At 43.5% G+C, this 57671-nt stretch carries 50 protein-coding genes (2 of these 50 cut by a window edge); 27 read left to right on the forward strand and 23 right to left on the reverse strand.

What is annotated here, in order from left to right; translation table 11 throughout:
• On the forward strand, nt 1–458 hold the 3' portion of the coding sequence (locus PQR79_RS19395; RefSeq protein ID WP_238107706.1) for a CPBP family glutamic-type intramembrane protease. It extends 244 nt beyond the left edge of the window; only the last 458 of its 702 coding nucleotides appear in the window; its start codon lies off the left edge, out of view; it ends in the stop codon at nt 456–458.
• 178 nt (nt 459–636) lie between these two features.
• Here the strand turns inward: PQR79_RS19395 and PQR79_RS19400 are convergent, their stop codons facing one another.
• Nucleotides 637–1128 carry a DUF1097 domain-containing protein gene (locus tag PQR79_RS19400; RefSeq protein ID WP_238107705.1) on the reverse strand — a complete coding sequence of 164 codons (492 nt, stop codon included), beginning with the start codon at nt 1126–1128 and terminating at the stop codon, nt 637–639.
• Nucleotides 1129–1396: 268 nt separating this feature from the next.
• Nucleotides 1397–1648: a hypothetical protein gene (locus tag PQR79_RS19405; protein ID WP_238107704.1), complete on the reverse strand. Its 252-nt coding sequence runs from the start codon at nt 1646–1648 to the stop codon at nt 1397–1399.
• A 478-nt stretch (nt 1649–2126) separates the two neighbouring features.
• Here PQR79_RS19405 and PQR79_RS19410 point away from each other — a divergent pair, with 478 nt between their 5' ends.
• Nucleotides 2127–3146 (forward strand): GGDEF domain-containing protein, encoded by a 1020-nt coding sequence (locus tag PQR79_RS19410; RefSeq protein WP_238107703.1) that lies wholly within the window; start codon nt 2127–2129, stop codon nt 3144–3146.
• A 59-nt stretch (nt 3147–3205) separates the two neighbouring features.
• On the opposite strand, the gene PQR79_RS19415 is transcribed toward PQR79_RS19410, so the two are convergent.
• Complete coding sequence (locus PQR79_RS19415; protein ID WP_238107702.1) at nt 3206–4045, reverse strand: hypothetical protein; 840 nt, start codon at nt 4043–4045, stop codon at nt 3206–3208.
• A gap of 255 nt (nt 4046–4300) precedes the next feature.
• Nucleotides 4301–4675: a hypothetical protein gene (locus PQR79_RS19420; protein WP_238107701.1), complete on the reverse strand. Its 375-nt coding sequence runs from the start codon at nt 4673–4675 to the stop codon at nt 4301–4303.
• A gap of 334 nt (nt 4676–5009) precedes the next feature.
• On the opposite strand from PQR79_RS19420, the gene PQR79_RS19425 reads away from it, so the two are divergent.
• The 3 genes from PQR79_RS19425 (at nt 5010) to dbpA (ending at nt 9220) form a co-directional block, all read left to right on the forward strand.
• Nucleotides 5010–6560, forward strand: coding sequence for a methyl-accepting chemotaxis protein (locus PQR79_RS19425; RefSeq protein WP_238107700.1), 1551 nt, complete (start codon nt 5010–5012; stop codon nt 6558–6560).
• A 193-nt stretch (nt 6561–6753) separates the two neighbouring features.
• The gene (locus PQR79_RS19430) at nt 6754–7620 is read left to right on the forward strand and encodes a pirin family protein (protein ID WP_238107699.1); all 867 of its coding nucleotides are present in this window, start codon (nt 6754–6756) and stop codon (nt 7618–7620) included.
• A 226-nt stretch (nt 7621–7846) separates the two neighbouring features.
• Entirely contained in the window at nt 7847–9220 is a 1374-nt protein-coding gene (dbpA, locus tag PQR79_RS19435) for an ATP-dependent RNA helicase DbpA (protein ID WP_238107713.1), read from the forward strand.
• A 106-nt stretch (nt 9221–9326) separates the two neighbouring features.
• Here dbpA and PQR79_RS19440 read toward each other — a convergent pair whose 3' ends face one another.
• Nucleotides 9327–10829, reverse strand: coding sequence for a DEAD/DEAH box helicase (locus PQR79_RS19440; RefSeq protein WP_238107698.1), 1503 nt, complete (start codon nt 10827–10829; stop codon nt 9327–9329).
• A gap of 326 nt (nt 10830–11155) precedes the next feature.
• On the opposite strand from PQR79_RS19440, the gene PQR79_RS19445 reads away from it, so the two are divergent.
• From PQR79_RS19445 to nqrF, 9 genes are all read left to right on the forward strand, one after another.
• A complete protein-coding gene (locus tag PQR79_RS19445; protein WP_238107712.1) occupies nt 11156–12223 on the forward strand; it encodes a DUF3626 domain-containing protein in 1068 nt (355 codons plus the stop codon).
• Between the two features lie 168 nt (nt 12224–12391).
• Nucleotides 12392–14170 carry a heme ABC transporter permease/ATP-binding protein CydD gene (gene cydD, locus PQR79_RS19450; protein WP_238107697.1) on the forward strand — a complete coding sequence of 593 codons (1779 nt, stop codon included), beginning with the start codon at nt 12392–12394 and terminating at the stop codon, nt 14168–14170.
• Nucleotides 14170–15927 carry a heme ABC transporter ATP-binding protein/permease CydC gene (gene cydC, locus PQR79_RS19455; protein WP_238107696.1) on the forward strand — a complete coding sequence of 586 codons (1758 nt, stop codon included), beginning with the start codon at nt 14170–14172 and terminating at the stop codon, nt 15925–15927. The genes cydD and cydC overlap by 1 nt, the downstream gene beginning before the upstream one ends.
• A 300-nt stretch (nt 15928–16227) precedes the next feature.
• The gene (locus PQR79_RS19460; protein ID WP_238107695.1) at nt 16228–17604 is read left to right on the forward strand and encodes a Na(+)-translocating NADH-quinone reductase subunit A; all 1377 of its coding nucleotides are present in this window, start codon (nt 16228–16230) and stop codon (nt 17602–17604) included.
• On the forward strand, nt 17604–18815 hold the full coding sequence (locus PQR79_RS19465) for an NADH:ubiquinone reductase (Na(+)-transporting) subunit B (protein ID WP_238107694.1): 1212 nt from the start codon (nt 17604–17606) through the stop codon (nt 18813–18815). Before PQR79_RS19460 ends, PQR79_RS19465 begins: the two co-directional genes overlap by 1 nt.
• Complete coding sequence (locus tag PQR79_RS19470; protein ID WP_238107693.1) at nt 18805–19572, forward strand: Na(+)-translocating NADH-quinone reductase subunit C; 768 nt, start codon at nt 18805–18807, stop codon at nt 19570–19572. Before PQR79_RS19465 ends, PQR79_RS19470 begins: the two co-directional genes overlap by 11 nt.
• The gene (locus PQR79_RS19475; RefSeq protein WP_238107692.1) at nt 19573–20193 is read left to right on the forward strand and encodes an NADH:ubiquinone reductase (Na(+)-transporting) subunit D; all 621 of its coding nucleotides are present in this window, start codon (nt 19573–19575) and stop codon (nt 20191–20193) included.
• A 9-nt stretch (nt 20194–20202) separates the two neighbouring features.
• Nucleotides 20203–20811, forward strand: coding sequence for an NADH:ubiquinone reductase (Na(+)-transporting) subunit E (gene nqrE, locus PQR79_RS19480; RefSeq protein ID WP_238107691.1), 609 nt, complete (start codon nt 20203–20205; stop codon nt 20809–20811).
• Between the two features lie 24 nt (nt 20812–20835).
• A complete protein-coding gene (gene nqrF / locus PQR79_RS19485) occupies nt 20836–22053 on the forward strand; it encodes an NADH:ubiquinone reductase (Na(+)-transporting) subunit F (RefSeq protein WP_238107690.1) in 1218 nt (405 codons plus the stop codon).
• 75 nt (nt 22054–22128) lie between these two features.
• On the opposite strand, the gene PQR79_RS19490 is transcribed toward nqrF, so the two are convergent.
• Together PQR79_RS19490 and PQR79_RS19495 are read right to left on the reverse strand one after the other, a co-directional pair.
• On the reverse strand, nt 22129–22308 hold the full coding sequence (locus tag PQR79_RS19490) for a helix-turn-helix domain-containing protein (RefSeq protein ID WP_238107689.1): 180 nt from the start codon (nt 22306–22308) through the stop codon (nt 22129–22131).
• 133 nt (nt 22309–22441) lie between these two features.
• Complete coding sequence (locus PQR79_RS19495; protein WP_238107688.1) at nt 22442–23125, reverse strand: NAD-dependent epimerase/dehydratase family protein; 684 nt, start codon at nt 23123–23125, stop codon at nt 22442–22444.
• A 151-nt stretch (nt 23126–23276) separates the two neighbouring features.
• Here PQR79_RS19495 and PQR79_RS19500 point away from each other — a divergent pair, with 151 nt between their 5' ends.
• Both PQR79_RS19500 and PQR79_RS19505 read left to right on the forward strand, forming a co-directional pair.
• Nucleotides 23277–23945: a nitroreductase family protein gene (locus tag PQR79_RS19500; RefSeq protein WP_238107687.1), complete on the forward strand. Its 669-nt coding sequence runs from the start codon at nt 23277–23279 to the stop codon at nt 23943–23945.
• A gap of 135 nt (nt 23946–24080) precedes the next feature.
• Nucleotides 24081–24467 (forward strand): hypothetical protein, encoded by a 387-nt coding sequence (locus tag PQR79_RS19505; RefSeq protein WP_238107686.1) that lies wholly within the window; start codon nt 24081–24083, stop codon nt 24465–24467.
• Nucleotides 24468–24515: 48 nt separating this feature from the next.
• On the opposite strand, the gene PQR79_RS19510 is transcribed toward PQR79_RS19505, so the two are convergent.
• On the reverse strand, nt 24516–25442 hold the full coding sequence (locus PQR79_RS19510) for an LpxL/LpxP family Kdo(2)-lipid IV(A) lauroyl/palmitoleoyl acyltransferase (RefSeq protein WP_238107685.1): 927 nt from the start codon (nt 25440–25442) through the stop codon (nt 24516–24518).
• Between the two features lie 105 nt (nt 25443–25547).
• On the opposite strand from PQR79_RS19510, the gene hldE reads away from it, so the two are divergent.
• The 3 genes from hldE (at nt 25548) to PQR79_RS19525 (ending at nt 28669) form a co-directional block, all read left to right on the forward strand.
• Entirely contained in the window at nt 25548–26978 is a 1431-nt protein-coding gene (gene hldE / locus PQR79_RS19515; protein ID WP_238107684.1) for a bifunctional D-glycero-beta-D-manno-heptose-7-phosphate kinase/D-glycero-beta-D-manno-heptose 1-phosphate adenylyltransferase HldE, read from the forward strand.
• Between the two features lie 3 nt (nt 26979–26981).
• Nucleotides 26982–27947: a hypothetical protein gene (locus tag PQR79_RS19520; RefSeq protein ID WP_274408627.1), complete on the forward strand. Its 966-nt coding sequence runs from the start codon at nt 26982–26984 to the stop codon at nt 27945–27947.
• Nucleotides 27948–28195: 248 nt separating this feature from the next.
• On the forward strand, nt 28196–28669 hold the full coding sequence (locus PQR79_RS19525; protein WP_238107711.1) for a TetR/AcrR family transcriptional regulator: 474 nt from the start codon (nt 28196–28198) through the stop codon (nt 28667–28669).
• Nucleotides 28670–28938: 269 nt separating this feature from the next.
• Here the strand turns inward: PQR79_RS19525 and PQR79_RS19530 are convergent, their stop codons facing one another.
• From PQR79_RS19530 to PQR79_RS19545, 4 genes are all read right to left on the reverse strand, one after another.
• The gene (locus PQR79_RS19530; RefSeq protein ID WP_238107682.1) at nt 28939–29637 is read right to left on the reverse strand and encodes a DUF3581 domain-containing protein; all 699 of its coding nucleotides are present in this window, start codon (nt 29635–29637) and stop codon (nt 28939–28941) included.
• A gap of 270 nt (nt 29638–29907) precedes the next feature.
• Nucleotides 29908–30930: a sensor domain-containing diguanylate cyclase gene (locus PQR79_RS19535; protein WP_238107681.1), complete on the reverse strand. Its 1023-nt coding sequence runs from the start codon at nt 30928–30930 to the stop codon at nt 29908–29910.
• A gap of 103 nt (nt 30931–31033) precedes the next feature.
• A complete protein-coding gene (gene pntB, locus PQR79_RS19540; protein WP_238107680.1) occupies nt 31034–32518 on the reverse strand; it encodes a Re/Si-specific NAD(P)(+) transhydrogenase subunit beta in 1485 nt (494 codons plus the stop codon).
• Between the two features lie 11 nt (nt 32519–32529).
• A complete protein-coding gene (locus tag PQR79_RS19545; protein WP_238107679.1) occupies nt 32530–34059 on the reverse strand; it encodes a Re/Si-specific NAD(P)(+) transhydrogenase subunit alpha in 1530 nt (509 codons plus the stop codon).
• A 463-nt stretch (nt 34060–34522) separates the two neighbouring features.
• On the opposite strand from PQR79_RS19545, the gene PQR79_RS19550 reads away from it, so the two are divergent.
• From PQR79_RS19550 to PQR79_RS19565, 4 genes are all read left to right on the forward strand, one after another.
• Entirely contained in the window at nt 34523–36313 is a 1791-nt protein-coding gene (locus PQR79_RS19550; RefSeq protein ID WP_238107678.1) for an assimilatory sulfite reductase (NADPH) flavoprotein subunit, read from the forward strand.
• Nucleotides 36314–36390: 77 nt separating this feature from the next.
• The gene (cysI, locus tag PQR79_RS19555) at nt 36391–38082 is read left to right on the forward strand and encodes an assimilatory sulfite reductase (NADPH) hemoprotein subunit (protein ID WP_238107677.1); all 1692 of its coding nucleotides are present in this window, start codon (nt 36391–36393) and stop codon (nt 38080–38082) included.
• Nucleotides 38075–38866: a phosphoadenylyl-sulfate reductase gene (locus tag PQR79_RS19560; protein WP_238107676.1), complete on the forward strand. Its 792-nt coding sequence runs from the start codon at nt 38075–38077 to the stop codon at nt 38864–38866. Before cysI ends, PQR79_RS19560 begins: the two co-directional genes overlap by 8 nt.
• Nucleotides 38867–39675: 809 nt before the next feature.
• Complete coding sequence (locus PQR79_RS19565) at nt 39676–41400, forward strand: hypothetical protein (RefSeq protein ID WP_238107675.1); 1725 nt, start codon at nt 39676–39678, stop codon at nt 41398–41400.
• 68 nt (nt 41401–41468) lie between these two features.
• Here the strand turns inward: PQR79_RS19565 and PQR79_RS19570 are convergent, their stop codons facing one another.
• Nucleotides 41469–42359 carry a phospholipase A gene (locus PQR79_RS19570; RefSeq protein WP_238107674.1) on the reverse strand — a complete coding sequence of 297 codons (891 nt, stop codon included), beginning with the start codon at nt 42357–42359 and terminating at the stop codon, nt 41469–41471.
• 232 nt (nt 42360–42591) lie between these two features.
• Between PQR79_RS19570 and cobA the strand changes: the two genes are divergently transcribed.
• Together cobA and PQR79_RS19580 are read left to right on the forward strand one after the other, a co-directional pair.
• Nucleotides 42592–43407: a uroporphyrinogen-III C-methyltransferase gene (cobA, locus tag PQR79_RS19575; RefSeq protein ID WP_238107673.1), complete on the forward strand. Its 816-nt coding sequence runs from the start codon at nt 42592–42594 to the stop codon at nt 43405–43407.
• Nucleotides 43408–43600: 193 nt separating this feature from the next.
• Entirely contained in the window at nt 43601–45325 is a 1725-nt protein-coding gene (locus PQR79_RS19580; RefSeq protein WP_238107672.1) for an SLC13 family permease, read from the forward strand.
• A 73-nt stretch (nt 45326–45398) separates the two neighbouring features.
• Here the strand turns inward: PQR79_RS19580 and PQR79_RS19585 are convergent, their stop codons facing one another.
• From PQR79_RS19585 to yjjX, 6 genes are all read right to left on the reverse strand, one after another.
• On the reverse strand, nt 45399–46580 hold the full coding sequence (locus PQR79_RS19585; RefSeq protein ID WP_238107671.1) for a membrane dipeptidase: 1182 nt from the start codon (nt 46578–46580) through the stop codon (nt 45399–45401).
• A gap of 25 nt (nt 46581–46605) precedes the next feature.
• The gene (gene csdE, locus PQR79_RS19590) at nt 46606–47058 is read right to left on the reverse strand and encodes a cysteine desulfurase sulfur acceptor subunit CsdE (protein WP_372942621.1); all 453 of its coding nucleotides are present in this window, start codon (nt 47056–47058) and stop codon (nt 46606–46608) included.
• A gap of 46 nt (nt 47059–47104) precedes the next feature.
• Nucleotides 47105–48364: an aminotransferase class V-fold PLP-dependent enzyme gene (locus PQR79_RS19595; protein ID WP_238107669.1), complete on the reverse strand. Its 1260-nt coding sequence runs from the start codon at nt 48362–48364 to the stop codon at nt 47105–47107.
• A 121-nt stretch (nt 48365–48485) separates the two neighbouring features.
• Nucleotides 48486–49526, reverse strand: a complete 1041-nt coding sequence (locus PQR79_RS19600; RefSeq protein WP_238107668.1) for an NADP(H)-dependent aldo-keto reductase — start codon at nt 49524–49526, stop codon at nt 48486–48488.
• Nucleotides 49527–49652: 126 nt separating this feature from the next.
• Nucleotides 49653–50195, reverse strand: coding sequence for a GNAT family N-acetyltransferase (locus PQR79_RS19605; RefSeq protein ID WP_238107667.1), 543 nt, complete (start codon nt 50193–50195; stop codon nt 49653–49655).
• The gene (yjjX, locus tag PQR79_RS19610; RefSeq protein ID WP_238107666.1) at nt 50188–50757 is read right to left on the reverse strand and encodes an inosine/xanthosine triphosphatase; all 570 of its coding nucleotides are present in this window, start codon (nt 50755–50757) and stop codon (nt 50188–50190) included. The genes PQR79_RS19605 and yjjX overlap by 8 nt, the downstream gene beginning before the upstream one ends.
• A gap of 254 nt (nt 50758–51011) precedes the next feature.
• On the opposite strand from yjjX, the gene PQR79_RS19615 reads away from it, so the two are divergent.
• Complete coding sequence (locus PQR79_RS19615; RefSeq protein WP_238107665.1) at nt 51012–51815, forward strand: DUF4097 family beta strand repeat-containing protein; 804 nt, start codon at nt 51012–51014, stop codon at nt 51813–51815.
• 130 nt (nt 51816–51945) lie between these two features.
• On the forward strand, nt 51946–52737 hold the full coding sequence (locus PQR79_RS19620; protein ID WP_238107664.1) for a ribonuclease H family protein: 792 nt from the start codon (nt 51946–51948) through the stop codon (nt 52735–52737).
• A gap of 67 nt (nt 52738–52804) precedes the next feature.
• Here the strand turns inward: PQR79_RS19620 and pepN are convergent, their stop codons facing one another.
• From pepN to def, 4 genes are all read right to left on the reverse strand, one after another.
• On the reverse strand, nt 52805–55390 hold the full coding sequence (gene pepN, locus PQR79_RS19625) for an aminopeptidase N (RefSeq protein ID WP_238107710.1): 2586 nt from the start codon (nt 55388–55390) through the stop codon (nt 52805–52807).
• Nucleotides 55391–55545: 155 nt separating this feature from the next.
• Complete coding sequence (gene lpoB / locus PQR79_RS19630; protein WP_238107663.1) at nt 55546–56139, reverse strand: penicillin-binding protein activator LpoB; 594 nt, start codon at nt 56137–56139, stop codon at nt 55546–55548.
• Between the two features lie 49 nt (nt 56140–56188).
• On the reverse strand, nt 56189–57559 hold the full coding sequence (locus tag PQR79_RS19635) for a COG3014 family protein (protein WP_238107662.1): 1371 nt from the start codon (nt 57557–57559) through the stop codon (nt 56189–56191).
• Nucleotides 57553–57671: the final stretch of a peptide deformylase gene (gene def, locus PQR79_RS19640; protein ID WP_238107661.1), read on the reverse strand. The gene runs 394 nt beyond the window's last position; the window shows 119 of its 513 coding nt (coding positions 395–513); the start codon falls outside the window, past its right edge — the gene reads right to left on this strand; its stop codon occupies nt 57553–57555. Before def ends, PQR79_RS19635 begins: the two co-directional genes overlap by 7 nt.

The raw sequence follows: 57671 nt of genomic DNA on the forward strand, positions 1-57671 counted from the left end.
TATTTATGGGTGTGCTTTTTGGGCTTTTGCTGTGTTTATTTGTTTATTTACAATTTTTTGCTGCAGACTATTTATCTCACTACCGCCAAGGTCGTTCGTTAGAAGGGCTCAGGGAGTCTGGAGCATTTCAACGTTTCTTAATTTTTACAGCGTCGACCATTATTGGTTGGGAGGTGATTCATCGAGGATTTTTACTGGGTGGTGGGCAATATTGCTTAACCAAGCATTATAACGTTAGCCCTGCTGCCGCTGCCGTTATAATGACTATTATTGTTTGTATATTTGAGGTGTTGTTTCACATCAAAAAGCCGATTTATGAAGCCGTAGGAATGATTTTTGCCTCGCCTTTATTGTCTTATTTAACCCTCAAAACTCGTAGTCTATGGCCTGCGTTGACTTTTCATTTACTCATTGAGCTCGCATTTGGTTTTTCGGCGTTTTATTACTCAGTGAGTTAATTTGTTTACGCCCTTATTCATTGGCATGCAATGCATATGCGGTTAATAAACGAGTGGGTGACGAATATAAAAAGCAGCATTGTGCAGGTTAGATCTTAGAAGGGTAGCTGGCATGTTGCTGATATTGCTGACCACATATGAGTGGATGAGGTCAGCATTGAACTCAAATTGAGGCGTTTTAGACTTCTTCTACAGACTTTTCTTTTAATGAATCAGCTGTTTTATCGGTTAACGTGATAAGTACACCTGTTAATAGACTCATGCTGTAGCCAAGCATTGCACCAATCATAAGGGGGGGAACGATTGCAGCAATATCGGCATTTAATGCGAATGTGATACAGCAGCCAATGAATGTACCAGGAATAAACGCAAAGTTTTTATTGCTGGCTTGTAGGCACATAAATGCAGTCACAATACCGGTTAAAGCATAACTAATGATAGAAGACCCCAACACACCACTGCCTGCAATAATTAACCATCCCCAAAATACGCCCGAAAGATTAGTCATCATTGCCATCATCATGCCCTTTACGCCCGCCTCGGTTTGCGCGAAAAACGTACTGCAACCCAGAAAGCCGACCCATGTGACCAGATGAAGCACATCCGCAAGCCCAGCCCAAACAGCTGCTAATAAGCCCGCAGAAATTGCAATTTGCCAACGATGCGCCATAGTCGCCTCTCAAGATTAAATTTAGAACGGTGAGTTCTAAATTTAGCACAATAAAAGAAAATTATGCAGTTTTAGTTTATGAAAAGCGATCCAGTTCGCAAATAATCGTAACTGCTAATAAATGTTGAGCGCCCTGTTTTAGGGTTGTGTAGCTTTTTTAACAACGATATTAGGCGCTTGATGAACACTGTGTTAGCGGACTGCTTATTTAACATTAAGGGGGAGGGCAAGATTAAATCGTACAAGTGCAACTCTTGTGATGACTAGGCTATTTAAAGCTCACTTTACCTCCAATCATTTTAAGGGCCGGTGCGCCGCGAATTAAACATTCTCGGGCAAAGGCTTGCCCGCATGAAGGGCAGGTGCAAGTGACTTGAGTAAAGTCTTCTACGATGTGTTCTTTAAAGCATTTTATGAGGGCGCCCTTGCCGCCTTTGCGATACTTAAAAAGCGGCACTTTACATTTAGCGCAAAAAATATCGACAGTGCGTGTAGGGCCTTTTTTATTGGGTTTTGCCATTTTTGGGTTTTTATGCTGAGCAAACTTGGCTAAATGAGTGGTTGTTATAGTATGATGAATATCCGTTCAAATTTGAACTAGAATTAACTGATATGTCATGCTAGGGCTGGTTGAATGTTATTCGAATTAAATACGTTTTTAGCCGCAGCAAAAACAACCTTGAAAGATTAACAGGCCCCAGGGCCAGCAAGTTTATTTAGGTTGCTTTACGGCGCGTTGGTGAACATTCATTAACACTTTGAGTTCCAAAAAAGCGCTGTGTGCTAATACCATGCAATATAAAAAGTGGATAACACAATAAACATTATCAATAAAAGTCACTACTCTTAACGGCGTTTAGAGAAAACTAGATACGTTATCTAGCGTGTCTGCCAACTCTAGACTAGTCTTTGGCTATCATATAAAACGCATTAAATTCATGGCCATCATCAATATAGCCACTTAGGCTACTGTGACTAAATACAGGAATACTAGATTAATGATAATCCCCAACTTATGGGCAACTGAACTTGAGTATCGTCGTACAGTGTTAAAGGCGGTGTTAATTGTAATCATTATTGCAGGCAGTATTTTTGTTGTTAATAACTGGTTCAGTGGTTTCCAAGTGTACGCCATGGTTGAGTTGGCGGTCGTATTTTTGTGTATTGGTATACTCGCGATTCATAAACGCACAACCAATTTAACCCTATGGTGCTGCATATTTTTATTTGCAGTTTTTACGGTCATTCTTATTGGTATTTACAGTGCATCGTTTAATTCTGGGTTGTTTGCCTGGTTATTTATTATTCCTGTTCTGTCATATCTGCTACTTGGCATTAGGCTAGGCACTATTTATACCAGTGTGTATATGGTGGCAGGTATTGCGATTTTGACGTACGCCTTGATATACGATATTGCCGATATTTACCCTATTACTATTGCTAATATCTTGCTCTGTCTGGTCGCTATTTGGGCGTTGTCTTATAGTTATGAATATAAACGCGCCGAGGCCGTAGAGCGCTTGCAGCAAATGGCCTCTCTTGACCCACTTACAGGCCTAAATAATCGATTGTTGCTGGATTCTATTTTTGAGATGTTGTGCCAAAGCCTGAGCGATGAGCAAGCGTCGGTTTCTATGCTGTTGCTTGATTTAGATCACTTTAAAAAAATTAATGATGAGTTTGGTCATGACGTTGGTGATAAGTTATTAGTTGGGGTGTCGACAATCATCAGTGATATGCGACGTCGAAATGATTGGGCTTTTCGTTTTGGTGGCGAAGAGTTTTGTATGTTAATTCCTAATACGAGCCTGCAACAGGCTGAAAATATCGCTGAGCGTTTAAGGTTGGCGATTGATAAAATTACTGTTATTGACGGGTGCCCACTTAATATAACGATTAGTATTGGTGTAGCACGCTGGCCTGATGATGGTAGTCATTTGCCGTTGGTTTATAAAGCCGCCGATGAAAGGCTTTATAAAGCCAAAGCACAAGGGCGAAATCAAGTGGTTTCGTCGTAACAAATCAAACTCAAAACAAACGGATTATGCATTCGCTCGGTTGAAAATATTGATGAATGTTAATCCGTTTTTTTGACGTTATTGACTCTACTATTGATGGCTTCTGTAAGTTGCTGCTTTTGCTTATCTTCGCCACAATACTGGGCAAAACCTAACCCCCAACCATGGGGGTTAACCTGGGTTGCTAGGTTGACCACTGTGTAACAATAATCCCCCTGTTTTACAATTCTATTTGGGTCTAATTTGTGATTGAGGGTATGAGGTTGGTTGGTATCTGTTGGTGTGGGAGTTAACTCAATAAAATCCAATTCAGCATCCATTTCACTCATGGTGCCGCTCGGTTTATGTTGTGCTGCGGTTTGCAAGCCAACAAGTTGCTCAAACTCAAGTTGATTTTGTTGTTGAAGGTATTGGCTTGTGGCCTGTTTTATTGACATTGCAGTATTAGTGGCATGGGTTGGTACCTTTGGTGTAGGAGGTGTTGGTGTACTTGCTTTGTTAGGCTTGGGCGAATGGGTAGTGTTGGTTGCCAAAATCGGTGCCATTTGTACTGCTTCATTGTTACTTTTATTGGGGCTCTTGGGGTTGTGACCATCAGGTTTAGGCTGAGTCTGTTGATTTGGTGACTGGGGTTGACTGATGGTGTCAGAATGACTTTCGTTAAGCATTGACTGATATTGTTGCGAGCTAATGAGGTAACTTTTAATTGCAGTATGTGTTATTGGCGTTTTTATTTCAGCCATTCTTTGTTTGGTGTCTTGTTGCCAAAACCAACCTATTAACAGTATCAATATACAGTGCATCACAATCGCGAAGAACAAAGGCGTAGCTAAGCGCTGTTCATTAAGCGGTATAGCTTGTTTGCTACTGGTATCTCGCGTTACTGAGAGGCTATCCATATCGCTAAAATATCGTTTATTTTGTGTGTGTTACATTTTGATTGTTAATAGAAAGTAAAGTTCAATTTGTTGTCAAAGAGGGCGTGTCGCGGTGTAATACCCATTCTAATGCGGATTGGTATAACGGGGCATTAGAAGAGCAAAGCGCATTTGTGCAAGCTGCGTAAAGATAAGTGTGCTTTTAACAAGCACACTAATTGGCATATTGCATTTTTAATCATTGGGTGAGGCGTGCTAAAAAGCAAACCAATAACGTTAATCTGTTTTCAGTGATTTAACGGTTAATCTCTCTTGGTTTGATAGGCGAATTTGAATGCCATCAATGGTGGTTATCCGTTGATCTTCAATATCTTTTTTACGTACTTTATAACTGGCTGTCATCGCCTCAATAGGTGATGAGATGGTGACTTCTACAATCGTATTGTCATCATACCAGCCCCACCCCCAATAGCCTGCAGTTGCCAGCATTGATACAGCGATCATGGCATAGATAGTCATTTTGCTTAGCACGGGTGGTTTTTCAATTTCAATTGTTCTGGTGCTGTAACTGACTTTACGATGCTGTCCTCGTCGTAAATACACTACGGCACCCAGAATAACTAACACTGTAATAAGGATCTTTGTAAGCACGCCATTTTCCTTAGATCGTAAATTAACTTTGATTATACGGTGTTTTGCATCCTTTACCGTTACCTAGTACACATCATGAGTAAGCCAGTATTATTGCTATGGTGTGTTATCTGCTTCATTAGGTTTTGTTTATCACAAAGTGAAGTAAAGCCATCGAACCGTGCGTATAAAGTGTGAGCCAAATCTGCTTGGTGAATATTGTAATGTGACTTATTTCGTGAATATTGAAATTGTTGGCGTTTTTCTAATTAAAGTCGCGGGCAATCACATAAAAAGTATATTTACTGATTAATAATCAGCCTATTGCCTACACAACAATATTAACTACATCAATATGGCTAAAAAAGAAATTATCGATGAGGAAGTTATTTACCCGTCTGATTATAAAATACTCTCCACTACCGATTTAGACAGCATCATTACCCACGTTAATGAAGACTTTATTAATGTGTGCGGCTATAGCAAAGATGAGTTAATTAATCAGCCACATAATATAGTGCGCCATCCTGATATGCCTAAGGCTGCTTTTGCTGATCTATGGAATACCATCCAGCAAGGAAAAAGCTGGATGGGGCTGGTAAAAAATCGGTGTAAAAACGGTAAATATTATTGGGTCAATGCCTATGTGACGCCGATAAAACGTAATGGCATTATTTGTGAGTATCAGTCTGTACGAACCCAACCAGACCCCGAGCTAACTCAGCGTGCTCAGGCTTGTTATGATTCAGTTAATTCGGGTAAAGCCGCCAAGCCAAAATTTGGCGCCAGTATTATCACTCAGCTTTTTTTAACTTGGCTGTGTTCCGTCATCCTGTTTGTCAGCCTGCCTTATTTAAGTTCAACATTTGCCGTTTTTGGGTTTGTTGCAGCTGTAATGTGCTTTTGCATGCCACTTTATTTTCTGAAACACCGTTTTGCAGCTGTAATCGCTGTGAGTAAGTCAATACACGATAATCCGCTTAACCAATTTGTTTATACTGGCTATGTCGATGAGTTATCTCATTTAGAGTTAAGTTTACGAATGCAAAAAGCCGAAACCTTGGCTGTTATTGGACGGATTAAAGACAGTGGCGAGCACCTACAGCAAGGTTTAGATGAGCACCAGCAGCAGAATAAAGCTAACCAAAGCCAGCTTGTTGAGCAATCACAAAATCTTGAGCAAGTTGTTACGGCTATTGGACAAATGAGCTCTTCTGTGACTGATATTGCTCAAAATGCCGCAAACTCAACAACAGAAATCCATCAGTTAGTGTCGCAAATCGAGGCAACTAAAGAGGCACTCACTCACAGCCAAACGGCAACATCAGAAATTAATAACTTACTTGCTGAGTCGCGAGCGGCTATTTCGTCTTTAAACCAGCAGTGCCAAAATGTTAATAAAGTGGTTGAGGTTATTGAGGAAATAGCTCAACAAACGAACTTATTAGCCCTTAATGCCGCCATTGAAGCTGCTCGAGCTGGCGAAACGGGTAGGGGGTTTGCTGTGGTTGCTGATGAGGTGCGCAACTTAGCCAGCCGCTCGGCAACATCTGCAAATGAAATTCATACCATTATTAATACACTCAGTGAGACGACCGCTCAGGCAGTTGCTCAAATGGATCAAAGTCATTTACTGACTAATAAAAGCATTGATTCAAGCAAAATGCTAGATGAAAGTTTGACATCAGTCAGTAATGTTATGGCGATTATTGAGAGTAATGGTGAGCAAATATCGGTAGCGGCTGAGCAGCAATCTGTAGTGGTTAATCAAATTCATACTAATGCGATGACCCTGCAAAGTGGTATTAAACAGTTTGAACAAAACTGCCAAATAGCGGCGTTACATAGCCAAGATATTAGTGCGCAAGGGAGCAGGCAAACCGAGCTGGTGGTACAATTTAATTGAGGCTAACTTTACTTTATTGATTTTTAATGCAATTAAGTTGCATCGCGCGGTGCTTGTTCAAATTTGCTATCAGCGCTCAGTTCTGCCAAATAAAGTATCGATTTTATCGACGATAAATCACACTATCATGCCATTCTTATTCCGTCAGTGGCCTGCTATTCTGTAATAAATGGATTTATTGGTTGAGGTTAGCATGAAAGTCTTACTACGTTTTAATGCTTTAGCGGCAATGGACGGTGATGGTGTGAACATTAATCGTGTATCCGACTTTGAGCAACTTCGCTTTGATCCTTTTTTAATGATTGATGAAATCAAATCTAATGACCAACAAGATTTTATCGGTGGCTTTCCGCCACACCCTCACCGTGGTGTCGAAACTTTTACCTACATCCGTAAAGGCGGATTTGAACATCGCGATCAAATGGGCAATGTTAAGTCGATACGTGCTGGCGATGTACAATGGATGAGCACTGGTCGTGGCGTTGTACATTCTGAAATACCATTAGCCGATGCCCATGATGGTTTGCACGGGTTTCAAATTTGGCTAAACATGCCAGCTAAAGACAAAATGCGCGCGCCAATTTATCAAGACAGCACTCACCGCAATAACCCGCAACAGAGTAATGAGCACGGTGCGACGCTGATAGCACTAGCTGGCCATTGGCGCTATAATCACAGTTTGGTCGGCATTGATGGGCCTATCCAAGGCTTAGCAGGTGATGGTGCGATAGCGGATTTAATGTTGAATGAACACGGCTACGGCACACTTAACCTTGAACATTATCACACTGCTTTTGTATACATATATCAAGGTGAAATCCATTATGTTGATGAGCAGGGGCTACGTGAAACGTCAGGCGAAGGGGTGTTGTTACTGTTAGATGCCGTTGAGTTATGTCATTTCCAAGCAGAAGCCTGCGGGGCTGGTTTATTGGTTTTTGCCGGTAATCCTATTAATGAGTCAATCGTGCAAATGGGGCCCTTTGTGATGAATACTCAAGCCGAAATAGACCAAGCAGTTCAAGATTACCAACAAGGGCTTTTTGGCCAGATTGAATAGCCTGCTAATCATTAAATATCCCTGTTTGAGAGAAAGAATTGTCAGCGAAAGCTGAAGATAATTGCTACAATAGCGCGTATATGGCCAAGGACAATTTGATGTGTAGCATTCACTATACTGACAATAATCACCTTGGCTAATTTGTTTGTGCAGCACTTGTGCGCTTTTTTGCTTTCGATATCAGAGGATATTCGCCTTGAGTCAGTCTACTGAACCGGCCGTTAACATGGCTTTCGCATCACTTAATTTAAAAACTGAATTGCTTGAAAACCTACAAACCATGGGTTTTGAATCAATGACTCAAATCCAGGCCGAAAGCTTACCGCCTATTTTGGCCGGCGAAGACGTGATTGGCCAAGCAAAAACAGGTTCAGGTAAAACTGCTGCGTTTGGCTTAGGTTTACTCAATAAGCTCGATGTAAAGCGCTTTCGTATTCAAACCATGGTGTTATGCCCAACGCGTGAACTTGCCGACCAAGTCGCAGAAGAAATCCGTACACTTGCTCGCGGCATCCATAATATCAAGGTATTAACCTTATGCGGTGGTGTACCAATGGGGCCACAAGTAGGCTCACTTGAACATGGCGCGCATATTATTGTTGGTACGCCGGGTCGTATTGTTGATCATTTAGATCGTAACCGCTTAGATTTAAGCAATATGAACATGCTGATTTTGGACGAAGCCGATCGCATGTTAGAGATGGGCTTTCAACAACATATTGACCAAATTATTGCTGCCGCGCCGCGTGAGCGCCAAACTCTTTTATTTAGTGCGACATTCCCTGAGCAAATCAAATCGATTGCCGACCAAATCATGTATAACCCTGTGATGGTAAAAGTTGAGCAAAAGCATGACAACTTAACCATTGAGCAGCACTTTTACCGGGTTGAGGGTAACAAAGGTCGCCTTGAGGCGTTGCGTCTGTTATTGCTTGATAAGCAACCGCGTAGTTCGGTGGTGTTTTGTAATACTAAGCGTGAAACCCAACAAGTGGCTGATTCACTAGCCGAGTTTGGTTTTAGTGTGTTAGCACTGCACGGTGATTTAGAGCAGCGCGATCGCGATCAAATGCTGCTGCAGTTTGCTAACCGCAGTGCGCGTATTTTAGTGGCAACCGATGTGGCGGCTCGTGGTTTAGACATTGATGAGCTTGATGCGGTATTTAACTACCACATTGCATACGATACCGAAGTACACATTCACCGTATTGGTCGTACAGGCCGTGCAGGTAGCTCGGGAGCTGCTTATACCTTCTTTGGTGAAGAGGATGGTTATAAAATGGCTATGATTGAAGAAGCCATGAACAAAGATATCATTGGCGAAACCTTACCGCCAATGAGTGCCTTAAACAAGCAACCTCAAGCGGCTGAGATGATCACGATTCAAATTGATGCCGGTAAAAAGCAAAAAATTCGCCCAGGCGATATTGTGGGCGCATTAACCGGCGATAACGGTTTGGACTTTAATGATATTGGTAAAATTAAAGTCACTGAGTTCCGTGCTTATGTTGCCGTAACCAGCAAAGTGTCGAAGCAAGCGCTTAATAAACTCAATAAAGGTAAGTTGAAGGGACGTAATTACCGAGCTTGGTTTATGTAATCGTAAGTAATGTTTAAACAAAAAACCGCTGAATACTGTTCAGCGGTTTTTTTATGGGTTAAGCAACTGTTTGCTATTTGAGCAAGTTGAATGGTATCGCTTAACTTTAATTTTTTACTTTGGCATTGGCGTATGGATTTACGCTGCCTTTAGACGCAGAACTACTGCTAGTATTGCTGTTTGTTGCAGCACCACTTGTTGTGCCGCCGCTGCGACGTGGTGGACGGTTACGCTGCGGAGGTTTGTTACCATTAGCGATCGCTTCAGCTCTGTTACCGGCGGCTTTGGGTTTATTAGCGCCTTGTGACTGACCTTCTTTATTGCTGCGAGATTGTTGGCGCGAGTCATATTGACGTGCTGGCTTATCACCTTGTGCAGTATTGGCTTGTTGAGCATGCTTGCTGCGATTTGGGTTTGGCTTTTTCACGCTGTTAGATTTATAACCACTTGAACGGCTACTTGCTTCTGGGATAGTGAATGGCGCTTCAAAACCAGCTAGTTGTTTACGTTCAATAGTGCGATTAATTAAGCGCTCAATGTCGTGCAACAATTTAACTTCTTCAAGGCCAACTAATGACACAGCTTGGCCTGTAGAACCCGCACGGCCAGTACGGCCAATTCGATGAACATAATCTTCAGGTACATTAGGCAGGTCAAAGTTAACCACAAAAGGCAGTTGGTCAATGTCGATACCGCGGGCAGCAATATCTGTTGCTACCATGACTTGCACTGTGCCAGCTTTAAAGTCAGCTAAAGCTTTAGTACGGGCGGTTTGGCTTTTATTGCCATGGATAGCAGCCGCTTTTATGTTGGCGGCTTCAAGGCTCTTGGCTAAGCGGTTGGCGCCATGTTTAGTGCGCGAAAACACTAAGACTTGCTTCCAATCATTGGTTTTAATCAATTCGATTAACGCCATCGATTTACGGGTTTTGTCCAATGGGTAAACACATTGGGTGACAGTATTGGCGGTAGCATTACGTGGTGTCACTGAAATTTCGACTGGGTTGTTCACTAACCCTTTCGCCAGTTCGCGGATGTCGTCAGAGAAGGTTGCAGAAAACATCAAGTTTTGACGTTTAGGCGGCAATAACGCTAATACTTTTTTAATGTCGCGAATAAAGCCCATGTCTAACATACGGTCAGCTTCGTCTAACACTAAAATTTCTAATTTGCTAAAACTAATGGCTTTTTGTTGACACAAGTCGAGCAGGCGCCCAGGAGTTGCCACTAAAATATCTACGCCATTACGCAGTGCAGCAAGTTGCGGGATAATGGATACACCACCAAACACCACTGCCGATTTCAATGGTAGGTTTTTGCCATATGTGGCAACACTTTCTTGAACCTGGGCGGCTAGTTCACGCGTAGGGGTCAATACTAATGCACGCACTTGACCACGTTGGGCTCGGCTGCCTTTTGACAATAATTCTAGAATTGGCAGGGTAAAACCTGCGGTTTTTCCTGTGCCGGTTTGGGCTGCCGCCATGACGTCTTGTCCGGCTAATACGGCGGGAATGGCTTGTGCTTGAATAGGAGAGGGGGTGTCATAACCTTGTTTTTCAACCGCTTTTAAAATAGCAGCATTCAGACCAAGTGAGGCAAAACTCATAGAAAAATCTCTTTGGGCAACGCATTGTTGCTTTGAATAAAAGGTAGCCAGAAACGGCGGCCGTGAAGCTTACCTGAAAACCGCTATAAGTGCTAATAAACTCTTGATAATTGCAGTCAGTGTAGTGCCGTTTGAACTTGCTGTGGTGTCTTTGATAAACATTTGGCTATCAAAGCTTATGAATATAATGATTTAGAATGAAATAGTGTTAATCTTAAGACTTCGATCAGTGCTAAAGCTCAACTTATTACATACAATAAAATGACAACCTATATTCAGCGACTTAGCTGAGGTTTTTACTGTTAAGGTGATATCAACTGATGAAATTGACGGCGCATTCACACATCGAAAAAACAGCATATGAGCTACGAGATCACGCTCATGCTGTGATTAAGAATGTGTTGCTAATGTCGAATATTTCTACCCTAGCGCTTCAGATGGCCATGCGCCAACTTTCTAGCCATAGTCGAGTGGCTTTGCATTTTCACCCCGACCGAATTGATAACCGTGGCCTCTGTGTGGTCGACGGATTATTGCGCGACGGTGTGTATAAAAGCCAGTTTGAAACTCATGTGTCTAATGGCCATTTGTCGCCTGAACTGGGTGGTTCTCGTGACCATTGGGAAAACCAATTATTTGGCAATTGTTATTCTGGCATTAAGCATCGCCCCAAATACGGCGCGCTTGATTTTGGTTTATGTCCGTTAGGCCCAGCGCCGCGTTTTGGCAGTTGTTACTTCGTTACTCATTCGCAAATATTGCCGCGCTGTACTTTCAGTTACATGGATTCGTACCGTTTGCCAAAAGAGAAAGGTACCATAAAGTGCTTTGATGTAATTTTAGCTGCGCTATTAAGCGAAAGTTTTGAACGCCAATATGCCTTAGGGTGCGCGGGGCTTAAACCCAGTAAGTTGATTCAATATTTTAGTCAACATTTAACCGCCCCAACAGAAAAGCGCTTTGACAATGAACCTTGCGGTAATTTGGACCATTACATTGAGGCGCAAATTCATGGGGATGTATCGTTAGATAAAGATGTTGCCGTGTTAGTTGCTGACCCGTCATTTATGGGCAGTAACGTTGGCGATTCATTAGTGGCACTGTGCGATGAATATGACATTGAACTGTTTTGGCACAATGGCAGACAAATGCGGTTTACAGATGTCCCCGATGACTTTCGTGGTGCGGCGATGCCGACATTGGCACAAAGTATTGCCGAAGATCAGATTATCAATGCTGAAATTATTGGTCGAGCCGCTTATCAATTGCAAAAGCAACCGACCTCTTGGAGTGAGCGCGGCGCGCATACCAAAAAGCTGCAAGACTTAAAGCTGTTATGGCATGTGTTAGTAAAATATGGCCACAGCCCTTCGAATGAACCTTTTCTTTTATAGTTTAAGCTTGATTTAAGCGCGATTACCTATAACTGTTATCCATTATTGATAGTCCATTAGCAAAATGTGAATCAGTTAACATTTACACTGTTTAAGGTGTTATCTCACGCCCAGTGCTGCGATACTGCAGGGCGAATTTAGGGCGAAAATAAACACTGCCGGAGAGTCATGGATAAGTCGTTAGAAAAGTCATTAACTAAGTGGCTTAAAAGCCAACAGCCTGCTTGTGGTATTTTCCTTAAATTATCTATTTTATGTGGCTTACTTAATGGTATTGCTATTGTTGGTCAGGCCTACTGTATTGCGCGTATTTTGCAGCAAGTGATTATGCAAAATATGCCTCTGCAAGCATCTAACATTGAATTTATCGCTCTTATTGGCTTATTGCTTCTGCGCGCCGTATTAGCGCAAGTGCGTGAGCGAGTCAGTTTTGAGGCTGGTAAGCGTTTACGCAGTGATATCCGTCACGCCGTGTTGAATAAGTTGGTTAAGTTAGGGCCAGTGTTTATTAAAGGCAAACCATCAGGCGCCTGGGCAAGTTTGGTGTTTGAACAGGTTGAAGACCTACACGACTATTATGCCAAATATGTGCCGCAAATGATGTTAGCCGGCTTTATCCCTTTGCTTATTCTAGTATGCGTGTTTCCACTCAATTGGGCCGCCGGGATTATCTTATTAGCCACAGCTCCCTTAATCCCAATGTTTATGATTTTAGTGGGCATGGGGGCGGCCGATGCCAACCGTAAAAATGTTAAGGCGTTAGCTCGTTTAAGTGGCCACTTTATGGACCGCTTAAAAGGTTTACAAACCGTTAAGCTATTTCATCGTGGTGACGCTGAACTTAGCAATATTGACACAGCATCAGAAGACTTTCGTAGTCGAACGATGTCGGTGTTGCGCTTGGCGTTTTTAAGCTCTGCAGTATTAGAGTTTTTTGCTGCGGTGTCGATTGCGGTGCTGGCGGTGTATTTCGGCTTTAGTTATTTAGACCATTTAGATTTTGGTCATTACGGTGTCGGCATTAGTTTGTTTACCGGCATGTTTGTACTCATTTTAGCGCCCGAGTTTTTTCAGCCACTGCGCGATTTAGGCACACATTATCATGCTAAAGCGCAAGCCATTGGCGCTGCTGAAACCTTAGTTGAATTACTTGACTACCAGGTTGAAGGCAGTGAAACTCCTGAAAACAGCCAATCTAAAGTGCCATTTACAGCCGATGCCATCAGTATTGAAGCGATTGATCTTGAGGTGTTCAGCCTCGATGGACAGCGTTTATTAGGGCCGGTTTCCTTTACACTACCCGCAGGTGAACACTGGGCGATTGTTGGCCCAAGTGGTGCGGGTAAAACCAGTTTACTCAATGCTTTGTTAGGTTTTTTACCCTACAAAGGTCATTTAACGATAAATCAACAGCCACTGTCGAGTATTGCATTAAGTGACTGGCGTCGGCATTTAGCTTGGCTTGGACAGGACCCTCAATTGTTTCATGGCACGGTGCGCGATAACGTTGCCCTGGCAAATCCACAATTAACCGATCCACAAATTATGGCGCTACTTGTGCAAGCCAATATTAGCGACTTTGTCACTCAACACGCCCAAGGGCTCGACCTGATGATCAGCGATCAAAGTGCGGGGGTCTCTGTTGGTCAAGCGCAACGTTTTGCCTTGGCTCGAGCACTAGCACAGCCGGCAAAATTGTTTTTACTTGATGAGCCGACTGCCAGTTTAGATGCTCAAAGTGAACAATTTGTTTTAGCGTCACTGCAAACTGCCATGCAAGGCGCGAGTGGTTTAACCGTTACCCATCGGTTAGATGATTTAAGCACTATGGATAAGGTGTTGGTGATGGATAAAGGCCTTATTGTTCAGCAAGGTGAGGTGAGTGAGTTACTTCGCTGTGATGGCTTGTTAACGCAAATGCTTAATCAGCAGCAGGAGGTGTGCTAATGAATCAGTCAACTGAACCAACATCACCTCAAACCGCAACATCACAAGGTGCATCATTAAGAGTGTTATTGCCATTTTTATCCCTGTTTCGCCGCCAGTGGCTAATGATGTTGGTCGGGTTAATTTTAACCTTTACCACCTTACTGACAGGCATTGGATTGCTGTCTTTATCGGGCTGGTTTTTGTCGGCTACGGCAGTGGCGGGCTTAACGGTTGCAACAGCACAAGTCTTTAATTTTTTTACTCCTGCAGGCGGAGTACGTTTTTTCTCTATAGCGCGAACAGCAAGTCGCTATGGGGAGCGTTTAGCCACCCACGAAGCCACATTTAAATTGCTAACTCAGTTACGTATTTGGGCGTGGCAAAAGCTTTTACCGTTGAGCGCGGCCAACTTACAAGGACTGCGCCGAGGTGATTTGCTTAATCGTTTAGTCGCCGATATCGACACCTTAGATCATTTGTATTTACGCTTGCTGACACCTTTAGTGGCGTCATTATTGATGATTGCTGGCTTGTTTGTTTTTTTAGCTTGGTTTGACCTTAGCTTAGCCTTGAGTTTATGCAGTATTTTGTTGTTAGCTTGGTGTGTATTACCTGTAGTGTTTTATGTGTTAGGTAACACACCAGGTCGAACACTAATTGATGCGAAACAACAATATAGGGTAATGCTGCTTGATGTGATCCAAGGTCAAGCCGAGTTAAGTTTGTTTGCGGCAAACACGCGTTATTTGGCTAAGCTTGAACAAGCCCAAGCTAGGCTGTTTGATCAGCAAACGGCGATGGCCAATATCACAGGCTTAAGCCAAGCCATGTTGATTTTAGTCAATGGCACAGCCGTGGTGGTGATGTTGTATTTAGCTAGCCAAGGTGTGGGTGATGCAACGCCACCTGGACCGTTAATGGCGTTAATGGTATTTGCAACGATGGCAAGCCTTGAAATGATGATGCCCATAGCAGGTGCGTTTCAGCATTTGTCTAGCACCTTGCTCGCCGCGCAGCGCGTTACAGATATCACCGAGCAAACACCAGCGGTAACTTTTAGCGAGCAAAGCACACTTAAAGCCAACTCTGGCGCGCTAACATTACACAATGTGCATTTTGCTTATCAACCGCATACTCCCATTTTACAAGGGGTGGATTTTACCCTGAATGCAGGCGGAAAAGTGGCAATATTAGGCCCAACCGGTTGTGGTAAGTCGAGTTTGTTGGGGCTGATTACGCGTGAGTGGTCAGCACAACAAGGTGATATTACCCTCGATGGTCATCTCCTTAGCGACTACAATGAGGCCGAGCTTAGAGCGTCGATGACCGTCGTCAGCCAGCGAATTTATTTGTTTGCCGGCACCCTGCGGGAAAACTTAGCGCTGGCTTTACCTTACCAACAAGGTGAACCGAAAAAAACTCACGATGAGCGCTTTACCTCGGTATTACAGCAAGTCGGATTACAGGCGTTGTTACAAGGCGATAAACCACTGGATATGTGGATTGGTGAGGGCGGTCGACAATTATCGGGTGGTGAGCAGCGCCGTATTGGTGTGGCCAGAGCGTTACTGCGCGATGCGCCATTGTTATTGCTTGATGAACCGACTGAAGGGCTCGATAAGCGCACCGAACGCGAGATACTTTCATTGTTGTTGAGCTTTGCTGAAAATAAAACCTTATTGATGATTAGCCATCGTCGAACTGCCCTCGATAAGATGGATGCCGTCTATACATTTCAACAAGGCAACTTACAGCGCTCAAAAGCTGATTGTTGAAAATGAGCCGCGGTAAAAAAACGGTTTTCTGGTCATTTATTCCTGTCAAACCATGAGGTTTATGTTTGTTTGCTTTATTAGTGAGTAAGCATAAACACTCAGGAATGTAACAACCTTTCTGATACAAAAATTACATAAAGCGTTTTAGCTGCTTGAGATAAATTGATCTGCTTCACAAATTTGTGATTAGGTTATGTTCCAAAATTACAGCCTGCGCTGGGAGTGTGATCTTTGTTCATATATTAGCAGTTGCAAACATATACCATAAGCTATCGAAATTTTTTTTAGATGGTGAATGACATGACTGGTGTGACAAATCCAGTGATAACCATTAAGCGGGGACTTGATATCCCGATTGCTGGTGAACCACTACAGCAAATAGACGGCGCGTCTAAAACCACCCAAGTGGCACTCATTGGCGAAGAGTACGTCGGCCTAAAACCAACCATGATGGTTGAAGTGGGCGACCGTGTGGCTAAAGGTCAAGTTTTATTTGAAGATAAGAAAACGCCAGGCGTGCTATTTACCGCACCTGCTAGCGGCGTAGTTTCTGCGATTAATCGTGGTGAACGCCGTGTATTACAGTCGGTTGTGATTGACTGTGATGCTGAGCAAGCGACTGTAAAGGTGTTCGCGCCAACTGAATTGACAAGCTTAAACCGTGAAACCGTTCAACAAGGTCTAATCGACAGTGGCTTGTGGACTGCGTTTAGAACTCGTCCTTTTTCACGGGTACCACAACTTGATGCGACCCCTGCGGGTATATTTGTGACTGCCGTTGATACCAATCCATTAGCGGCAGACCCTCGGGTGGTGATTGCCACTCAGCCACAGGCTTTTGAGGCGGGTTTATATGTATTAAGCCTATTAACTTCTGGCAAAGTGTACTTGTGTCAGGATGACGGTGAATCGTTACTGTCTGCAACATCTGAATACGACTTATCTCGTGTAAGTGTTCAAGGTTTTAACGGTGTACACCCCGCAGGCTTAGTCGGTACTCATATTCATTATGTATTGCCAGTCAGTGTTGAACGCCAAGTGTGGCACTTGGGTTATCAAGACGTGATAGCGTTTGGCAAATTGTTTTTAACCGGCGAATTATACACAGACCGTATCGTCGCGTTGGCAGGCCCTAATGTATTAAAACCACGTTTAGTGCGAACTCAATTGGGCGCTAAGTTAAGCGAATGGGTCAAGTCTGAAATTGATCAACGTCAGTCGCGCATTGTGTCTGGGTCGTTATTGTCAGGCCATACAGCTGCAGGCGTTTATGATTATCTTGGTCGATTCCATAACCAGGTGAGTGTATTAACTGAAAATGATCGCCAGGAAGTATTACCTTGGGTACGTCATGACAGCAATAAGTTTTCGCTCACCGGCCTCATGATGTCTGGCTTTAGCCGCACCAAAAAATTATTTGATTTTACCACTCATGCTGGTGGCTCACCCCGCGCCATGATGGCGTTTGGTCGACTAGACCATGTGATGCCTCTGGATATTTTACCCATCTTACTTGTGCGTGATTTAGTGGTACGCGATACCGACGAAGCACAGCTGCTTGGCGCATTAGAGCTAGATGAAGAAGATTTAGCTCTATGTACCTTTGTGTGCCCAGGAAAATATGATTTTGGTAAAGAACTTCGTGCTTGCCTAGATATTATCGAGAGGGAAGGTTAATGAGTCAGCAACAGAAAAAGCCCAGCCAAGATAGCTATTACGCTCATGGCGACTCGATGCGTAGCTTCTTACGTTCATTATGGATTGCCAATGGCCGTAGCACTAAAGGCCATGTGCATATTCGTGATGCCATTGATGTTAAACGCACTATGCACATTGTGGGTATGTGTTTATTTCCTGCCATGTTATTTGGTATGTACAACTTGGGACTGCAAGCCCAGGTGGCCATTATGGCCGGTGCTACGCAACCTGAAGCATGGCAACTGGCTATTTATCACTTACTGTTTGGCCCGTTAACGGAAAGCTCAGGTTTAATCAGTTTATTTGCCTACGGTGCCAGTTTTTATGTGCCATTTTACCTCACCGCATTGGTGGTGAGCCTAGTGTGGGAGGTGGTATTTGCCAAAGTACGCCGCCAAGAGTTACATGAAGGCTTCTTTGTTACTGCGCTATTGTTCTCGTTGATTTTACCGATTTCAACACCGTTATGGATTGTGGCGCTAGGCCTCAGTTTTGGTGTGATTGTGGCAAAAGAGATGTTTGGTGGCATGGGGTATAACTTTTTAAACCCTGCGTTGGCGGGTTATGCATTTATCTATTTCGCTTACCCAACTGAAGTGGCAGCGTTAAGTCAATTTGTGGCGGTAGATGGCTATTCTGGTGCAACCACCTTAACCCTAACAGTGGCTAAAAAGCTCAGTTTTGTCGATGCAAGCTGGTTTAGTGTGTTTAGCGACAGCACTTGGTGGGATGCGTTTTTAGGTTTTACGCCAGGTTCTGTTGGCGAAACTAGCACCTTAGCGATTTTAATCGGTGGCGGTATTTTACTGCTGACGCGTGTCGCTGATTGGCGTGTTGTGGCTGGCGTGATGGTTGGGATGATCTTAACCGTAGTGTTGTTTAACTACTTTGGCTCAAGCAGAAACCCAATGTCAGCCATGCCGTGGACGTGGCACCTAGTGACAGGTGGTTTTGCCTTAGGGATGATGTTTATGGCGACCGATCCGGTTACCGCCTCATACACCCGCAAAGCTAAGTTTGCTTATGGTTTTATGATTGGTTTGATGACCATTATTATCCGTTTACTCAATGCCAAAATGCCTGAAGGCATTATGTTAGCGATTTTGTTTACCAATTTATGGGCACCGTTATTCGACTACCTAGTCGCTCAAGCCAATATCAAACGGAGACTAAAACGTCATGGCCTTTAAAAAAGATACCGTTACTGGAACTATGATTTTTATTATCGTTTTAAGTTTGGTTTGCTCGTTTATGATCACAGGTACCGCTGAGATTTTAAAAGAGCGTAAGCTGGCTAAAAAACGTGATGAAGTACAGCAGTTTGTACTAAAAGCGGCTGGCATTGATATTAGCCAAGGTGACTTTAACGCACTGTTTGAACAGCGAGTTAAGCCTAAAATGGTGAACCTAGCCAGTGGTCAAGTCTCCGAAAAGGACAACTTACTCGACTTCGACGAGCGTATGGCGGCCATTAATCCTGAGACGTCAACTAAACCTAAAAAAGACATCGCCAAAATTAAAACCATGGCGACAGATATCCGTATTTTTGAGGTTTACGATACTGATGGGCAGTTATCAAGCATCGTGATGCCGATTTATGGAAAAGGTTTATGGTCGATTATTTATGGTTATATGGCGATTAAACCTGACCTTAACACCATAGAAAATATCGTGTTTTATGAGCACGGTGAAACCCCTGGTATTGCCGATTTTGTTACCGACCCACAATGGTTGGCGTTATGGCAGGGGAAAAAGCTGTTTGATACAAAAGGCAAAATGGCCATTAAAGTCATCAAGGGCGGCGCTAAAGAGGGTGATATTCACGGTATTGATGGTGTCAGTGGTGCAACACGTACCGGGGTAGGGATTCAACGTTTAGTTGAGTTTTGGTTTGGCGTTGAAGGGTATCAAACCTATCTACACGCTATTGCTGCGGAGGGTAAATAAATGAGCCAAGTCAGTTCGACTCGCGAGATTTTAACATCGCCAATTTTTACCAATAACCCTGTTGCTATGCAGGTACTGGGTGTGTGTTCAGCATTGGCGGTAAGTAACTCAATGCAAACGGCATTAGTGATGACCTTAGCCGTGACCTTTGTATTGGTGTTTTCAAACTTAATTATCTCCAGTATCCGCCACTTTATTCCTAACAGTGTGCGTATTATTGCGCAAATGACCGTGATTGCTTCATTGGTGATTATCGTTGATATGGTGTTGCAAGACGTAGCGTATGAACTATCAAAACAGTTATCTGTGTTTGTGAGTTTAATCATTACTAACTGCATCATTATGGGCCGTGCAGAAGCCTTTGCCATGAAACATCCACCGCATTTAGCGTTGGTTGATGCATTAGGTAACGCCATGGGGTATGGCTTAATTTTGTTAGGTGTCGCATTTGTACGTGAACTATTAGGCCGTGGCAGTTTGTTTGGTCATGAGATATTAACCACCATCGGAAACGGTGGTTGGTACCTTGCCAATGAAATGTTCACGTTACCGCCTAGTGCATTCTTTTTAATTGGCGTGATGATTTGGGCCATTAAAGTCGTTCAGCGTAAGCGCAGTTAAGGAGGCATCATGGAACACTATATTAATTTATTTATCCAAGCTGCATTTATCGACAACATGGCCCTGTCATTTTTCTTGGGCATGTGTACGTTTCTTGCGGTATCTAAAAAGGTGTCTACCGCCTTTGGTTTAGGGATTGCCGTTATTGTGGTGATGATGTTGGCCGTGCCATTAAATCAAATCATTTACGTCAATATTCTTGCGCCTGGTGCATTAGCCTGGGCAGGCTTTGCTGAACTGAATTTAAGCTACTTGCAACTGATTACCTTTATTGGGGTGATAGCCGCATTAGTGCAAATTTTAGAAATGTTTTTAGACCGTTACATTCCAACTTTGTACCAGTCGTTGGGGATCTTTTTACCGCTATTAACCGTAAACTGCGCCATTTTTGCAGGGGTCATTTTTATGGCTAACCGCGATTATGACTTAACGGAATCGGTGGTATTTGCTTCAGGTTCGGCTGTGGGTTGGGCGATGGCGATTGTATTACTTGCAGGCTTACGTGAGCGGATGAAGTTTCATGCTATACCCGATGGTTTACAAGGTATTGGTATTACCTTTATTACCACTGGATTGATGGCACTTGGGTTTATGTCTTTTGCTGGCATCACGTTATAACGCATTGATAAGAAGGGCTATGTAATGGAAATGGCAATAGGTATAGGCATGTTTACCATTGTGGTATGCATCCTAGTAATGGTGATTTTACTTGCCAAGCGTAAGTTAGTCAGCACTGAAGATGTCACTATTAGTATTAACGGTGATGCCGAAAAAACGGTAAGAACGCCAGCGGGCGACAAGTTGCTGGGCGCATTAGCAGGGCAACAAATCTTTATTCCTTCGGCGTGTGGCGGCGGCGGCACGTGTGGCCAATGTCGCGTTAAAGTTAAATCGGGCGGTGGTGATATTTTGGCTACTGAGCTTGACCATATCACTAAAAAAGAAGCCAAAGAAGGTTGTCGTTTAGCGTGTCAGGTCGCTGTGCGTACCGACATGGAACTGGAAGTTGACGAAGAAATCTTTGGGGTTAAAAAATGGCAATGTGAGGTTATTTCAAATGATAACCAAGCGACATTCATTAAAGAATTGCTGTTAAAAATCCCAGATGGCGAAGAAGTGCTATTTAAAGCTGGTGGTTATATTCAAATTGAAGCGCCAGCTCATGAAGTGCGTTATGCCGATTTTGATATTCCTGAAGAGTATCGTGGTGACTGGGTTAAATACGGGTTGTTTGACTTGGTGTCTAAGGTGGATGAAGACGTTTTACGTGCTTACTCAATGGCAAACTACCCAGATGAAAAGGGCCGCATTATGCTTAACGTGCGTATTGCAACCCCGCCAAAAGAAGGCGTACCACCAGGTAAAATGTCGTCGTACATCTTTAATTTAAAAGCGGGCGACAAGGTCACCATTTCAGGACCCTTTGGTGAGTTCTTTGTTAAAGAGACCGACGCAGAAATGGTGTTTGTTGGCGGTGGTGCAGGTATGGCGCCAATGCGTTCGCACATTTTTAACCAATTAAAAAGTGTTAAAACCAAGCGTAAAATGAGCTTTTGGTATGGCGCGCGCTCAACTCGTGAAGTGTTTTATCAGCAAGATTTTGATCAGCTGGCCGCCGAAAACGATAACTTTGTGTGGCATGTCGCGCTGTCGGATCCACTGCCAGAAGATAACTGGACGGGTTATACCGGCTTTATTCATAATGTGTTGTATGAGAACTACTTAAAACAGCATAAAGCGCCAGAGGATTGCGAGTTTTATATGTGTGGTCCTCCCATCATGAACGCCTCTGTTATCGCGATGCTAGAGAGTCTGGGTGTTGAGTCTGAAAACATCTTACTCGATGACTTTGGTGATTAATCTACGCCACAAATAACAATCCCCAACGTGATAAGCGTTGGGGGTTTTTTATGCAGCAGACTTTAAGCAATAGGATTAACTTAAGCGCTCAGAAAACCTCAAACAGCGCATAACTTCATCTTTATTAAAACTGAGCTCTTCTCCATTTTGCTCGCTTGTTAATAAGCTTTCACGAGCGTAACGCCTTATTGTTGTCGGCGTTTTGTCCAGTATCTTGCAGACTTCATCTAAAGTTAAATAATCATTGTCAGTCATATTCACCTCCATTTTACGGTTTGCTAGTTAACCTGAGCTCAGGTTAGTTAACTTTTATCAAATAATACGGTGTCGCCTTTGTGTTTTATCAGTCCAGAATATTGTTAAGAGCGGTGAGGCGTGGTTAGGTTCTTTATTCATGATTCCGGTCGTGCATCATTACATTACTGATCATTCTGGTTGCAGGGGCTGCTTGTGGCGCTAAAGCGACTTGATACATAGCCTCTGCTACTGTTTCAGCGTTGATTGGTTGATATTGTCGTAAAGGACCCATAAATAACCACGAAAAGCCCCCTAAAAGCACCTGACCAATATCTTCTAAAAAGCGGCTCTCTTCACGTTTGCCAAGTAATAAACTGGGTTGAAAAATATTTAAGACAGGGAGGGCGAGGGTCATCAGCGACTGCTCTAATTCACCTTTAACTCGGTTATAAAAGACAGACGACTTAGCGTTTGCCCCGTGGGCGGTAACCACTAAAAATTTTAACGAAGGGTTGCCCTGGGCTTGACATAATTTTGCAAAGGCCAGCACTGACAGTTTGTCGACTTGAATAAAGGCCTCTTCGCTGCCAGCTTGTTTAATTGTTGTCCCTAAACAACAAAATGCATGATCAATTTTGTCGGTCAATGTGATCTCGTGTAACTCATCGAGTTGGCAGGCAATAAATTGGACTTTTTCTGCGCCAAACTGATGCTCAACTAAAGCCGGTGTTGAGCGACCGATAACGATAACTTTACTGTAGTGTTCACTTTCTATTAATTGGCTGAGTAACGCCTTCCCCACTAAGCCAGTCGCACCCATTATCGCTGCAATCATATAATCCTTTATTAAGCTAAATATTGAATTGATGTTGTTGAATGTAATCTGTCGTTGTTTAGGTTTCAATAAGAATATTTGTATAGCATTTTTTGTTATGTTTGTTAGCTTAGGGCAATGTTTTCAATCGGCTCATTTTTAAGGACTTGTTATGACTGCGCATTTGCCGCTTACCGATTTTATAGAATACCCTCAAGATGAAATGCTAAAACGTGCGCAAGAAAACTACCAGCAAGTGAAACGTCGTCACTCAATACGGGCCTTTTCTGATCGCGCAGTCCCTCAAGCTATTATCGAGCAATGTATCTTGGCCGCTGGCACCGCACCTAACGGCGCTAACCATCAACCTTGGCATTTTGTGGCTATTAGCAGTCCTGAGAAAAAAGCACAAATTCGCCAGCAAGCTGAAGCATTAGAGCAAGCTTTTTATGCCGGCCGAGCCGGTGAAGAATGGCTCGATGCCTTAAAGCCTTTAGGCACGAATGCCAGTAAACCTTATCTAGAGCATGCGCCGTGGTTGATTGCCGTATTTAGTCAAAAACGCACTGAAGAGGCTGGTGCGCAAAAGACCAATTATTACGTGCATGAGTCGGTTGGTATCGCGACTGGCTTTTTAATTCAGGCGCTGCATCATGCTGGGCTTGCTACGTTAACTCATACCCCTAAGCCAATGAGCTTTTTAAGTAAGGTGTGTGGCCGTAACAACGATAATGAACGGCCTTATATGCTCATTATTGCTGGCTATCCTGCAGAGAATGCCACAGTCCCACAACATGCCTTGGATAAAAAGCGCTTGACTGAAATTTGCGACTTTATCTAAGCTTAATCATGATATTTGGTTGTATTTTGTTTCATCTTGTTAAAGCGTATTGGGGTTTGCTAAAGTAAGTCATTATCGATAAGGATTAATGCTAGACTTTTTAGTGTATAAATAAGCGTATTAAATGGAGTTAATATGAATGTAACAAGCTCGCTACTGATATTTGCATTAGGGGGCATGGTGTCCATGCTCGCTGAAGCTGACAACCAACAGACTCAATCTACCCAAGGTGACCTAGTCGAATTATCCATAACACTTAATGACCATTCTATTGGCTTAAGTTGTTTACCTAAAACCCAAGCGGCCAGTATCAATGCTGATTGGGTGGTTGAATGTAATCGATTGGCCTATGAATACTTATTGGCAAGATCTGCAGAAGGTATGGCGTTTCAACGTCAAGTGAATGAAAAACCTTTTGGTATGGCAGCTGACTTTATTGCCACTAATTTGATGCAAGACCCGACTCGTTTTAAGGCGGCACATATTTCTCAAGAGTTTGAATTTATAATTAATAAAACTTAAATGATTGTTGTAAATAGAATAAAAAAGCGCCTTTATGGCGCTTTTTTATTATTTGTATAATGATGGAGAGCCTTTAACTGGCCTGGTTTTAAAACGTCGATGAAGCCACATGTATTGGTTTCTATTACGATTAATTAATTGCTCAACAATTTGGTTGCCGCGAATAGCGTCATCGGTTTCGTTGTCGCCAGGGAAGTTGTCGAGTGCGGGCATGATTTCGAGATTATAACCTGTGTCATCGGCGTTCCGTTCAACAAAGAAAGGCAATACATTGGCTTTACCTAGCCTAGCCAGTGAGGTGGCGCCGGTAATGGTTGCCGCGTCTGGTACGGCAAAAAAGGGAATAAACACTGCACTTGAGCGGCCAAAATCTTGATCGGCGGTATACCAGATAACATCAGGGGTGCGTAAGCTGCGGATCATTTGGCGTACATCACGCTTAGGCACTAGGCCTTTATTAGAGCGCAAGCGACCTTTTACCTGTAAATACTCCATTACTGGGTTGTTATGGGGTCGATAAACGCCAATCCCGGGGGCAAATTGGCCAAAAATACGTGCGCCCATTTCAAGTGGTAAGCAATGCACGGCAAATAAAATCACTCCTTTGCCACTCGCTAAACTGTTACTGACATGCTCTGTACCTTTTATGGTCATGTGTTTTTGAACACGCTCATTAGACCACCACCAAGCATTAATGGTGTCGAATAGTGCTTTGCCGGTTTCTTCAAAGGTATTATCAAGGAGTTGCTGCTTGTCTGTTTCGCTCATATCGGGGAAACATAACGCGATATTGCGACGAGCGGTGTGCACACGGCCTTTTGCGAATTTTTTAACCAAGCGGCCAATGGCACTGCCCATTTTCATTTGCCAACGCAAGGGCAATAATAAGGTGGTGCGCATTAATAATACGCCAAACCACATAGGCCAATGTTTAGGATGATATAAATCAGAAGAAAATTCGGCTTTTTCGACCACAGATGACTCGTCTTGTTCTCAAAAATTATTTGTTATTCTAACTCATTATTCTGATGAAAATTAGGTACAATTGCGGTTAAATTTTTGCAACACAGTGAATACACAATGAAGGTTTCTCTGCCAGCGTTTGAAAACGCGCGTATTTTAGTGATTGGGGATGTCATGTTGGATCGCTATTGGGTGGGTCCAACTGGGCGCATTTCTCCCGAAGCGCCTGTGCCTGTTGTTAAAATTAACCAAATTGAAGATAGGCCCGGCGGTGCGGCCAACGTGGCATTGAATATTGCCGCATTGGGCGGCCAAGTGCAGTTAGCTGGGCTTGTGGGACAAGACGAAACCGCTGAAGCATTAACCCAAGGCGTCAAAGTGTTTGGGGTTGAGCCGCAATGGTTAACCGTTACTGATAAGCCAACGATTACAAAATTACGGGTGTTGTCTCGTAACCAACAATTAATCCGTTTGGATTTTGAAGAGTCATTCGACAAAGCCAGCAGCCAAGCATTGTTTGAGCAAAGTGAAGCGATTTTAGATCACGTTGATGTGTTAGTGCTGTCTGATTACGCCAAAGGCGCGATTAACGAACCCAAAGACTTTATTGCCAAAGCTCGTGCCAAAGGCGTGACCGTATTGGTTGACCCTAAAGGCCATGATTTTGCCCGCTACCATGGTGCGTCACTTATCACCCCTAATATGAGCGAGTTTGAGGCTGTAGTCGGCAGTGTGACGAGTGAAAGCGATCTGATTGAAAAAGCGCAGGCATTAATTAAGCAACATGACTTTAAAGCCATTTTAGTGACACGTTCTGAAAAAGGCATGACCTTGGTATCTAAAGACCAGCCTGAATTGCATATTCCTACCGTTGCCCGTGAAGTGTATGACGTAACTGGTGCGGGAGATACGGTGATTTCTGCATTAGCCACATCAATTGCCGCAGGAGCCACTTTAGCGCAAGCATGTGCGATAGCGAATACCGCCGCCGGTGTGGTTGTGGGCAAACTCGGCACCTCGACCGTGAGTCGTATTGAGCTGATACAAGCGTTAGCGCAGAACCATGGCGAGTCAGGTTTTGGAGTAATGACAGAAGACCAATTGGCTTACGCTATGGAACAAGCGCGTTTGCGTGGTGAGCGTATTGTAATGACTAACGGTTGCTTTGATATTTTGCATGCAGGCCATGTGAGCTATTTGCAACAGGCTAAAGCCTTAGGGGATCGCTTAATTGTGGCGGTGAATAGCGATGATTCAGTCACGCGCTTAAAAGGCCCTGGTCGCCCAGTGAATCCGGTTGATCGCCGCATGGCTGTGCTTGCTGGCTTGGCTGCGGTTGATTGGGTTGTGCCTTTTTCTGAAGATACCCCACAACGCGTGATTGCTCGTTTATTACCTGATGCTTTAGTGAAAGGCGGTGATTATAAAGTGGAAGACATCGCGGGCGGTGCAGAAGTGATTGCTGCTGGCGGCAAAGTTGAAGTGCTTGGTTTTGAAGATGGCGTGTCGACCACGGCGATTATTCAAAATATCATGTCTAAAAAGTAGATTATGACTTTTCACTGGCAATGGTTATTCGCTAGCCTTATCGGTTTCAGTGTTACTGTTGCCAGTGCCCCCCTCTCAGATAAACCGTTATCAATGAACGCATCGGCTCATACTGCGGTGAACGCATTTAAGCCGATACCAGACTCAACCATCTCGCATCATCAGCAAGGTTATTTTACCGATATCGCTAACAAACGCGCGTTAGTGTGTTATGTGGCAACCTTAAATGATTGCTTGCAATTGTTGCCGATGCATTTACGCCAGCAAACAGTATTTTCTCGCGCGGCGATACGTCACGCCATAGGCTATAAAAGTGCCATGGTGTTGTCAGCTCGTGATAACGCCATCGCAGGGGTAATAGTGCTTAACCCCAGTAAAGATATTGCAGAGCAAAGTGGCTCGATCGGGATCACGACTTACCAATTACCTTTAAAGCAACAGGCGCAGCTTACCTTATGGCATGAGCTAGGGCATTTGTATAATATTGACTTGCAACAGACCTTACTGCCCAGTTCGCTATCAGAGTATCAACATGAATGGTTAGCCGATATCTATTTACTTTGGCGCATTGCCCATCATTATCCGCAGCTCGATTTAGCTTGGCAGCAGTTTCATCGCCGAAACTTAGCGCTCATTAATGACAGTGCCAATTTATCTCATTGGAGCGCCCCGCAGCTACAAATAGCATTAGCTCACTATAACATTGAACAGTTACAGCAGTTTGTTCGTTATGAGGAATTTATTGCCGCCGTTTATCCTTTAATGCCGTTGTGGTCAGAGCGTGATATGGCTGAGTTTTCAAGCTTAATACAACGCACGTTTGGCGCGGGGGTAGTGCAACCCTTACCGGGCTATATGTTTTGGCGTCAACCTAAACTAGTTGAAGTATTATCGCCAACCCTTGAGGCGTTAATGGGCAAAGATAATGCACAGCTTTGGTTGCAGCAGCAATTTCGGGCTGTTAAATAATTTGTAACTTTATGTGAATCTCGTCTATTGACATATTTTTTTACCGTATGACACTGGTTTGTTGGCAGGTTCTATAACCTTTGATTTTAAACAGGTAAATCAATCGTTATCGCGATAATATTCTGATTTGTACTGACTTTCTGGATATTGTACGGTTAAATATGTTGTAAATTTGCTGATTCTTAGCAGAATTTTCTAGTGTGGTCTGGTAAGCTCTTGCACCAAAATAATTAGAGAGACCCATGTTTATGGCCAAGCGTTCACGAGTTGAAACTGAGTTAACCGTTAACCAAATTTTAGATGAAGCCTTTAAACAAATCCTCACGATTGGTTTTGAGGCTATGTCTTATACCACCTTATCTGCAGCAACTGGGATAAGCCGAACGGGTATTAGCCATCACTTTCCGCGTAAAACGGAGTTTTTAGTGCGTTTAGATGAACGCATAGGGCAGTTTTTTATTGAGGGATTAGATTTCTCCTCAATCGCACAATTAAAGCAATCTTGGTTCGCACTGATGCAACACCCAGAGCGCAAAGCTGTGTTAAAACTGTTTTTAAGTTTATGTAGCAGTAATGATGACAATATTAAAACGCTCAAATCGTTAAATATTGTTAGAGACACTGCCGTAGGGCAATTTGCAGAGGTGGGAGGCCAATGCATTGAGCAGCTCATTGGACACAGTGCTTTAGCACTGTTTAACGATGGGCAAGCTACGCAATAAACGATCGAATGAAGTGTCAGTTTGGCTAAAAATTTGTTTTACCCTGTAAGTAACGCATCGGTATTTAAATTGGCGTATGATCAATAAAGTATCGACATACCAATATTGAGTTGAGTGGTTGACGGGAATCGTTAGCTTACACAACAAGCAATAACTTTATGGTATATCACGCGAGCAGCATCTATCGGTGTTGCTCGCGTTTTACGCTATACCTAATCAGCCATAATGTGTTCTATTCAGCAAGAATTGACACGTGTTAAGGCAAGGCGCTAGCTCTTTTTACGACTCTCATAGCGTTCACACATTTGCTGAGCTTTTTCGTCGTCGTATTCACGTAGGCCACTTAGTACCAGTGTTTTTACCCCGCTGCCAATCACTTTTCCTTCACTGTGAAGCTCAAAGGTTAAGGTGACATCGCCGCGCTTGCCATTAATCGCTAATGATTGCTCAGCCAAATGTAAACTTATGGTGCTGAAGTTAAAATGGTCAAGATGGAACGACATGCTTTCGTAAATAACCAATGGGCGCTCTGGGTTAATCATCACTTGATGTTGTTTCATCATTGGCATTAACACATGGATAAAGTTTAAGCCTGAAAACGCCACGTAACTTTTTATAAATGCCGCGGTTTGCACGTCGCATTTACACACTTCACCTTGGCGTTCAATGTGGAGATATTCTTTGCCTTTGGTGTCGCAAATACTAAACTGATCAGTGACGTTTTTATCCAGATGCAGTTCAATATTGTCACCGACCATACCTGCAAACTTAAATTGCATATTTTGGCTTAAACCATATTCAGTCAGCACTAAAGCAAATAACAAATCTCCCGGCACACAAAAACGCTTTGCGCCCACATCGTGAATGGGGTTGAAGTCCTCGGCGACCTTTTTGGCAAAGTCACTGGCTTGTTGAGCTGAAATAAACACACTTTGATCTTGTTTTGTAAAGTAAGGTGATAAAAACATAAAGAATTATTCTTATTGGTCAGTTGTCTGCTAATGCACCACAGCGGTTTGTATCTGATTATGCAGTAAAAAACATAAATTGGTGCATTAATATTTTTAATAAAATGTTTGATTGAGCGAGAGTTTACTGCAAAAAGTCAAATAAACTCACCCGATGACTAGGGCCTATTGAGTGTTTGTCGTGTTCGATTTCACAAAATCTTGATTTAAATATCGTGGGCGGGGTATTGCACTTTGCTTTAAATATTTTTTTGATAAAAAGATTTACTGCTACCAGAACATGACGTTATGTTTACCGTGTTTTTTTACGCTGTACATGGCTTTGTCAGCCTGCTCGCAAACATGAGTAAACTCATCGAGTTCATCGAATAAACTAATGCCAATACTTAAGCCTATGTTGATGGTTTCACCATCGAGTTCCAGCGGCGAGCGGTATAAATCTAAAAAGATATTAGCCATTTCTGTGAGTAACTCAACGTCATTGCATTGGGTTAAAATGACAAACTCATCTCCGCCAAAACGCGCCACATGAAAGCTTTCCTGGTTAGCTTTAGCGTCGCCTGGGTTAAATAACTGTTGGCAAGTGTGTAATAGCTGATGTGCAATATGAATTAGCAAGTTATCGCCATAGCGATGGCCTAAATGGTCATTAACGATTTTAAAGCCATCCAGATCAATGAAACATAACGCGCCACAATTATATTGACGGTTTTGTTGTTTTTGCTTTTTGAATGCTTTGACTAACGCGGTGCGATTAAGCAGGTTAGTGAGCGGATCCCGGTGAGCCAGTTTAGCTAACTCTTCTTCGTAGCGTTTTTCTTTAGTTATATCAACATGGGCCCCCATGATCCGCAGGGGCTGGCCATTGATGTCATGTTCAATAATCCGGCCACGGTCAGACACCCAAGCGACAGTACCATCTTTGTGGATCATACGGTGCACGGCTTGGTAGGTTTCAGCTTTGCCGGCAACGTGACTCTCGAATGCTTCGATGACCCAGTCTTTATCATCGGGGTGTAAGTTACCTTTCCAGCTGTCGATATGTGCGGGCAGTTCTTGACGGGTAAACCCGAGAAGCTGGCCCCATTGTTGATTAAAAATAGTCAAATTACCGCTTGGGATATGTTGCTCCCATAAACATAGGCCTGTGCCATCTAGAGCTGCATTGAGTTGCTCATTAACCCGTTTGTTCACTAGGGTGAGGTGGCTATTCTCGCGCTCTAGTTGCTTAATTTTGAGCTTGTATTGCTCAATTTCAAGCTGAAGCTGAGTTATGTTGTCCTGCACTGCCATTGCTAAGCGATAATCCTTTTAATCCGGTACCAAGTAGTTTAGCTAATTATTAAATAAAAAAATACCAGCTATTAAGCTGGTATTGTTAGGTGCTGACTAAACGCTAAAGTGCTTTTAGAATCGCTTCTACACTGTCTTTAGCATCGCCAAACAGCATTTGGGTATTGTCTTTAAAGAACAATGGGTTTTGTACACCGGCATAACCTGTGTTCATTGAACGTTTAAAACCAATGACGTTTTGTGCTTTCCACACTTCGAGTACTGGCATACCGGCGATGGGACTATTTGGATCTTCCATCGCAGCAGGGTTAACCGTATCGTTGGCGCCAATCACTAAAACGGTATCAGTGTCGCTAAAGTCTTCATTGATTTCGTCCATTTCGAGCACGATATCGTAAGGCACTTTAGCTTCTGCAAGCAGTACGTTCATGTGGCCGGGTAAGCGCCCTGCAACAGGGTGAATACCAAAGCGTACCTTAATGCCTAATGCACGTAGCTTTTTAGTGATTTCTGCTACAGGATATTGCGCTTGCGCAACCGCCATTCCGTAGCCCGGTGTGATGATGACTGAGTCTGATGCTTTTAGCATTTCAGCGACATCTTCAGCACTGGTTTCACGGTATTCGCCAACCGTATCATCACCTGATGCGGCAGCACTGTCGTTACCGAAGCCACCGGCAATCACTGAAATAAACGAGCGGTTCATTGCTTTACACATAATGTAAGACAGAATCGCACCCGATGAGCCCACTAGTGCGCCCACCACAATCAGTAAGTCATTTGATAGCATGAAGCCCGCTGCTGCAGCTGCCCAACCTGAATACGAGTTCAGCATCGATACCACTACAGGCATGTCTGCACCGCCAATTGAAGCCACTAAATGCCAGCCAAATGCAAAGGCAATTAAGGTCATTAAAATTAACGGAGTGACTGCGCCGCCAGCTTGTACAAACATTACCATCAAAATGAATGAAACGACTACCGCTAGCAAGTTAAGCTTATGGCGGTGCGGTAACATTAGTGCTTTTGATGAAATAAGCCCGCGTAACTTAGCAAAGGCAACAATAGAACCGGTAAAGGTCACTGCACCAATAAACACGCCTAAGAACACTTCAACTAGGTGAATGTTGAGCATTGCGCCAGTTAAGTGTTCAGCTTGCTGTACTTGGCTCGCTTCAACAAAGGCAGCTTTAGCAGACTCTAAAGTTGTATGTAAGTCTTGACCTAATACCAAGACAACCTCTGATACTTCATGAGGTTGAATATCAATAAAGCTATTAAAGCCTACTAATACTGCAGCTAAACCTACAAAACTGTGCAAAATGGCGACGAGCTCTGGCATTTCAGTCATTTCAACTTTCAATGCTAAGCGGATACCTATTGCACCACCAATCACCATGGCGAGAATGATCCATTCTACGCCGCTTGTAGCAGGATTGAGTATGGTGGCTGCAAGAGCAATTGCCATACCAATAATGCCAAATAAATTACCATTTTTAGCCGTTTCTTGTTTTGATAACCCAGCTAAGCTGAGAATAAAAAATACCGCGGCAACGATATAAGATGCTGTAACCAGTCCTTGAGACACGATATTACCCCTTAATCTTTACGGAACATCTTCAGCATACGCTGAGTGACGGTAAAGCCGCCAAAGATGTTAATACTGGCGATAAGCACCGCGACAAACGCAAGAGCAGTGACAAGGGCAGAACCTTGACCTATCTGCAATAACGCACCTACTACAATAATGCCTGAAATCGCGTTAGTGACCGACATCAGTGGCGTATGTAACGCATGCGATACGTTCCACACCACGTAGTAGCCTACAACGCACGACAAAATAAACACGGTAAAATGTGATAAAAACTCCGCAGGCGCGACAGATGCCACCGCGGCGAAGCCAGCAATGCCGAGTGCACCTAAGATGTATTTAAGCTTTGACGGTGCTTTTTCTACTTTTTCGGCTTTAGGTTCAGCGCTGGCAGCAGGTTTGGTTGGCGCTGCTGATACTGAAATGGCTGGTGGTGGGAAGGTAATCTCGCCGCCACGAGTCACGGTCATATTGCGCATCACCACATCATCAAAGTCGAGTACTGCATTGCCGTCTTTGGCTTTACACATTAACTTCATTAAGTTAACAAGGTTAGTGCCATAAAGTTGCGATGATTGTGCAGGTAAACGACCTGGAAGGTCGGTGTAACCCAATACTTTAACGCCGTTGTCGGTAATAAAGCGCTCACCACTGACGGTGTATTCACAGTTACCACCGGTTGCTGCGGCTAAATCGACAATCACTGACCCCGGTTTCATGGTGTCGACCATGTCTTTGGTGATAAGCTTTGGTGCAGGGCGACCCGGAATTAACGCAGTCGTAATGATAATGTCGACTTCTTTGGCTTGCTCGGCAAATAACGCCATTTCAGCAGCAATAAACTCATCGCTCATGACTTTGGCGTAGCCGTCAGATGATCCGCCTTCTTTGTTTTCAAACTCAAGCTTTAAGAAACTGCCGCCCATTGACTCAATTTGCTCTGCCACTTCTAAGCGGGTGTCAAATGCACGAACGATAGCGCCTAGAGAACCTGCCGTGCCGATAGCAGCAAGACCTGCTACACCTGCTCCAATAACTAAGACTTTGGCTGGAGGGACTTTACCCGCTGCGGTAATTTGTCCTGTAAAAAAGCGCCCAAATTCATGTGCGGCCTCAACAACTGCACGGTAACCACCAATGTTAGCCATTGACGATAATGCATCAAGTGATTGCGCACGAGAAATACGTGGCACCATGTCCATTGCCATCACAGTAATGTTTTGGCTTGACAGTTTTTCAACGAGCTCAGGGTTTTGCGCTGGCCAGATAAAACTGACTAATGTGGTGCCCGATTTCATTTTTGCAATTTCTTCATCGGTCGGTGCATTGACTTTAAAAATAAAGTCAGCCTGATACACGTTGTCGACTACATCTGCCCCAGCGGCCTCAAATGCAGCATTATCAAAGCTTGACTTAACACCTGCCTGTGCTTCGATTGCCACACTAAAGCCGAGCTTTTTTAGCTGTACCACAGTGGCAGGAGTCGCCGCGACTCGAGTTTCACCTTCGATACTTTCTCTCGGTATTCCAATCTGCATGACTGTTTCCTGATGGTTAATAAAAGACGGTCTATTGCTTGCCCCATCAATAGACTATTCCGTTTGAGTATTACTTGTTCCACATGGGCACTTAGCGGGTAGAAAAAGTGCAGCATATGGCCATTGAAGTTGGATAAACTATTTAATCAATGGCGTTGCGATGGCATAACGATATTATAACCGCATGTCGTTTTACTCAGAGAACAATCAACATGATAGTTTTTCATTAGTTAATTGGACCTCCTAGCTTGCGACATGAGGTGTGTTCGGTACAAGTGCCTAAGGGCGAATTCCTCGTTTTAAATCGAGGTAATTTAAAAACTTTTAACTCCGCCACACTTTTGTAGCGTAAAAAAACGCCTTTGCATATTCCTAAATGGTATAAAAAATTATCTTTTATTCTTTTTTGGTTTTCAAACCTAGTAGTAAGCTAACTGACATTACACTGTTATAAGGCCGTCTTATGTTGTTAAAAGAACTTTCAGCGTTAGCGTCGCCATTGTCTCAAGGGCAAGTCGACAAGCTAAAACAATTCACATCAGAATTATCGTCTGTGCAACTTGCATGGGTTAGTGGTTATTTGGCCGCAAGTGCAAGCCAGAGCCAAACAACAGGGGCGACAGTTGCAGAAACGTCTGCGGCACAAACAGTGACCATTTTATATGGCAGCCAAACAGGCAACGGCCGTGGTGTTGCGCAGGCACTTGCTGCCAAAGCACAGGCACAAGGTTATACGGTTAACCTTACGTCAATGGGCGAGTACAATGTACGTCAATTAAAGCAAGAAACGCTGCTATTACTTGTTGTGAGTACTCATGGCGAAGGTGAAGCGCCCGACGATGCGATTGAGTTACATAAGTTTTTGGCCTCAAAGCGTGCGCCTAAATTAGAAAACTTACACTATTCGGTATTGGCGTTAGGTGACTCAAGCTACGAGTTTTTCTGCCAAACCGGTAAAGATTTTGATGCGCGTTTAAGTGCATTAGGTGCTAAAGCGTTATTACCTTTAGTTGAGTGTGATGTTGACTACGAAGATGCCGCTGCACAATGGCAAGACAGCGTAATAGAAGCGGCTAAGCCTCATATTCAAACCTCAGGTGCTAGAGTCACAGCTATCGGCACGACTGCAATCGCAGGTCAGAGCCAATACACCAAGCAAAACCCATACAGCGCAGAAGTGCTTGTGAGCCAAAAAATTACCGGCCGTGATTCTGACCGTGACGTACGCCATGTTGAGATTGATTTAGGCGAGTCAGGGCTAACCTACAAAGTGGGTGATGCATTAGGTGTGTGGTTTAGTAACAACGAAGCCTTAGTGGATGAAGTGATCAGCGGCCTTGATTTAGACGCTGATGAAACGGTGACAGTATCAAAAGAGTCTTATTCATTAAAAGCGGTATTAACAGACAAAAAAGAATTAACTCAGTTATACCCTGGCCTTGTTAAATCTTGGGCAGAATTGAGTGGCAGTGCTGAACTGGCTGCCATTTGTGAAGACAAAGAGCAAACCAGACAATTTATTTTAGCAAATCAGCTAGCTGACTTAATTGCAGCTTACCCTGCCAAAGTCAGTGCAACACAGCTTGTCGACATGCTGCGCCCATTAACACCACGCTTGTATTCTATTGCCTCTAGCCAAGCAGAGGTTGAATCTGAAGTGCATTTAACCGTGGCATTGGTTGAAGATGAGCGTCAAGGTCATGCTCGTTTTGGCGGCGCATCGCACTTTTTAGCCTCAGCAGAAGAAGGCCAACAGGTTAATGTATATGTTGAGCCTAACAACCATTTCCGTTTACCAGAAAATCCACAAACCCCAGTGATTATGGTTGGGCCTGGTACGGGTGTGGCACCATTTCGCGCCTTTATGCAGCAACGTGTTGCTGACGGTGTGTCGGGTAACAGCTGGTTATTCTTTGGTAACCCACACTTTGAGCAAGATTTCTTATACCAAGTTGAATGGCAGCAGTATCTTAAAAACGGCGATTTATCGCGCCTAGATGTCGCATTCTCACGCGATCAAGCTCATAAAGTGTATGTGCAACATCGCATTGCTGAACAAGCCGAAGCCTTGTGGCAGTGGTTACAAAATGGCGCCCATGTTTACATCTGTGGTGATGCAGAACGCATGGCAAAAGATGTACACCAAGCATTAGTGAATATTGCGGTTGAACAAGGTGGCTTAAGCGCTGATGACGCCGAAGCATACTTTGAAACACTACGTAGCGAAAAACGCTATCAAAAAGACGTGTACTAAATTCGACCCGGTTGTGAGTTTACTATCGCAACCCAATCGCACTAATGAATTGAACAGAATTGAGAGAGGCGCAGGCCATGAGTGAGCAAAAGTTAGCAGTAAACGAATATTTAAAAATAGACAGTGATTATTTGCGCGGCGGCATCCAGGAAGGGTTAGATACCCAGGTGACGGGATCGTTTAGTGATGGCGATCAGCAGTTAATTAAATTCCACGGATTTTACCAGCAAGATGACCGTGATTTACGTAACGAGCGTAAAGAGCAAAAGCTAGAACCATTACATAGCTTTATGTTACGTGCTCGTGTGCCTGGTGGTATTTGTACACCACAGCAGTGGTTAGAAGTCGATAAAATTTCATCTACGCTCACCACGTCAAACAGCATTCGTTTAACGACGCGTCAAACGTTTCAGTACCACGGCATTCCTAAGCGTAATCTAAAAACCTTGATCCAGGGGCTTGATCGCGCTGCACTAGACTCTATTGCCGCCTGTGGTGACGTAAACCGTAATGTGATGTGTAACCCAAACCCAGTTGAGTCAAAGCTGCATGCACAAGCCTACACGGTTGCTAAGCATTTATCTGACCACCTGTTACCGCACACCCGTGCCTATGCTGAAATTTGGTTAGATGAAGAAAAGCTATTAGGCACTGAAACGGTAGAGCCGGTTTACGGCAAAACCTATTTGCCACGTAAGTTTAAAATGGCTGTTGCGGTGCCGCCTGATAACGATGTAGACGTTTACACTAATGATCTTGGCTTTATTGCCGTTGCAGAAGAAGGCGAATTAGTTGGCTTTAACTTAGTGGCTGGCGGCGGCATGGGGTCAACCCACGGTGAAGTTGAAACCTTTCCACGTTTAGCGGATGACTTTGGTTTTATCAAAACTGAAGATGTCACCAAGTTTGCTGAAGCCGTCATGACCGTTCAACGTGATTGGGGTAACCGTGTTGTGCGTAAGCGTGCGCGTTTAAAGTACACCATTGTTGACCACGGCTATGATGCATTTAAAGCAGAGGTAGAGAAACGTGCCGGGGTTAAATTTGAGCCTAAACGTGACGTGATCATTGGCGATCGCGGTGATCGTTATGGTTGGGTTGAAGGTATCGATAATAAGTGGCATTTAACCTTATTTATTGAAAGTGGCCGCATTAAAGATATGCCTGGTCAAACCTTGCAAACGGGTTTACGTGAAATTGCCAAAATTCATAAAGGCGATTTCCGCATGACCTCTAATCAAAATATGATTATTGCGGGTGTCGCAGCAGAAGATAAAGCTGAAATTGAAGGGTTAGCCCGTAAACATGGTTTATTGGGGCAAGTATTAAGTGGTACTCGCGGCCATTCTATTGCCTGTGTGGCGTTACCAACGTGCCCATTAGCCATGGCTGAAGCTGAGCGTTATTTCCCTGAGTTTATCGATCATATTGATGCGCTACAGGCAAAACACGGCATTAGCGAGCAATCTATTGTGGTGCGTATGACGGGGTGTCCAAACGGCTGTGCTCGTCCATTTGCTGCTGAAATTGGCTTAGTGGGTAAAGCACCTGGGCGTTATAACTTGTATTTAGGCGCCAGCTTTGAAGGCACGCGTTTAAATAAAATGCACAAAGAAAACATTCAAGAAGCTGAAATTTTAGCGGAATTGGATGCTTTGTTTGGCCGCTACGCTGCAGAGCGTGATGCTGGCGAAACCTTTGGTAACTTCACAGTACGCATTGGCGTTGTGAAGGCGGTTAATGACGCCGCTAAGGATTTTCATGCCTAATGAAGTGGTAACGACTGCATCAACTGATGTGGCCGTCAATCATAGTGTGACACCCGCTCAATTACAGGCGTTGTTATCAGCGCCTAAAGCTGAGCAAACCGCAGCACTGGAAAACATTAACCAGTTTTTAGCGGGGTTAACGGCGCAGCAGCGAGTGGCTTGGGGCTTGGCCTATTTGCCTGGTGCACATGCGTTATCGTCAAGTTTTGGGATCCAAGGCGCGGTGATGTTACACATGGTGACTCAAGCGCAAAGCGATATTCCGGTGATTTTAACCGACACCGGCTATTTGTTTCCTGAAACTTACCAGTTTATTGACCAGTTAACCGAGCGCTTAAACCTCAACCTTAAAGTCTACCAGGCTGAGCAAACTCAGGCGTGGCAAGAAGCCCGTTTTGGTAAGCTGTGGGAGCAGGGGATTGATGGTTTAGAAAAATATAACCGCATCAACAAAGTTGAACCTATGCAGCGTGCATTAGCTGAATTGAATGTCGGCACCTGGTTTGCGGGGTTGCGTCGTAGCCAGTCGAGCACGCGTGAGGCTTTGCCTATATTGGCGATCAGTGGTAAACGCTTTAAGTTGCTGCCCATCATTGAGTGGAGCAATAAAGATGTGCACATGTATTTAACTGAGCATGACTTACCCTACCATCCGTTATGGGAGCAAGGTTATGTGTCAGTCGGTGATACCCACTCTAGCAAGCCGCTTGAGTTAGGGATGACTGAAGAAGAAACCCGTTTTAATGGCTTAAAACGCGAGTGTGGGTTGCACTTTGACATTTAAACGAGGTAACAGCCTCAGTTTGTGATCTTTTCTCGTCAGTTATGAATGCCATCCTGATGTATTTGGGGTGGCATTTTTATGTGTAATGGCATCTCATTCAAAAGTCTGAATTTTATCGATTTCATTAGCGCTTGGCGCACATTGCTATTTGTTAAAGATGAGGATTAATCAGGCGTTGCCCTGAGTTGAGCTAAGATGGCGTGGCGACTTGGCGTGATAGTTAACCACAAATAGGTTAATTTTTATTTAAACTTTCAAGCAGCGATGTCGATAATAGTCTAAATTAATACATTCCCGTAGACGGTTTTTGTGGACGTTTGGGGTTGTTTTTGCAACCCACGTACCTTCAAAAGCTTCGCTCGCATCCTCGAGCACTTTGATTGACTTGTTAGCGTATAAGCAATCAGCAATCTCAACCCGATAACTCAGATGTATATGGGTTATCGGGTGTTATTTTCCTCCTTTTTCCATCCTTTCTGCCTGCCCTTTATTTTTTTATCATGAGTTTTTTATACCAATCCGCATTACGGTTTCAAATGACTTTGATGTAGATGACTACACCTGCAGTCATTTTCATTGTACTGGGTCTAGTGACGCAGCCTAAAATAGATCACATTCTAATAAGGATTGGTATTATCCGCTCACTGCCTATGTTAGATCGCCACTACAGATGCGTAATGCTTCATTTAATGCTAGATTAATCCGTGGTTTATCGGTGTAATCGATAATTAGTTTTAGATGTACAACATAATTTTAATGCTAACTCATGTCATGGAAGAGTTAACAACAATATAAATTGGAGTTTATAGATGAACAAAATGGCAATTGCGGCTGTGGTATTGGCTGTCGGTGCAGGCGGATATTTCCTGTCACAACAAGGCGCATCGGTTGTTAAAAATGATCCTATGCTAGATTTTATCCCTGCTGATACCGTGATGTTTTCAGGACAGCTGGCACCATTTCCATTAAAAGATTATTTGTACAGTATTGCGGGTAATTACCAAACTAACGGCCTAGATGACATTCTTCAGCTTGATGCCAGTTCATCTGAACAAGAGCGCTTCTTTATCAGCTTGTACAAGCAGTATATGAACGTATTGCCAACCCCAGATGTGTTGTTAGCCACCTATGGGCTACCTGACTCGGTTAAGAGTTATTTCTATACTCTGGGTGCGCTGCCAGTAATGAAAATACAGTTAAGTAACCCAAGTGCATTTTGGGTTGAGCTTGACCGTGCTGAGCAAGACAGTGGTTTAGCACATACAACAGGTAGCGTTGGTGAAACACAATACCGTGCTTATTCATTAACCGACGCCAATGAGCAAGAACAAATAAACCTAGTATTTGCAGAAAAGCAAGGCTGGTTAACCGTGACGTTAAATACCTCATTTAACCAGGTTGAACTACTTGAAATGGCGCTTGGCGAAAAGCCCGTTGAAAAGCCATTAAGCGACACAACAATGCTGCAAGACATTGCTAAAAGCCATGGTTTTATGCAAGACAGCATTAGCTTTGTTAACCACGTTGAATTGGTTAAAGGCTTAACCACAACTGATGGCAATATGCTTGCGAAACAAATTAGCAAAATGGCCGAAACTCAAGGTGAAGATCCTTTTGCTGAGCTTAAAATGCCGACTTGCCAAACCGAGTTTGCGGCAATTGCGGCTAATTGGCCTCGTACCGTGATGGGGTTAAATAGTTATTCGATTAGTCGTGAAGAAAGCGACATCGATGCAGCCGTGGTTGTAGAAAGTAATAACCAAGTTATTTTGTCTGCCCTGGCTAAAATGCGTGGCTTTATTCCTGCGTTTGACAACAGTGACCACGATAATATTTTATCGATGGCCCTGGGGATGGATGTAAACAAACTTGCTCCAGCGTTAACCGAAGTATGGAAAGATCTGCAAACCCCAAGTTACCAGTGTGAAGCGTTAGCCCAAATGCAAGGCGAGCTAGATGAATTAAACCCTGCAATGTTAGGGATGATGACTGGCATGGCCAATGGCGTTAAAGGCATGAGCGTGACGTTAGCCGATTATAAATTAACCGAGGTTAATGGCGAGCCAAGCTTTGAAAAGTTAGACGCGTTAGTGACAGTGTCGGCAGAAAACCCAATCATGTTAATTGATATGGTGAAGCCATTCTTTCCGCCTTTAGCCAACATTGATTTGAAAGATAATGGTGACCCAGTTGATATTACGCCATTATTAATGCTGCCGCCTGAATTTGGTGTCAGTGCTAAAATGGCGGTTAAAGGGAATCATTTAGTGGTTTATACCGGTGACAGAGGTACTGAGCTTGCTGATGGCTTATTTAAACAAACATTATCAGGCAATGGTTTTTTTGATTTTGCTGTGGATTATCAAAAAATGTTTATGCCACTAGTGGATGTGATTGAAATGAGCGGCGAGCCAATGCCTGAAGAGCTCGAGGCATTAAAAGACTACAATATGCGTTTAAAAATGTCTGTGGACTTTACTGATAAAGGTATTGTCATTGCTTCTAAAGTGAACAGTAAAGCCAGCGTTAAATAGTGCAAAACCAGTCTTAATAAGCCAATAAAAAGGTGACCATATTGGTCACCTTTTTTTACATGTTCCAATTACAAAATGTCATTTAACGCAATACCAATACCAATACGTTGGTTATGATGGTTGTAGTCAATAAGGCTTTCACCGTAGCCATTAAAATATTGGGTATAGATCCGTAAGTTACCGATAACCGGATAGCTCCAGGTAAACTCCACTGCGCCGCGATTAGGTGATTGAAAGTTATTACGCCACAGCATTGTAAAGCGATGTTCATCAACACCATACACACCGGTCAACTCAAAGTTGCCCATATAGTCGTCAATGTCTGGGTTATCGTCGCCTTTAGCAGAGGTTGGGGTTTCTTTTTCATCTTCAGGAATTCGCCACCACGCTTTTAATCCTAATGCGAATGGGCCTTTATCAAATACAGCACTACCATAAATGCGGTTCCAGCTACGCGATAACTCAGTGGATTGCCCATTAGATTGATGCACAAGACCGAATCCTAAAAATGAGTTAGTAAAACCGCCAATTTTCCAGTCGTTGTTAAACAACATAAACACTTCGGGCTCATGGTTGGTTTCACGAAACGGTGACGAAGCATCTTGGTTATAGACTTGCCAGTATGACTGGTTAGTATAAGCAAAAAATAAATGACCATTATCACCAAAAACGTTGTACCACACCGGAAATTTAAAGCTAATTTGAAATTTAGCCTCGAGCTTATCAATATTAATGTCCTCGTCGGGATATTTCGTTTCGAACGGTGATGGGTTGGTGCTAGTTTGGTAGGTTACAGGGAGTAAATAGTTCGCTTTATGCGGGGTGAGCACAAAGGGTTTTTCTGAGGTTGCTAATTCACCTTTAACACGCTCTTCTACTAATGAATCCTCAGCAAAGCTTGAACTGATACAGACGAGTAACAATAGTGGTATCGCCAGGTAATATGTTTTTTTTATCATTGCATTATCCATTAGCAAAATTGTGATCATAAATATTTGAAACACATTGTTATCAATTGTGTCGCTTTTGTCGAATTAACTTCAGGCTTAATCTACTAATACGTGATTGAGTGGTAACGAGATTCAATTACTGCATATATCTTTTGGTTATAAAGACTAACTTTTTACTATTGTATATGGAATATGTAAGGCGTTATATTTGAGCATAGTAAATTATCTTGAGGTAGATGTGATGGAATTAGTAACGATGCCAGGGCAAAAGGCCAAAGGCAAAGTATGGTTAGTCGGCGCAGGTCCTGGTGACGTTGAACTGTTAACTCTAAAAGCCTTTCGCATTCTTAAAAGTGCAGATGTAGTGTTATATGACGCATTAGTAAGCCAAGATATTTTAGATCTTATTCCATCGAATGCTGAAAAGATTGCCGTAGGCAAACGTGCGGGCAAACACAGCGCTGCTCAAGATGAAATTAATCAATTGTTAGTGACCAAAGCGTATACCCGCAAAAATGTGGTGCGCTTAAAAGGTGGCGACCCGTTTATTTTTGGCCGTGGCGGTGAAGAGCTACAAACCTTAGTCGCGTCAGGCATCGCCTTTGAAGTTGTCCCAGGCATTACCGCTGCTAGTGGCACGTCTGCTTATGCGGGTATTCCGCTTACACATCGTGATTATGCCCAAGGTGTCACGTTTATTACGGGTCATTGCCAGTTAGGTAGTCGCCCTATGGATTGGCAAGGTTATGCCAATCCTAATAACACGCTAGTGGTTTATATGGGTATTTTAAATGCCAATGTTATAAGCGATGGGCTGATTGGCGCTGGTAGAAGTGCTGATACTCCAGTGGCTATTGTGTCAAAAGCCACCACATCAACGCAGCAACGCTTTATGGGGAAATTAGGCGAACTTGCCCAGTTAGCTGCCGACCCCGCATTACAGATGCCTGCATTAATGATTATTGGTGAAGTGGTTGAGCTTGCAGACAGCTTAAACTGGTTTGAACCCAATACAGAAACACAAGCAATCGATATAGATGCAGCTAAAGCGCTGTAGTCATACTATTTAACCCCGCTGTGTAAGCAGCATATTAGGTAATGGAGAACAATAGAAGCAGGCCGTTTTATTGCTTTTTATATCAATAAATAGCGAGATTTCTCATACTGGCTGATTGACATACATGTATTATTAGGTGCGTGAAAACATGATGTATTTTTACATTTGATATCAGCTTGCTTTGGTATGAGACATGAGTGAAATTTGGTTGCTGTCGATTATATTGTTTGGGTTAGTTATTGGGTTAATTGCCGGTTTAAGTTCTCCTGCAGCGTTATTTTTTTTTGCATCACTGGGGTGCTATTTATTTGGGCTAGCAGATTTAAGCGTTATTTTAAGCAGTTTTACAAATAACGGCTTAATAACATTAGTGTTGCTAGTACTTGCAGCCACAGCATTAGAAAAAACGTCATTGTTAGGTAAATTAAGCCATGTTATTGGCCGAAGCACTTTATTGCCGACTTTGATCAAATTAGGTTTATCTACAGCTTTACTGTCTTCATTTACGAACAACACTGCTGTTGTAGCCTCAATGATTAGTGTTGTTCGTCGCAATCCGACTCATGCTCCGGCTAAGTTATTATTACCGCTCAATTACGCTGCTATTCTTGGCGGCACATTAACCTTAATAGGTACTTCAACTAACTTAATTGTTAACTCATTTGTTGAAAACGCTGGCTTAGAACCGTTGGGTTTTTTCGAGTTTACACAAGTCGGTGCACTATTAGTGATTGGTGGACTAGTGTTGTTGACTATTTTAGCTAACTTTTTACCTGATAGACGTGAAGAGTCTGAAGATGAGGCCTTGCCTTATTTACTTGAAGCTCACGTAGCCAAAACCTCCACCTTAGTCGGTAATAGTGTTATCGATAATCGTTTACGTGCACTTAAAAAACTCTATTTAGTTGAGTTAGAGCGCAGTGGCATTCGTATTTGTCCTGTGCCACCTCAAATGGTGTTGCAAGCCGATGATGTATTACGTTTCAGTGGTGCAGTTGAGTCGGTTGAATTGTTATATCAATTTGATGGCTTGGAATGGTTTGGTAAACAACACGCCAAAGGCCAAAATTTGGTGGAAGCGGTGTTAGCACCATCATCAAGTTTAGTTGGCACCACCTTAAAAGATTCTCAGTTTCGTGAAGTATTTGACGCTGCGGTCATGGCGATTCGTCGTGGGCATATGCCGTTAAAAGGTGGCCTAGGTGATATTGTATTACAGCCAGGTGATGTGTTGCTATTAACCCCAGGTGATCATTTTTCAACGTGCCCCAATTTATCTACCGATTTTGCGGCCATTAGTGGTTTAGACCTCAGTGTCAGGCTAGATGAAAAACGTGGTAATTGGGCGTTAGCCGGTTTTGCCTTAACCATCTTAGCGAGCATCTTTGAAGTACTCCCTTTAGCCAAAGGGTTAGTGTTATTGCTACTTAGTTATGTGGCAATAGGCGCTGTTTCCTTAACTGAACTTAAACGGCGTTTTCCGCTCGAGTTGGTGGTTATTGTCGGTAGTGCGTTGGGCTTAGCAAATCTGATGGTGACAACGGGTTTGGCTGACCAAATGGCACAGGGCTTACTCAGTGTGTTTAACGGTTATGGTGTGTTTGCCGCCTTTGTTGGTGTGTATTTTATCACGTTGATTGTCACAGAACTGATAACCAACAATGCTGCAGCGGCGTTAGCATTCCCAGTCGCCTATGCAATAGCTATAAGTTTTGGTGTGGATCCTCGCCCGTTTATTATGGCTGTGGTGTTCGGTGCAAGTGCGAGTTTTATTTCTCCATACGGCTATCAAACTAACCTAATGGTATATAACGCAGGTAACTATAAATTAAGCGACTTTGTGCGTTTAGGTTTACCTTTATCAATTTTGTATTCCGCTATAGTGTTAATGGCTGTACCGTATTTTTTCCCGTTTTAGGTTTGTCATATCAATAATAAAAAAGGTTGAATATCTCTATTCAACCTTTTTTGACTATCTGTAACTGGATTATTTAGACTAATACTTTCTTGAGTACTCTTTGCCAGTTTCCGCCCATGAAACGATCGCGGTCAGATGATTTAAAGCGCGCTTTTTTGAGGGCGTCATCAATGCGGCTCATGCGGTCTATGTGGTTAAGCTCTGGGATAACTACATGCTTAGGCACTACGTCAAACCCTAATACGTTTTTACTTTGCAGGCTGTGCCACCAGTCAAGGTACTCTTTAACCCCTTCGCTGTTATTGTTATTGAGTGCTAATAGATTTTCTTGGCCGCGCAGAGGGAAGTCGTTGGCCACTGCGGCGCAGTCAACGCCACCGACTCTGGCCACGTATTCTATCTGTTTTATGTAATCTTCAATGGTGGGGGGGGCATTGTTGGTGAGCCAAAAACTCATCATAAATACCCCAAAAACGCCACCTGTGTCGGCTACTGCTCTGATTATGTTATCTGATGAGCAGCGCGCATGGTTGACAAAGTGTCTGGCTGCGCCATGACTCAGCACGATTGGAGATTGACTTGCCTTAGCGGTATCAAGCGCGGTTTGTTCGCTTGAGTGACTCACATCGATAAGAATATTTTTTTGATTAAGCGCTGCGATGAGCTCACGACCAGCATCAGTAAGAGGCTTATTGACACCCTGGTTGCCATTGTTGTCTAGTGCACCACCTGCGAAACGATTGCCGTAGTGATGGGTGAGTTGTAACACCCGCAATCCGTGCTGATGCAGAGAGTCGAGTTGTGGCCAGAGTGAAGGCTTACCCTTTGTGACAATACCGTCGGCTTCGACACAATCAGCACCCTGAATTTGAAAATATACCGCCGTGCGTTGTTGTGCCCGAGCGTTATCGATATCAGCCCCCGTAAGGCCTTGTAAATAAACCTCTGGATTATCGGTAACGGTTTTGGCTGCTTGTTGAATGCTGTTAAAGCACGCTTTATAGGTGCGTTTATAATTTTTAGTGCCATCGCTTTGCTCGATAGTTTCAATGGCGGAAATATCGGCGATAAACGCATCGAGTTTGGAGGCTTTAACATCATTGATGTCGTTAGGCAGAAATGACAGTCCGTCAACATAAAGGCGGCGAGATTTGGCAGCCCAGGCAGGAAGCGTACAAAATGGGCTTAATAATGTGGCTGCTCCAAGGCCTTTTATAATGTGGCGGCGTGTTGGGTTGCAGACTTTTAGGGTCATTATTATTCCTTAAATTTGCTGGGCATTAAGTGATGTTGCCTCGGGCATAATGTTTGATTGCGCTGGCCAATGCGGCAAGTCCATTGGTACGGGACGGACTGAGTTGGCCACTTAATCCTAATGTGTCGAAGCAGTGATGCACATCAAACTGAGTAATTTGCTCAGTGGTTTTACCTTGGTTAGCCACCAATAAAATAGCAATCAGTCCTTTGACGATTCGTGCATCGCTGTCGGCGAGGTAAAAATGTTGGCCATTTTGTTGATGATGGTATAACCAGGCCTGGCTTTCACAGCCTTTAACCTGCGCATCTTCTTGCTTTAAGTGGTCAGGCAGTTTGGGCAGTTGCTTGCCCAGTAGCATGATTTGTCGATACTTATCTTGCCAGTTATTCGCTTGTTCTATTTGATTTACAGCTGCAATGAGTTCAGCAGGTAACAAGGTAAATAACTGACTATCTGGCATATTTTTTGTACTTATTTGTGTCATTAACTGTGTTGTCTCATAAAGCGTGCCTATTGCCAAGTTATAACAGTAACTCTTTTACCGTATTTAACGCATGAATAAATTGATCAATATCGTGCTTATTAGTATAGATGCCAATAGAGGCGCGGCAACATCCGCTTAATTTAAGTTGGCTCATCAATGGCATAGCACAATGATGTCCGCATCGAATCGCAACTGCCTGTTGATCTAATAAAATGCCTACGTCTTGATGGTGTTCATTGGCTACATTAAATGCAACCGAGCCGATATTGGATTGGCTATTATCGTTGCTAACGCCGTACAAGGTAATATCACCAAGGTTGAGCAGTTGTTGTTGTAAATACCGCATTAATAGTTGCTCATGCGCCTTAATTTGCTCACGCGGTAAGCCTTGTAAAAATGTGATTGCGGCGCCTAAACCGATAACCTCAGCAATGGCGGGAGTGCCCGCTTCAAGCCTGTTTGGCAGTTCACCATATTCAGTACGATCAAAGCTAACGGTTTTGATCATTTCGCCACCGGTCAGCATGGGCGTTAATGTGTTTAATTGTTCAAAACGGCCGTACAAAATACCGACACCTGTTGGGCCATACATTTTATGACCTGAAAACACATAAAAATCGCAATCCATCTGTTGGACGTCAATTTCTAGGTGGGCAACCGCTTGGGCACCATCGACTAAGGTTAATGCTCCTGCATTTTTTGCCATGGCGATTAAGTCGATAATGGGGTTGACTGTGCCCAGCGCATTCGACACATGGCATAAGGCAACTAGCGTTGGTTTGGCTTGCAGTAGCTGCTCATAGGCATTGATATCAAGTTGGGCGTCAGCGGTAAGTGGTATGGGTTTAATGATGGCCCCAGTACGTTTAGCGAGCTCTTGCCAGGGCACGATATTGGCATGATGTGCTGCGGTGTCGATTAATATTAAATCGTTTGGTTGCACTTGTGCTGTTAAGCCGTATGCCACCATATTGATCGATTCTGTGGTGCCGTGGGTAAAAATAATCTCTTGCTGGTGCTTGGCATGAATAAAATGCGCGACTTGTTGACGAACGGCTTCATATTGCTGAGTTGCACGGGTTGATAATTGATGTGCTGCGCGGTGCACATTGGCATTGTTGAGTTGATAATACTCAGTCATCGCATCAATCACTGCCTGCGGTTTTTGGCTGGTTGCAGCGGTATCGAGATAGCATAACGGATGATCGCCAATGGTCTGCTTAAGCGTAGGGAATTGATCGCGAATGGGTTGATGATCATAAAAATCAGCAGACGGTAATGACGGGTTAGGCTTCATAAATACGGGTTTCTTCGCTAAAAATAAAAGGCATCAAGATCTTCAGTGATCTTGATGCCTAATGCAAGGTTTTGTGGCTATTGCTGTTTGTGAGCCTGTATTGGCGACTCTTTGCTGGCTATTAAGGGCAAGGAAAACGATACAGGGCTGACAGTTCGTTAACTCTTGTTATTAATTCAGCTGACAATGTCACTTTATGACTGTCGATGTTTTGCTTTAGCTGATGTAAGTCAGTTGCGCCGATAATGTTAGCGGCAACAAATTTACGGCTATTAACAAACGCTAACGCCATCTCGGTTGGTGACAGGTTAAATTCACGCGCCAAATCGATATACGCTTGGGTTGCCTCTAGTGCCACTGGCGTGCTGTTATACCGTGCAAAACGTTTGTATACCGTGAGGCGTGCACCTTCTGGCCATTGATCGTTCTCGTATTTACCCGTTAATGTACCAAAAGCCAATGGCGAATAAGCCAGTAATGGTACATTTTCACGATGGCTAATTTCAGACATGGCAATCTCGTAACTGCGATTGAGCAAGTTATAGGGATTTTGCACACTCACAATACGCGGTAAGTCGTGTTTTTCTGCCAACTTAAGGTATTTCATAAAGCCCCATGGGGTTTCGTTAGAAATACCAATATAACGCACTTTACCTTGTTTGATGACTTCAGCGAGCGCTTCAAGGGTGTCTAAAATAGGCGTGTAATGTTCGTCTTCATCGTGCTCATACATCATCTGACCAAAAAAATTGGTATTTCGGTCAGGCCAATGCACTTGGTATAAATCGATGGTGTCGATTTGTAAGCGACTTAATGAGTCATCTACAGCTTGATGTACATTACGCCAGTCTAGCGCCATGTTGTCGCGAATATAGTCGCCTTTACCCCCAGGAGCAGCAATTTTACTGGCAATAACCAGCTCGTCACGATTACCTTGGGCTTTGAGGTAGCGACCTAAAATGCGCTCGGTTTCACCTTGAGTATCAGCTTTCGGTGGCACGGGATACATTTCGGCAGTATCAATAAAGTTAACGCCTTGGCCAATGGCATAGTCAAGTTGAGCGAAAGCTTGTGCTTGGGTATTTTGTTCGCCCCAAGTCATGGTCCCGAGGCAAATTTTACTGACCTCAAGGCTTGAATGTCCAATACGTTGATATTCCATTATCTTCCTCCTATGGAATGTGCTTAATCTGAGGCTACCAAGCTTTTGCATCCTTGCAAAGCGCTATCAAGTTGTTGCAATAAGACTGATTAAAAAGTGTGCTAATTACACCATTGCGCAATGGTATTACATCTTGCGGGGCATGGTTATGTTTGTTATTAGGCTCATTATCATGGCGATTTCGCAGGCATCGTGGCCCGTTTGCCCTAAATGCTGGCAGTGGTTAAAGCCGAGCTTTTCATAGAGTGCTAAAGCTTCAACTAATACGGCTGTGGTTTCTAAATACATGGATTGATAACCATGCTGTTTAGCAAACTCAATACATTGACGGGTGAGTTTTTTGGCCATGCCCTGGCCGCGAATCGCGCGGCTAAAATACATTTTTTGTAGCTCACATACGCCGACATTCCCTGCAAGTGCAGCAACGCCTGCGCCGCCAACCACTTTACCTTGGTATTCAATCACCCAATATTGTGCGCCTTGTGCTTGATAAACCTCACTTAAACAGTCGAGGGTTTTGTCTGCAACGCTAAAGCCTTTGTCTGGGGTTAAGCCGTATTCTGCCGACACGTCACGGATAACCGCGGCTATTGCGGCATCATCTTGTGGTGTGAGTGGGCGGATTATGGCATCGACGGTATAACGTGTTGTACTAGAGTGATCAGTCATTAAATAATTCCGCGTTAATAAAGGGGGTCATGGCCAGTAGCAGCGCCTGGGTATAAATGCTTTCGCGGGTGGCTAAACCTTGTGTGAGAAGGCCTATCGCGCCGCCTTTTTGTTTTATATTTTGAGTGCTAAACATGCGGTCCATTACATGGCCCAGTTCTTCGCCAGCGGCTAATGCTGCATAGACCTTTTCCGGTAAGGGTAGGTTGGCGCTGCGACCTACAGATAGGGTGTCATGACTGATAATGGCCATATAAGCAAATGTGGCTGGGCCATGTTCAAATTGGTCTACGCCGCCTTCCATTGCCACATAAAAGTCGGCAGGTTCAGCCTGTTGTTGGCAGTATTTGGCACGGTTTATGGCACCTAATTTTGTTTCTGCTTCTGTCATGGGTTGCTCTGCCACTTGCGAGGGAGCATGCATACCCTGACAGTGTATAGTGCTGCTTGGGAAATACTGGGCAATGGCATTTTTGGCGGCATTTATTTTTACCGGATTGGTAGAACCGACAATGATATTAATCTGGTGAGGATGATTGTGTTGTGTTGTGGTGGTTGTCATAAGCCGCCGTTGCTATTTTATTGAGTGGTTATGGTGGTGATATTAACCACTTTGTGTTGTTTTAGATGATTTTTTACATTTTTATCTCAATGAATATGATCATTGAATAGTTATAAAGTTCTATAAAACATAAGCTTACAGTGTTGGTATGAAATCTGCTTAGTGTTCGCTATCAAGGTGATGATATGTATTTGCGACTAACCTTACGTATCAGCCTATTTTATTTCGAACTTCTTATAAAAGGAATTTAACCTATGTCTATTCGAATTGCGACCATTAGCCTAACAGTCGGTTTAGTATTAGGCGCGACTATTTTTGGTGCGTCATACACTGAAGCGGAATCGATATTTTCGTTATCGGATTCTGCAAAGACGAATGCAGAACTAGCACATACCCAACAAAAAATGACCCTAGACAGTCAATCACTACACCAATTAGTGGCGAATACCGGCGCGGGTCAATTAACCGTAAAAGGGGTTGAGGGACAAACACAAATTGAGGTCACTGCCGACATTTATACCGATAAAGACAGTGACGATGTTGAGATTGAATTAACCCTAAACAAGCAAGGCGATAATGCCATGTTTGTTGCCGATATTCAGTCTGACGGTTTTATGGAGCAATCTCCGTTTATTGATGTGTTAATCACGGTTCCGACTGGGTTAGCGTTAGATATTACCGACGGCTCTGGCTCGATTAAGATATCCGATGTAGCGGCTAATATTAAGCTTAAAGACGGTTCGGGTAGTATTGTGATGCAGAAGGTCGGTGCTGTGACCTTAGCTGATGGTTCTGGCTCGATTAACATGAAAGATGTCAATGGCGATGTAACATTACAAGACGGCTCTGGTTCTATTAGCATCTCACAAGTGGCCGGAGATATTGAGGTGAGCGATGGCTCTGGTTCGATTAATATCGATCAGGTTAATGGCAAAGTCACCATTAGTGATGGTTCTGGTGGCATTAATGTCAGTAACACGAAAGGGCTTGAGATTGTGAGCGCAGGCTCTGGCGGGGTCAATCATCAGCATATCGATGGACCGATTATCGTCAACTAGTCGTTTGGTGTTTCGCCTTAGATTGATTTGGCTAAACAACCAGCAAAAACTGCTTATCTTGCAGGTTTTGTTTTTATGGCCCAATGAATCATGGCATGATGCGGCATTGATTTGGCAAGGATAAACCACAATGGCAAAGAAGTATTATGTAGTTTGGGCTGGGCGAGAAACGGGTATTTTTACCAGTTGGGATGTGACTAAACGTTCTGTTGATAAGTTTCCTCAGGCTAAATACAAATCATTTGCTACAGAAGCTGAAGCAAAAGCGGCTTTTGCAAAGTCGCCCAATAGCAGTATTGGTCAATCTTCCGCTAAACCTTCGACGACTAAAATGGCAAGCACTAAGACAAAAGCGAGCACCAGCAGTACTGCGACCCAAGCGTCTAACCAAACGGTATTGTCGCAATTTGATGTAGTGATTTACACCGATGGCGGTTGTGAACCCAATCCGGGTAAAGCGGGCTCAGGGATTGCGGTATATCGTCAAGCAAAACTTGCCGAGCTATGGTATGGCTTATTCAACCCAAATGGCACCAACAATACTGCAGAGCTTAATGCGTTACATCAAGCCTTATTGATGGCTAAAGCAGCATTAGATGCAGGGCATAGTGTGCAGATTATGAGCGACTCGCAATATTCGATTAAGTGCATTAGCGAGTGGGCTTATGGTTGGAAGTCAAAAGGCTGGACTCGAAAAAGTGGTGAAATCGCTAACCTAGATATCATTAAACAAGCCCATGAACTTTATGATGCGATTAAAGATAAGTTAACTATTCAACATGTTGCAGCTCATATTGGTATTGAAGGTAATGAGCTAGCCGACAGGATGTCTATCTATGCAATTGATCAACAGCACACACCTTTTAGTCAATTTAAACCGCCATTGGATATCGGTAAAATATTAGCATTGCGTACAGGTTAATTTTACGTACCAAAAAGCCGGATTGCTCCGGCTTTTTATCTTTTTAAAGACGCTTAAATGAGAGTGGTTAATTCAATCTTTGCTTAATGCTGACACAACGTTGTTCTTGTTGACGAGTTTCAAGCAGGGCGCGTCTGGCCAGTTTTGATAAACCAGTTTCGCTGTTTAACACTTGGCTGATGGCGTCAATATTGGTTGTACTGCAATTGGTTGGAATTAATTGCGAGGCGAAGCTGCGCATAAACACCGGTCCTTTATCGTCCATGAGTTGTAAGTTTGCAAAGCGCTGTTCAGCTGTTGCAGCGTTTAGCAACTTTTGCTCTGCAGGGTATAGGTTATACATCGCGACACGAATTTTTGAAAATGCCATGCTGTCGTTATGTTCGATAGTATTTAACCACTGGCGCTTAAGCGATGATTGTGGACGGATAACTTCGGCGGCAATTGCGGCCTTTTCACCAGAGTCTGACTGATCTAGCTGTTTTTCTCGCATCAGTAACGCCTGGGCATCGCCATAATCATAACGGTTAAGCTGGCGGATCATCGTCCAGCGTAGGTCTTGGTCTATGCTTAAGCCTTTAATATGGCTCTTATTTTGTAATAGTGACTGAATATGCTCAAGTGCATCGCCATGGCTTGATAGGCTAATGTAGGCGTCGAACCACCGGCGTTGAAAGTCACGGTTACGGTAGCTTTCCATGCTCATTCGTAGGCTCATTTGGCTTAATGCTTTTGAAATTTTGCTGTTATAACTGCTATGCATGGGGGCCATTAAATCGAGGTAGTTTTTGGCTCGCTGCAAGTTATTAAGCACTTGGCCTAATATGGTGTAGTCTTTTTCTAGCGGTGCATTGATTAAGGCAATATTTAAGAATTGCTCCAATGATGCTTTACCGTCAACCACGCTGTCCCACATACTTTGCCATAACATTGAGCGCAACAATGGGTCGCTCACTTGGCTAAGCTGTTGTTTGGCGGTATTGAATGATTTTGGGTCTAATTCAACTTTCACAAACCCCCAATCATCGTAGTTTGGATACACTAAATCAGGACAAATCTCACCAACCAGTTCGTTAACTTCGGTATAAGCTCCTTTGTAAGTAACAGCAATTGCTTGCTGCTTATCGAGTCCGTATCGATGATGGTTGAATAAACCTATTTGCACACGCTGCTCGCGCAGTGTTGGGTGTTGGCTATCTTCAGCGGTTTGCACTAATGCAAATGAGTCTATTTGATTACCTTGGCAGGTGTATTGCGCCTTAATGGTGTTGACGCCTGCGGCATATAACCACTCTTGAGTCCACTGCGACAAATCGCGGCCACTGGCTTTGGCCAAACTATTGATAAAGTCATCAAGCTCGGCATTTTTATAACTGTATTGTTGTAAATATTGACTCACACCACGACGGAACGTTTCTTCGCCCAGTAAATGCCTGAGCTGCTTAATGGTCGATGCCCCTTTTTGATAGGTGATAGCGTCGATATTATCAAATGCATTTTGGCTAGTAGCCACTGGCACCTCAATTGGGTGAGTGGTGACTAAACTGTCTTGATGATAAGCCGCTTGCTTACCCGAGGCGTAAAACGTGCGCCATGCATGACTAAACTCAGTGGCTTCGCTGGTGGCTAGGGTTCCCATGAATGAGGCGAAACTTTCGTTTAACCATAAGCCATTCCACCATTTCATCGTGACTAAGTCACCAAACCATTGGTGGGCCATTTCATGCATGATAACTCCAGCTAAACGTTGCTTTTGCTCGGCAGTCATTTGGGCATTGAATAAGAAACGATCTTCTGAAAAGGTAATCGCAGCGGCGTTTTCCATGGCGCCATATAAAAAATCTGGCACTAACACTTGGTCATACTTTTTAAATGGATAGTCAATACCAAAGTAACGGTCAAAAAAGTCTAAACCTTGTTTAGTATAGGTAAACCAATCTTGTGGGGTGACTTGCTCGGCAACCGATTGGCGCGAGAATAAGCGCATAGGGTAGCGGCCAGAATCGTCTTGCCACATTTTATAAGGGCCTGCATGCATTGAGAAGTTATACGGGCTCAATTTCGGCGTAACAGGGAAGGTCCATAAGTTGGTTTCGCCTTGATCGACCACATTGGTTTCACGCATGGCGCTGATCACTTGCCAGTCTTTTGGGGCATGCACATTAATTTGGTAAGTGGCTTTTAAGTCGGGCTGGTCAAACACGGCAAACATTTGTTGCGCAGCAGCAGGCTCAAAGTGTGAGTACAAGTAAACTTTACTGTCTACTGGGTCAACAAAGCGATGTAAGCCTTCGCCGTTAGTACTGTGTTCGCGGCTAAATTCAACCGTAATGGTGTTGTTACCTTTAGCCAATAAACTTTGGTTAATGACGATATAAGCGCCGTTGTAATTAGGGTAAACCTTGGTGCCATTAATGATAAATTGTTTAATATTGGCTTTGTTAAGGTCAAGTGTCAGTGATTTAGGCACACTGCTGAGATCAAAGTTGACTGTCGACGTTGCACTGAATTGGCTATTTTCACTTAAAAAGAAAGTCAGGTCGTATTGTACATTTGCTACTACACTCGCGCGTGCTTGTGCTTGCTGTTGGCTAATATAAGGTGAGCCATCACGTTGTAACGTTGAGGTTGACACTGAGCTACTGCAACTCATAACGCTGGCACAACATAATGCAACAAAACTGGTTTTGATAACCTGTGGACTAAACAATTCAGTGGATAACAATTTCACGTTAGTGTTCCTAACTTATTATTGGGTGTATGAAAAAGCCGACATCAATGTCGGCTTTATTACTATGTGCTTGAATATTACAAGCCTAAGAATGACTTAGATTTAACCTTGCGGATTTCTTTTTCGTCAGACCATTCAATTAAACCGGTTTCAAGATCCATTAAACGCATGGTCATCTTATAGTACACATCTTTGGTGCTGCCATCTTGTTTAACGATGCTCGATAGGTTGCCGTAAAGCATGTACTGTGCGCCAATTTGACGGCCAAACTTAATGGCGGTTGTTGGGTCTACCATGCCGGCATTGTTTTGATAATCTAGCTGTTTACGTACGGTATCCACTTTAGTCATGTCGATAAAGCGGAATTTACCAGAACGGAGTAACTTGTTGCTAATCGTGTCGGTAACTGACTCAGTATCAATATGCTCTGAAGTTTTATTTTTGATTTTATCAACAAATATAATTGGACGATTGGTTTGTGTCATCACAACCACAGGCGGGAAAGTCATCATGCTGTCGACCATTTTGGCTGCAATGTCTTGCAGGTCAGTTGAGCCAAAGTTTTCGTTGACGGTTTCAACTTCAGTGGCGTCGCCGTATTCTACCTTAGATTGACAAGCGCTTAGCCCTATTACTGCAGCTAACACAAATATCAGTTTTAAATTTTTCATAATAAATTCCATTGGTGATGAGTGACAGTTGATAAGGGATTATCGTCTATCAGATGATTATCGAATAAAAACGGGTACGATTGCCAGTCTCTATTGCCCAAATTAATGTTGTGCGGTTTGGTTTTACTTCAATTGTTACATTTTGGCTGCTATTTAAACGGATGTCGTAATCACCAGCATCGATAAATTGTCGGGCGATTTGAGCTTGGCGCGGCAAGGTTAACCAGCTGCGACGATCTGCTTGTTCGCTTATTACGTTAAAAATTTGCATGACCATGGCTGCGGCATCAACTTGGTTGTTGGCGCGGCGGCTGTTGCTCTGCACGCTTTTATTGAGTTCGTATTTGGCATAAATACGTGCAGCTTGACGAAATAGTGCTGCGGGTAAGTCTTCTTTTAATGCATTAATGGCTAAGGCGTCGATATTGGCAATACTGTCGGCGGTAAGTGTTTGGCCTAAACCCCAAATTTGGCTCTGTTCGGCGAGTGGTATTTGCCTTTGATAAGTGGCTAATGAAGCGGTTTGCCAGTTACCATTTATAGAAAAAGGAACAGTAATACTCTGTTTTTCTGGTACAAAACTGCGTTCTACAATAAATACAACTTGGCCTTGGCCTGCTGTGGGCAACACAGCATCACCCCATCGCTTTGCAAATTCATCGTACTGCGGCATGGCTAATTGTTTGGCTAAACGAACTAAGTCTTGTTGTAAATAACGGTTGTCGGGAGTGATTTGAGCCGCTTTACGGTAATCGATAAAGGCATCATTAGGTTCGTTAGCCAGTTCGTGCAGTAAACCTGTTATGTAGTAACTGTATGCATTTAAAAACGAACTGGTTACGCTACCAGCGGCTTGGCCTAATTGCGCCATTTGGGCATCAATCGTACCATTAGCCATTGCCTGAACAGATTCTTGTGATTGCTGATAACGTGCTTGTTCCATACTTTGCAGTTCATTACTGCGGCGCACTTCCACTAAGGCCCCTTGCGCATCCCCACTAAATAAATAATTCAACGCCTGGTATTGGTGTAACATAATGCGCTCATAACCGGGGCCGCGATAGGGAATGGCATTGTCGTTGAGCAGTATGCTAGATGCTCCTGCGCCGAGCTTACTGGCACTAATAGTGGCTTTGTCGTCAAAGGCTTGGTATGCCGCTATTGCTTGTTGATAGTAGGTTTTGCTTCGTTCAAAATCACCTGCTACTTGCATAATGCGTCCCGTCTCTTGGGCGTAGAGTAAGCCGTCATTACCACTAATGTTGTCGGCTAACGCAGTAATGTTAGCCGTAGGTGAGTGACTGGCTAATTGCTGTTTATAAGGGGCAATTTGTGACGGATAATTAACGAATACGCTGTTGTAAGCACAGCCTGTTAAACCGACCATTAACAGTAGCGACAAACCAAGCGTTTTTAACATAGCATCGCCTCTGCCTGTGGCGCCATAAGCTTGACTCGTTCAAGTAAGGTGATGCCCTGAAGATGGTCATACTCATGCTGAAATATCCGTGCCACAAACCCCGTTAAGGTTT

The organism is Shewanella metallivivens (assembly GCF_028750675.1).
GTDB classification, from domain to species: domain Bacteria; phylum Pseudomonadota; class Gammaproteobacteria; order Enterobacterales; family Shewanellaceae; genus Shewanella; species Shewanella metallivivens.

What these genes read in the sequence shown, in the direction of transcription:
- PQR79_RS19620 (WP_238107664.1), top strand. Translation starts at nt 51,946, where the DNA reads ATGGCAAAGAAGTATTATGTAGTTTGGGCTGGGCGAGAAACGGGTATT.
- PQR79_RS19495 (WP_238107688.1), bottom strand. Translation starts at nt 23,125, where the DNA reads ATGATTGCAGCGATAATGGGTGCGACTGGCTTAGTGGGGAAGGCGTTA.
- PQR79_RS19400 (WP_238107705.1), bottom strand. Translation starts at nt 1,128, where the DNA reads ATGGCGCATCGTTGGCAAATTGCAATTTCTGCGGGCTTATTAGCAGCT.
- dbpA (WP_238107713.1), top strand. Translation starts at nt 7,847, where the DNA reads ATGGCTTTCGCATCACTTAATTTAAAAACTGAATTGCTTGAAAACCTA.
- PQR79_RS19535 (WP_238107681.1), bottom strand. Translation starts at nt 30,930, where the DNA reads ATGGCAGTGCAGGACAACATAACTCAGCTTCAGCTTGAAATTGAGCAA.
- PQR79_RS19440 (WP_238107698.1), bottom strand. Translation starts at nt 10,829, where the DNA reads ATGAGTTTTGCCTCACTTGGTCTGAATGCTGCTATTTTAAAAGCGGTT.
- PQR79_RS19545 (WP_238107679.1), bottom strand. Translation starts at nt 34,059, where the DNA reads ATGCAGATTGGAATACCGAGAGAAAGTATCGAAGGTGAAACTCGAGTC.
- PQR79_RS19430 (WP_238107699.1), top strand. Translation starts at nt 6,754, where the DNA reads ATGAAAGTCTTACTACGTTTTAATGCTTTAGCGGCAATGGACGGTGAT.
- PQR79_RS19405 (WP_238107704.1), bottom strand. Translation starts at nt 1,648, where the DNA reads ATGGCAAAACCCAATAAAAAAGGCCCTACACGCACTGTCGATATTTTT.
- PQR79_RS19525 (WP_238107711.1), top strand. Translation starts at nt 28,196, where the DNA reads ATGGCCAAGCGTTCACGAGTTGAAACTGAGTTAACCGTTAACCAAATT.
- lpoB (WP_238107663.1), bottom strand. Translation starts at nt 56,139, where the DNA reads ATGAAAAATTTAAAACTGATATTTGTGTTAGCTGCAGTAATAGGGCTA.
- PQR79_RS19530 (WP_238107682.1), bottom strand. Translation starts at nt 29,637, where the DNA reads ATGTTTTTATCACCTTACTTTACAAAACAAGATCAAAGTGTGTTTATT.
- PQR79_RS19600 (WP_238107668.1), bottom strand. Translation starts at nt 49,526, where the DNA reads ATGGAATATCAACGTATTGGACATTCAAGCCTTGAGGTCAGTAAAATT.
- PQR79_RS19605 (WP_238107667.1), bottom strand. Translation starts at nt 50,195, where the DNA reads ATGACTGATCACTCTAGTACAACACGTTATACCGTCGATGCCATAATC.
- PQR79_RS19580 (WP_238107672.1), top strand. Translation starts at nt 43,601, where the DNA reads ATGAGTGAAATTTGGTTGCTGTCGATTATATTGTTTGGGTTAGTTATT.
- PQR79_RS19635 (WP_238107662.1), bottom strand. Translation starts at nt 57,559, where the DNA reads ATGTTAAAAACGCTTGGTTTGTCGCTACTGTTAATGGTCGGTTTAACA.
- PQR79_RS19565 (WP_238107675.1), top strand. Translation starts at nt 39,676, where the DNA reads ATGAACAAAATGGCAATTGCGGCTGTGGTATTGGCTGTCGGTGCAGGC.
- PQR79_RS19500 (WP_238107687.1), top strand. Translation starts at nt 23,277, where the DNA reads ATGACTGCGCATTTGCCGCTTACCGATTTTATAGAATACCCTCAAGAT.
- PQR79_RS19505 (WP_238107686.1), top strand. Translation starts at nt 24,081, where the DNA reads ATGAATGTAACAAGCTCGCTACTGATATTTGCATTAGGGGGCATGGTG.
- hldE (WP_238107684.1), top strand. Translation starts at nt 25,548, where the DNA reads ATGAAGGTTTCTCTGCCAGCGTTTGAAAACGCGCGTATTTTAGTGATT.
- PQR79_RS19585 (WP_238107671.1), bottom strand. Translation starts at nt 46,580, where the DNA reads ATGACCCTAAAAGTCTGCAACCCAACACGCCGCCACATTATAAAAGGC.
- PQR79_RS19415 (WP_238107702.1), bottom strand. Translation starts at nt 4,045, where the DNA reads ATGGATAGCCTCTCAGTAACGCGAGATACCAGTAGCAAACAAGCTATA.
- PQR79_RS19490 (WP_238107689.1), bottom strand. Translation starts at nt 22,308, where the DNA reads ATGACTGACAATGATTATTTAACTTTAGATGAAGTCTGCAAGATACTG.
- PQR79_RS19465 (WP_238107694.1), top strand. Translation starts at nt 17,604, where the DNA reads ATGAGTCAGCAACAGAAAAAGCCCAGCCAAGATAGCTATTACGCTCAT.
- PQR79_RS19520 (WP_274408627.1), top strand. Translation starts at nt 26,982, where the DNA reads ATGACTTTTCACTGGCAATGGTTATTCGCTAGCCTTATCGGTTTCAGT.
- cydC (WP_238107696.1), top strand. Translation starts at nt 14,170, where the DNA reads ATGAATCAGTCAACTGAACCAACATCACCTCAAACCGCAACATCACAA.
- cydD (WP_238107697.1), top strand. Translation starts at nt 12,392, where the DNA reads ATGGATAAGTCGTTAGAAAAGTCATTAACTAAGTGGCTTAAAAGCCAA.
- yjjX (WP_238107666.1), bottom strand. Translation starts at nt 50,757, where the DNA reads ATGACAACCACCACAACACAACACAATCATCCTCACCAGATTAATATC.
- PQR79_RS19410 (WP_238107703.1), top strand. Translation starts at nt 2,127, where the DNA reads ATGATAATCCCCAACTTATGGGCAACTGAACTTGAGTATCGTCGTACA.
- PQR79_RS19560 (WP_238107676.1), top strand. Translation starts at nt 38,075, where the DNA reads ATGCCTAATGAAGTGGTAACGACTGCATCAACTGATGTGGCCGTCAAT.
- PQR79_RS19460 (WP_238107695.1), top strand. Translation starts at nt 16,228, where the DNA reads ATGACTGGTGTGACAAATCCAGTGATAACCATTAAGCGGGGACTTGAT.
- PQR79_RS19475 (WP_238107692.1), top strand. Translation starts at nt 19,573, where the DNA reads ATGAGCCAAGTCAGTTCGACTCGCGAGATTTTAACATCGCCAATTTTT.
- PQR79_RS19595 (WP_238107669.1), bottom strand. Translation starts at nt 48,364, where the DNA reads ATGAAGCCTAACCCGTCATTACCGTCTGCTGATTTTTATGATCATCAA.
- PQR79_RS19615 (WP_238107665.1), top strand. Translation starts at nt 51,012, where the DNA reads ATGTCTATTCGAATTGCGACCATTAGCCTAACAGTCGGTTTAGTATTA.
- PQR79_RS19425 (WP_238107700.1), top strand. Translation starts at nt 5,010, where the DNA reads ATGGCTAAAAAAGAAATTATCGATGAGGAAGTTATTTACCCGTCTGAT.
- PQR79_RS19470 (WP_238107693.1), top strand. Translation starts at nt 18,805, where the DNA reads ATGGCCTTTAAAAAAGATACCGTTACTGGAACTATGATTTTTATTATC.
- nqrE (WP_238107691.1), top strand. Translation starts at nt 20,203, where the DNA reads ATGGAACACTATATTAATTTATTTATCCAAGCTGCATTTATCGACAAC.
- PQR79_RS19550 (WP_238107678.1), top strand. Translation starts at nt 34,523, where the DNA reads ATGTTGTTAAAAGAACTTTCAGCGTTAGCGTCGCCATTGTCTCAAGGG.
- pepN (WP_238107710.1), bottom strand. Translation starts at nt 55,390, where the DNA reads ATGAGTTGCAGTAGCTCAGTGTCAACCTCAACGTTACAACGTGATGGC.
- PQR79_RS19570 (WP_238107674.1), bottom strand. Translation starts at nt 42,359, where the DNA reads ATGATAAAAAAAACATATTACCTGGCGATACCACTATTGTTACTCGTC.
- cobA (WP_238107673.1), top strand. Translation starts at nt 42,592, where the DNA reads ATGGAATTAGTAACGATGCCAGGGCAAAAGGCCAAAGGCAAAGTATGG.
- nqrF (WP_238107690.1), top strand. Translation starts at nt 20,836, where the DNA reads ATGGAAATGGCAATAGGTATAGGCATGTTTACCATTGTGGTATGCATC.
- cysI (WP_238107677.1), top strand. Translation starts at nt 36,391, where the DNA reads ATGAGTGAGCAAAAGTTAGCAGTAAACGAATATTTAAAAATAGACAGT.